The sequence below is a fragment of the Streptomyces sp. NPDC050263 genome (assembly GCF_040655955.1).
Taxonomy (GTDB): Bacteria; Actinomycetota; Actinomycetes; order Streptomycetales; family Streptomycetaceae; genus Streptomyces.
Window position 1 is genome coordinate 37,932 of the sequence record NZ_JBFAKW010000013.1, and the last position, 55,072, is coordinate 93,003.

Below are 55,072 nucleotides of genomic sequence, written 5' to 3' on the forward strand. Positions count from 1 at the left end.
TGCTGCGTGTTCCGGGGCAACCCCCGGACCCCCGGCCGGAGGCGAGTCTTCTCAGCGTTCGCCGCCAGGGACCCACAGGACGTCTCCTGCATCCCGGTTGGCCGTGCGGGCCAGGATGCTGCGTGTTCCGGGGCAACCCCCGGACCCCCGGCCGGAGGCGAGTCTTCTCAGCGTTCGCCGCCAGGGACCGACAGGACGTCTCCTGCATCCCGGTTGGCTGTGCGGGCCAGGATGCTGCGTGTTCCGGGGCAACCCCCGGACCCCCGGCCGGAGGCGAGTCTTCTCAGCGTTCGCCGCCAGGGACCCACAGGACGTCTCCTGCATCCCCGTTGGCCGTGCGAGCCAGGATGAAGAGCAGGTCCGAGAGGCGGTTGAGGTAGGTCGCGGTGAGCGGGTTCATCCGCTCGCCGTGCGCCTCCAGAGCGGCCCAGGTGGAGCGCTCGGCCCGGCGGACGACCGTGCAGGCCTGGTGGAGCAGAGCCGCCCCCGGGGTGCCGCCGGGCAGGATGAAGGAACGGAGCTTCTCCAACTGCTCGTTGAAGCGGTCACAGTCCGCCTCCAGTCGGTCGACATAGAACTGTTCCACCCTCAAGGGCGGGAACTCCGGGTTCTCCACGACCGGCGTCGACAGGTCCGCGCCCACGTCGAACAGGTCGTTCTGCACACGGGTGAGTACCTTGACGAGCTCCTCGTCGAGCCCGCCCAGCGCGAGCGCCGTGCCGATGGCCGCGTTCGCCTCGTTGGCGTCGGCGTAGGCGGCGATCCTGAGGTCGGTCTTGGCGACCCGGCTCCTGTCGCCGAGAGCGGTGCTGCCCTGGTCGCCGGTCCTGGTGTAGATACGCGTCAGATTGACCATGCGGCCAATCTAGACCGTCCGAGCGGCCCCACCAATCGGTGGGAACAGGCCTGAATCGGACAGGAATTGAAGACGTGACCGGCGTCTCACCCCCTGAGACGTGAAACGCGTTACTAACCGGTCACACAGCGCCTCCCGACCGCTAATCTCCCGCCGAGAGGCACAGGGACAGACAGACGGACAGGCAGACGGTCGGGCGACCGGGGCGGCTGCGCCGGATGGTTGACGCCGGTGACATCGGACGCGTGAGCGGGCAGGGCTTCTGCAGGCATCGAAACCGCACAGGCCACAGGCATCACTCCTGCGGGTGAATTCGGTATCGGTTCGCTCACAGACGGCAACCTACGACCGCTTCGTGCAGTCAGAGGATGCAACACCGGACACCACACCAGCGGAGCACGAGACGCACGCTTAGGGGAGCGCTATGTACATCAGGGGCGACCACGTCGAGCTGGTCGTCGGGGGCCGTCTCGACGTCCGCAGCGCGGCGGACGCCCGTACGGCCCTCCATGCGGCCGTCGACGACGGAGTCGGAGACCTGGTGCTCGACCTGTCCGAGCTGGACTCCTGGGACGCCACCGGACTCGGCGTCATCATGGGCGTCCACCGGCGGGCCGGCCGCTGCGGACGACGGCTGGTGCTGCGCGGCGTGCCTCCGCAGATGCAACGCCTGCTGGTGGCCACCCGGCTGCACCGGATCCTCGCGATCGAGGGCGGAATCGGAGTGGAGTCCCTGCCCCGGGTGTGACCGGCGGACAGGGTGTGGCCTGCGGCGGAAAACGTGCGACGGGCGCAATCCTCACGAGACTGTGACGCTTCGGGCGGCGCGGCACCCCGGGCTGTCGTAGATACTGTGCGAAGGTTTACGGTTCGTCTGCCCGCCGCCCTCAGCCCTCGAGCGGGCACCGGACCATACGCGACAGCGCAGTGTGCAGCAAGGCCGGGAGGGGCACCGCCACACGACGCTTTTGGGGGGCTTGAGCCATGGACCCGAACACCCAGGGGCCCGAGGAGTACGGCCGCGACGACGACGGCGGCGGTACGCCGCGTCCGCGCCCGTCCAGGGACCCCCTGACGCCCGACTTCGGCCAGCACACGCCGGCCCAGGCCCGCACGGTGCGGCTCGTCGCCGGCGAACACCTGCTCACGGTCAACCCGGTCGACGGCAGCGAGATAGAACTCTGCCCGCCCACCCAACGGGCCGAACGGCCCGCCAAGCGCACCCCCGAGCAGCGTGCCGAGGCCGAGCGCGCCGCCCGGCCGCCCGCCCCCGCCGGACCCGCCCGGCCCGCACAGCCGCTCCAGGGCCGCCAGGACGAACGCGAACAGCTGGTCCGGCTGCTCGCCCGCGGCCGCTCCGTCCGGCTCACCGGAGCCCCCGGCTCCGGCCGCACCAGCCTCCTCGACCTCGTCGCCGAGGACTGCGAAGACCTCGCCCCCGAGGGCGTCGTCCGCCTCACCGGCCTCGGCCGCACCACCGACGACCTGCTGCACGACCTCTTCCACGCCGTCTTCGACGCCCCCCTCCACCGCCCGGACGACGACGACCTGCGCGCCCTGGTCCGCGAGATCGGCGCGGTCGTCGTCATCGACGACCTCGACCTCGGCGGCGCCGCCCTCGACGAACTGCTCGACGCGACGCCCGAGTGCGCCTTCCTGCTCGGCGCGACCCCGGACACCCCGCTGCCCACCGCGGACTCCGCCGTCGAGGAGGTCGTCCTCACCGGCCTCGACCGGGCGGGCGGCGTCGAGGTGATCGAGCACGCCGTCGGCCGCGTCCTCACCGAGGAGGAGGCCAACTGGGCCGGCGACCTCTGGTTCGAGTCCGAGGGCCTGCCGCTCCGGTTCGTCCAGGCCGGGGCCCTGCTCTCGCAGCGCGACCGACTGCGGGCCGGCGCGGACGCCGTCGACTTGTTCGGCGTCTTCGAGGACGCCCGGCCCTTCGTCGCGCCCGCCGACGCCGACGTCGCCTCCGGGGCCGGCGAGGCCGAGGAGATATCCCTGCCCTCGCTCGGCGAGGCCGCCGCGCCCGCCCCGCTGCTCGCCGCCCGGCTCAGCGCCTGCGCCCGCGCCACCCTGCGCCTCGCCGTCGCCCTCGGCGGCGAGGTCCCGCACCAGGCACACCTGCCCGCACTCGTCGGCGACACCCACGCCGACGCGGCCCTCGGCGAACTCGCCGCCTGCGGACTCGTCTCCCCGGTCGGCACCCGGTACCGGCTCGCCGCAGGCGTCCAGACCCAGCTGGAGGCCGCCGGATACGCCGACGACCGCGCGGCCCATGCCCACACCGCCGCCCAGCACTACGCCTGGTGGGCCGGGCACCCCTCGGTCACCCCCGACAGAGTGTGCGCGGAGGCCGACGCCGTGCTCGCCGCCCTCGCCGCGGTCGTCCCCGCCACCACCCGGCCCGCCGAGGGCGAGGAGTCCACGTCCGTCCAGCTCGCCCGCACCGCAGCGCCCGCGTTCGCCGCCGGCCTGCACTGGAGCGCCTGGGAGAGCAGCCTGCACGAGGGCGCCGAAGCCGCCCGGCTCGCCGGGGAGTCCGCCGACCGGGCCTACTTCCACCACGAGCTCGGCGTCCTCGCCCTCTGCGTCGGGGAACTCGACCGCGCCCGCTCGGAGCTGGAGGCCTCCCTCGCCCTGCGCTCCGCCATCGCCGACAAGCGCGGCACCGTCGCCGGCCGCCGCGCCCTCGCCCTGGTCTCCGACCGCTCCGGGGACGTACCCGGCCTGGCCGCGGCGACCGCCGGCGAGGAGGTGCCCGACGCCCGCCACGAGGAGTCGGCGTCCCCGCCGCGCGGCATCCAGGCGGTCCTCCCGACCTACCCGCCGGACGCCGAGACCGTCGTCCACCGTGCCGCGGCCCCCTCGACGCCCGCCAAGCACAGCCGGGGCGGCCTGAAGAACCTGGCCAAGCGCAACCTCGTCGCGGCCGGCGCGGGCGCCCTGCTCGTCGCCGTCCTCGGCACGGTGGTGGGGCTGGGCGCGACCTCCAACAACGACGCCAACAACCCCTCCGACCAGGTCAGCGTCAGCCCCTCCGCCAGCACCGGCCCGGACGACGGCGGCCTGGACTCCGACACCCCGGGCGACCCCGGCTCCACCGGCGACACCGGCACGGCCACCAGCAGGCCGACGGACCCGGGCCCGGACGGCACGATGGGGACGTCGGACGATCCGACGCCGACGGGGGAGGCGGAGCCGTCGTCCGGGGCGAGCGGCTCGCATGGTTCGGGCGGCGATGACCCGTCCGACTCGCCCAAGCCGTCGTCCTCGGGCTCGGGCTCGAATTCCGGGTCGCCGTCCCCGTCCACGTCTCCGTCCAGCAGCGGAACGGGCACGACGTCGCCTTCGCCGTCCGCATCTGTGACGACCAGCCCGACCCCGTCGGGGGGCACCAGCCCGCCCATCTCGAACTCGGCCGGCAGCTCGACGTCCTCCAGTCCCGCCGGCTCGATCAGCTCCGCCGAGAGCAGCGCCTCGCCGGATCAGGTGATCTAGTGCCGCGGCAGGCAACGTTCGCCCCTGCCGCGGCACTAGCGCTTGGCGGGCAGCGCCGAGGGCCGGGTTCCCGTCAGGGGAGCCCGGCCCTCGGTGGGCGTGGGGGTCAGAACAGCCGGAGTTTGTCGTCCTCGATGCCGCGCATCGCGTTGTAGTCGAGGACCGTGCAGCCGATGCCGCGGTCCGTGGCGAGGACGCGCGCCTGCGGTTTGATCTCCTGGGCCGCGAACACACCGCGCACCGGGGCGAGATGCGGGTCGCGGTTCAACAGCTCGAGATAGCGGGTGAGTTGCTCGACCCCGTCGATCTCGCCGCGCCGCTTGATCTCCACCGCGACGGTCTGACCCTCCCCGTCCCGGCACAGGATGTCCACGGGGCCGATGGCGGTCATGTACTCGCGGCGGATGAGGGTGTAGCCCTCGCCGAGGGTCTCGATGCGGTCGGCGAGCAGCTCTTGGAGGTGCGCTTCCACGCCGTCCTTGATCAGGCCCGGATCGACGCCCAGTTCGTGCGACGAGTCGTGGAGGATCTCCTCCATCGTGATGATGAGCTTCTCGCCGCCTTTGTTGACGACGGTCCAGACGCCTTCTTCGTCCCCCGAGCCCTCCTTCAGCGTGCAGGGCGGCGACATCCAGTTCAGGGGCTTGTAGGCCCGGTCGTCCGCATGGATCGAGACGCTGCCGTCCGCCTTCACCAGGATGAGGCGGGGGGCGGAGGGGAGGTGGGCGGTGAGCCGGCCGGCGTAGTCGACGGAGCACCGGGCGATGACGAGACGCATGGGGCGCAACGCTATCCGACGCCCACGCTCGTACGCGATTCGCCCGCCCGTCTCCCGCCACCACCCTCGACCGAGGCCCCTTCGGGCCCACCCCTTTTGATCCGGAAAAAGATCGTTCGACAGTGGCCGATTGTGTGCCCAATAGGGGTTCCCTATGTGCCCATTCTCCTGGTGCGGTCACGGTCCGTTGCCTACCGTAGTGAACGGGAGGTCGCGATGCGTGTACTCAGCGTGTGCGGTGTTTCGGCATGCGGACTCCCTTTCCCTGTCAGGCAACCCCTGTTGTTCCGGGGGTGCGAGAGGAGTACCCATGTCGCTCGACGTCTCACCGGCGCTACTCGAACAGGCCGAGCGAGGCGAGGTCGACGAAGCAGAATTCGTCGACTGCGTCCGGACCTCCCTGCCCTATGCATGGGAGATGGTCAGCTCCCTGGTGGCCCAGCTGAAGGTGGACGGCGGAGACTTCGCCGACAACCAGACGCCCCCGCCGGACGAGCAGGCGCGCGGCCAGTTGCTGCGTGCGCTCGCGAGTGACGCGATACGCGGCGCGCTGCAGCGGCACTTCGGTGTGCGGCTGGCCTTCCAGAACTGCCACCGGGTGGCGGTGTTCCCGTTGGACTCGGCTGTCGACGAGAAGCTGACCCGCTTCACCTCGCTCCGCAGCCAGGTGCTGAACCAGTCCCCGGAATTCCGGGACTGCTGAGGTACCCGTGTGAACCTGTGGCTTGCCGCTCCTGACGCGGGAGGTGCCATCAGTACGGGAGCGGCAAGCTTCGCGGCCGGCTGGGCCGCTCACCCGAGGTGGGGGAGCACCTCAGCGCCCAGCCGCCGTACGTTCTCCTCGGTGGCCGCCAGGTCGCCGGAGCCCTCGACGAGCAGGGCGAAACGCGAGATGCCGGTCCGCTCGCTGGTCGCCGCGAGGCGGTCGACGCACAGCCGCGGAGTGCCCACCGGGTGCAGCCCGCAGAGCAGTTCGGTGTACGCCACCGGGTCCCGCATGCCGCGGGCCCGGCCGTCGACCGTCACATGCGCGTCGAGCCCCTGCCGCAGCCAGCCGGGCATCGCCTTCACCAGCGTCTCCACCGCGTCCGTGCGCCGGTCCGCGATCTGGCAGACGCCAGCCGAGACATGCGCCGCACCCCGGATCTCGTCGCCGGATCGCCCGGCCGCGCGCGCGTACTGCCGCCACAGGGCGACCATCTCGGCCTTCTCCTCGTCCCCCACATGCATGCCGAGGAGCATCGGCAGACCGCGTTCGGCGGCCAGCCGCACGCTCACCGGCGAGGTGCACGCGACGACGACCTCCGGCCCGGAGACGTCCGTCAGCGCCTCCGACGGCCTTGGTACGACAGCGACTTCACGGAACCGGAAACGCTCGCCGTCGGCCCCGACCGAGGGCTCGCGCAGCCAGCGCACCAGCAGATCGAGTGATTCCGGGAACCCCTGCTCGTACGCCTCCAGACCAGAGCCGAACACCTCCAGGTCGACCCACGGTCCGCCGCGCCCCACGCCCAGCGAGAAGCGGCCGCCACTCGTCAGGTGCAGCAGCGCGGCCTGTTCGCCGAGGGCGACGGGATGGACGGTGGGCAGCACGCTGACCGCCGTGCCGACCCGGATACGGCGGGTGCGGCCCAGCAGCAGAGCGGCGAGCGTGACCGCCGACGGGCATGTGCCATACGGCACGAAGTGGTGCTCGGCCAGCCAGACCGAGTCGAGACCCGCCTCCTCGGCCACCTCGGCCGAGCGGACCGCACGGTGCAGTGCCTCGCCCTGACCCTGGCCGGGAAACTGGGCTCCCAACACGAAACTTCCAACGCGCATGGACTTTCCTGCTTCCTTGGCTCCGACACGGAGCTCCCCCACCCGGCATAACCGTCTGACACGTGCCGAGGACACGGTCTGGCGAAGAGATTTGCGGATTGTCTGCAGAATGCGACGTCCGAGAGGCGGACTTGTGAGGATCGCTGCCCTACGGGTACCCGCGTTCGCGCCGCGTAGGCTGGATGCCAACCCTGCTTCCTGTATAGCCCCGTGAGGTGTCCTGTGTCCCCGCGTCGCAACCGACCCAAGGGTGAGGGCTCGTCCGGCCAGAGTGCCGAGGACGACCGCACGAGCCGTTACGGCGGCTGGCAGTCGGCGGAGAGCTGGCACGGCGAGCAGTGGAGCGTACGGCATGTGGCCGGGGCGAGCGCGCAGGGCAAGGCGTACCGGTGCCCCGGCTGCGACCAACTGATCCCCGACGGCGTCCCGCACGTCGTGGTCTGGCCCGAGCACGCGGGCGTCGACGACCGCCGGCACTGGCACAAGGCGTGCTGGAACGCACGGGACCGCCGCACCCCGGGGGTGCGGCGGTCCCGAAACGCGCCGAAGTTCTAGACGCTCTGGATGTTCCAGAGACTCTGGAGGTTCTGGACGCTCTGGATGTTCTGGATGTTCTAGACGTCCCGCTTCTCCAGCAGGGCGAAGGCGGCGCCGAGGACGGCGGCCGTCAGAACCAGCGCGATCCACAGCGGGTCCCAGCCGCTCGGGCCGCTCTCGGCCAGCGAGGACGAGCTCGCGTAGAAGATGCTCAGCTGGTTCGGGATCGAGTACTCGAACAGAGCCTGCTGAAGGTCCGCCAGCGAGGACGAGAACATGAAGATCGCGATGACCAGCGGGGCCAGCAGGACGCCGATCATGACGGTGATGGCGCCCGCCGAGTGCCGGATGATCGAGCCGACGGCCAGCGAGAGCAGCCCGAGCAGCGCGATGTAGAAGGAGACGCCGAAGGTGGCCTTGAGCCATTCCTCGCCGGTCGGCTGCCGGGCGTCGCCCAGCATGCCCACCTGCACCATCGCGACGAAGCCCGAGGACACGAGCGTCACGACGAAAGCGACGGCGAAGAACACGATCGACTTCGCCACGAGGACCCGGCTGCGGGACGGGCAGGCCACCATGGTCGTCCGGATCATGCCGGTGCCGTACTCGGAGGCCGTGGTCAGCACGCCGAGCGTGATGACGCACATGCTGCCCAGCAGCACGCCGAAGAAGCCGAACGACAGTGCCGTCTCGCCGGCGAGGTCGGCCTCGGAGGCGTTGGAGGAGACGATCGCCCCCGCCAGCAGGCCGATGCCGACGACGAGCAGCACGAACACGCCCAGCGTCCACATCGTGGAGCGCACCGACCGGATCTTCGTCCACTCCGAGGCGACGGCGTGCCCGAGGTGGGTGCGCACGATCGGGATCGGCGAGGTGTAGCCCGGCCCGGGCAGGGGAGCGGCGTACGAGGGACCGGGCGCCCCCTGCCAGGCGGGCGCGGCCTGCGGCGACGGATGCTGCGGGGTACTCATCGGGCGTCCTCGGACTCGTTCGTGGCGTCGGGAGCGGGGCTGGGCGCGGGCGCGGAGACAGCCGACGCCTTGTCCAACGAGGGCGCAGCCGCAGGGGCCGACGCGGGCTGCGCCGGGGCGGGCGCGGCACCGGCCGGGGCGGCGGCAGTGGCGGCCGGGGCCGACGCCGGGCTCGTGGGCGAGGCAGGCGAGGCAGGCGCGACCGGCTGCGCCGGGGCTTGGGCGGCGCCGTGTGCGTACGGGTTGGCGTTGTTCGGGCCCGGGGCGGCCGCCGGGGCGCCCGGCGCGCCGTAGGCCCCGTAGGAGGCTGCCGGGGGTGTCTGTGGGGGCTGCGGCGGCGCGTAGCCCTGCTGCTGCGGGTGCGGCGGGGCGTACCAGCCGGGCTGGCCCTGGCCCGGCACCGGCATCGGGGGCTGCGCGCCCGGCGGCAGCTGCTGCTGGAGCCCGGCCTTCTGGTCGATGGTGGACCGGTAGTCCACGGCGCCCTGCGTCATCCGCATGTACGCCTCCTCCAGCGAGGCCTGGTGCGGCGACAGCTCCCACAGGCGGACGTCGGCGTCGTGGGCGATGTCGCTGATGCGGGGGAGGGCGAGCCCCGTCACGCGCAGGGCGCCGTCCTGCTCGGGCAGGACGTTGCCGCCCGCCTCGGTGAGCGCGGAGGCCAGCTTCTCGCGCAGCTGCGGCTCGGTGTGCGGGATGCGTACGCGCGCGAAGTCGGCGGAGTTGGCCGAGATGAAGTCCTTCACGCTCATGTCGGAGAGCAGCTGTCCGCGCCCGATGACGATCAGATGGTCGGCGGTCAGCGCCATCTCGCTCATGAGGTGCGAGGAGACGAAGACGGTGCGGCCCTCCGCCGCGAGCGACTTCATCAGGTTGCGCACCCAGAGGATGCCCTCGGGGTCGAGGCCGTTGACCGGCTCGTCGAACAGCAGCACCTGGGGGTCGCCGAGCAGCGCGGCCGCGATGCCGAGCCGCTGGCCCATGCCGAGGGAGAAGCCCTTGGAGCGCTTTCGGGCCACGTCCTGGAGGCCGACCACGCCGAGCACCTCGTCGACCCGCCGGTCCGGGATGCCGGACAGCTGGGCCAGACACAGCAGGTGGTTACGGGCGTGCCGCCCGCCGTGCACGGCCTTCGCGTCGAGCAGGGCGCCCACCTGACGGGCCGCGTTCGGCAGCCGTCGATAGGGGTAGCCGCCGATCGTCACCGACCCCGCGGTGGGGTTGTCCAGGCCCAGGATCATCCGCATGGTCGTCGACTTGCCCGAGCCGTTCGGCCCGAGGAAGCCGGTGACGGCTCCGGGCCGCACCTGGAAGGAAAGGTTGTACACAGCGGTCTTGTCGCCGTACCGCTTGGTCAGGCCGACAGCCTCGATCATGCTCCGCACCCATCGAAAGGTTCAGGACAGCGGGGCACACGCCCCCGTAAGGGTTAGGAGGATATCCGGGCGCTGACGGTTCCGCTCAAAAGAAAGCAAAGGCGAAAGCGTTACGCGTCGCGTTTCTTCAGCAGGAGGTATCCGCCGGCGAGCGCGGCGACCACCCACAGCGCCATGATCGCGAGCCCGCCCCACGGCCCGTACGGGGTGTCGTCGTCGATCGGCGTGACCACCTGCATGATCTTGCTGCCGGCCTGGTCGGGCAGATACCGGCCGATCCTCTTCGTCGCGGGGACGTTCCCGAGGATGTTGGAGATCAGGAAGAAGAACGGCATCAGGATGCCCAGCGACAGCATCGGCGAGCGCAGCATCGTGGCCACGCCCATCGAGAACACGGCGATCAGGGTCATGTACAGGCCACCGCCGATGACCGCCCGCAGCACTCCGCTGTCGTCGATCGACGCCTTGTGGGAGCCGAGCATCGACTGTCCGAGGAAGAACGTGACGAAGCTGGTGACGAGTCCGACGGCGAGACAGAGCCCTGCGGCCACCGTGATCTTGCTGAACAGGAACGTGCCGCGCTGCGGCACGGCGGCCAGCGAGGTGCGGATCATGCCGGTGCTGTACTCGTTGGACACCACCAGCACGCCGAACACGATCATCGCGAGCTGCCCGAGGCTCATCCCGGCGAAGCTGATGAACGTGGGGTCGAAGGACAGCCGGTCGTCGCGGCTCATGGTGTCGAACTCGTTCTTCGACAGCGCGGAGATCAGCATGCCGAGGGCGATCGTGACGACCACGGCGAGCGAGAGCGTCCACACCGTGGACGCCACCGACCGGATCTTGGTCCACTCGGACCGGATGACCTGGGTCGCCGCCATCATCGGCTCCTCGTCCAGTCGTCGCCCCACGGCTCTTCGAGGGGCGTGTCGGTGTGCGCGTGGTACTCCACCGACCCCGCGGTCAGCTGCATGAACGCCTCCTCCAGGGAGGCCTGCTGGGGGCTCAGCTCGTGCAGCACGATCTGGTGCTGCGCGGCCAGCTCGCCGATGCGCTCCGACTTGCCGCCGTCCACCTCCGGCACCCCGCTGCCGGTCTCCACGACCGTGACCCCGGCGCCGTGCAGGACGTCGAGCAGGCGCTCCCGCTGCGGGGTGCGGATACGGACGTAACTGCGCGAGTTCCGCTCGATGAAGTCGGCCATCGAGGTGTCGGCGAGCAGCCGGCCCTGGCCGATGACGACCAGGTGGTCGGCGGTCAGCGCCATCTCGCTCATGAGGTGCGAGGAGACGAACACCGTCCGCCCTTGCGCGGCCAGCGATTTCATCAGGTTGCGGATCCAGTGGATGCCCTCGGGGTCGAGGCCGTTCACCGGCTCGTCGAACATCAGGATCCGGGGGTCGCCGAGCAGCGCGCCCGCGATGCCGAGCCGCTGCCCCATGCCGAGCGAGAACCCCTTGGCCTTCTTCTTCGCCACCGCGGTGAGCCCGACCGTGTCGAGCACCTCGTGCACCCGGCTCTTCGGGATGCCGTTGCTCTGCGCCAGACACAGCAGATGGTTGAAGGCGCTGCGCCCGCCGTGCATGGCCTTGGCGTCGAGCAGGGCGCCTATGTACGTGAAGGGGTCCTTGAGCCGGTCGTAGTGCTGCCCGTCGATGCGGACGTCCCCCGCGGTGGGCCGGTCGAGGCCGAGCATCATCCGCATGGTGGTGGACTTGCCGGCGCCGTTGGGACCGAGGAAGCCCGTGACGATGCCCGGTCTCACGGTGAAGGTGAGGTTGTTCACCGCCAGCTTCTCGCCGTACCGCTTCGTCAGGCCTTCCAGCTCGATCATGCCGACACGCTAGTGCGCGACGAAGCCCTCTGCCACCGCAGTGACGGAGGGCTTCGTCGATGTTCAGTCGCTGTACCGCCGGACGTTACCGGGACTGCTGGGCCGGAACCCCACGGGAGATCGGCTCGTCGTCCGTGGACGGCGTGCCGGCCGCGGCGACCGCGGCGCCGGTCAGCGTGGCGAGCATCTCGCGGACGTTCGTCAGCTGGGCGTTGATGCTGTCGCGACGGTTGGTGAGGGCCGCCAGCTCGCGCTCGGATTCCGAACGGATCCGGTCCGCCTTCGCATTGGCGTCGGCGACGATGTCCTCGGCCTGACGCTGAGCGGTCTCCACCGTCTGACGGGCGCGACGCTCCGCGTCGGTGCGCAGCTTCTCGGCCTCCAGCCGCAGCTGCTCCGCGCGGTGCTCGATCTCCGCGAGACGCTTCTCCGCCTTCTGCTGACGGGACGCCAGGTCGCGCTCCGACTGCTCCCGGCGCTTGGCCAGGTTGGTCTCGAAGTCCGCGGCGGCCTGGGCGGCCTTGGCGCGGGTCTCCTCGAAGAGGGCGTCGGCCTCCTCACGCTTCGACTGCGCGTCCTTCTGCGCCTCGGAACGCAGCTGCGACGCGTCGCTCTTGGCCTTCTCGACGATCCGGACGCCCTCGTCCTCAGCCTTGGCCTTGCGCTCCGCAGCGAACGATTCTGCGTCGTTGCGAACCTGCTGGGCCGCCGACTCGGCGAGCTCGCGGTGCTGCTCGGCCGCCCGCCGGGCCTCCTCGCGCAGATCCTTGGCCTCTTCCTCGGCGAGGCGGAGGATCTTCTCGACACGCGCGCCGAGACCGGCGTACGACGGCTCGGCGTCGCTTACCTGGGCCTGGGCGTTCTGCGTTTCGAGGTGGAGCTCCTCGATGCGCTTTTCCAGAGCAGTGATACGGGCCAGAGCGCTGTCACGGTCGGAGACGAGCTTCGAGATGCGTTCGTCCACCTGAGCGCGGTCGTACCCACGCCGCACAAGCTCGAAGCCGTAGGGGGAAGTGTCGCTCATGGGGTTCCTGTCGAATGAGACCGGTGAGGTGATAGGTGGAATCCTAGGGGCCTGAGCGGTGTGTCATAGAGCGTATGCGTGTTTGATCTGGAGAATGACACCCCTTTTGGGTGGCTGACCGGCAGCACCCTTGCCAAAGATTCGGTCAAAGACGCCAGACTTTAACGCAATTCACACATTCCGCTAGCCGTCCGAGGGCTTCCCACTCGATCGAGGGGACCCGATGGTCACCCCTGCCTTGACGCCTCCGTCCTTGCCGCCGGCCGGGGCCTCGAAGGACTCCAGCGCCTCCAGGACGTCCTGAACCCGGGAGATCTCCGCGTTGATGTCCTCGCGCCGACGCACCAGGACCTCCAGCTCGCGCTTGCCCTCCTCGACCGTGCGCCGCGCCTCGCGGATCGCCTCGGCCTTGAGCTCCTCGGCCTCCCGCACCAGCGCCGACTTCTTCTGCTCGGCCTCCTTGAGCAGCCCCTCGGCCTTCTTCACGGCGGCGATACGGACCTTGCCCGCCTCGGAGTTGGCGTCCGACACCAGCTCCTTCGCCTTCGCCTGAGCCCTGGTGAGCTGTTCCTCGGACGCCTTGATGAGCGCGTCGCAGCGGTCGCCGGTCGACTTCATGGTCTCGGAGGCCTCACGGCGGGCCCGCTCGTGCAGCGCCTCGATCTCGTTCGTGATGCGGTCGCGCAGCTCCTCGGCCCGCTCCCTTATGGCCGTCGCGTCCCGGCGGGCGCCGACGAGCAGCTCGTCCGCGTCCGTACGGGCCTTCTCCACCCGGGAGTTGCCCTCGACGGTCGCCTCGGACACCAGCCGGTCCGCCTCGCTGCGGGCCGCGCCGACCATCGAGTCGGCCTGCGCCTCCGCGTCCGCGGTCGCCTGCTGAGCCTGGGTCTGCGCCTCGGTGAGCAGTTTGTCCGCCTCGGCCGCGGTCTCCGTGATGAGGGTGTCGACCTGCTCGGCCGCCTCGGAGCGCCGCTTGTTGGACTCCTTGCGGGCTTCGTCCAGCGTCGAGTCGGCCTCCTCGCGGGCCACGCTCATCAGCCGGTCCGCCTCCGCGGCCGCCTCCCGCTTGAAGCGCTCGGCCTCGGTACGGACCCGCTCGGCGTGCGCCTGCGCGGAACCCACCGTCTCGGCGGCCTCGGCGCGCAGCCGCTCCGCGTCCCCGGAGGCGTCCGAGATCAGCTTCTCCGCCTTGGCGACCGACTCGGCGCGCAGCCGCTCGGCCTCCGTGATCGTCTCCGACTGGAGCAGTTCCGCCTCGTTGCGCGCCTCGGTGATGAGGGTGTCGGCCTGCGTCGCCGCGTCCGAGCGGATGCGGTTGGCGTCGTCCCGGGCCTCCGCCCGGGTGCGCGACGCGTCCTGGTCGGCCTGCGCGATCGCGTCCGAGACCTCGGTGCGCACCCGCTGGGCGTGCGCGGACGCCTCCGAGCGCAGCCGCTCCGCCTCCGCGATCGCCTCGCCGACGGTCCGCTCGGCCAGCTCCTGCGCGGCCTGAGAGGCCTCGCCCGCCTCACGCCGGACCCGGCCCGCGTCCTCCGCGGCCCGCTCCCGTTCGGCGTAGGCGTCGGCGCGGACCCGGTCCGACTCCTCCTGCGCCTCGCGCCGGGTACGGTCCGCCGCGTGCTCGGCGGCCGAACGCAGCCCGATGATCTCGTCCTGGGCCTGCTCGTGCAGCCCGGCCACGGAGTCCCGCACCTGCTGTGCGTGCTGCTCGGCCGCCGACACCATCTCGACGGCCCGCCGGTCGGCCTCCTCGACCAGCCGGACGGCCTCGGTCTGCGCCTCCTCGACGCGCTTGCGCGCCGAGGCCAGCAGTTCCTCGCTCTGGTCGCGAGCCCGCTCGCGCTCCTGGTCGGCCTCCTGGCGGGCGGAACCGAGGAGCTCCTCGGCCTCGCGCCGGCGCCTCAGGGCCTCCTCCTGCGCGGCGGCCAGCGTCTCGGTCGCCTCGTCGGCCAGCCGCTCGGCCGCGGTCGCCGCCTCCGCGCGCAGCCGGTCGGCGGTGTCCTGTGCCTCGGACTTCAGCCGCTCCGCCTCGGCGGCGGCCTCGGACCGCAGCCGTACAGCGATGGCCTCGCCCTCGGCGCGCGAGGCGGACGCGTCGGCGGCGGCCTCGTTGCGCAGCCGGTCGGCCTCCGCGTCGGCCTGCTGCTGGAGGCCGCGGATCCGCTCCGCGGCCTCGCCGCGCAGCCGGTCGGTCTCCTCGGCGGCCTCGCGGCGGATCCGCGCGGCCTCCTCGCGGGCGTCGGTCAGCGCCTGCTCGGCGGAGGCGAACCGGGCCTCCGCGTCCGTGTGCAGCCGGGTCAGCTCCTCGGCGGCCTCCGCCTGCCGGGCGTCTATCCCGCGCTCGGTCTCCTCGCGCAGCTCGCGCGCCGCCTGCTCGGCGTTGGAGGTGATGGTCTCGGCGAGCTCCACCGCCTCCTCGCGGGAGCGCTCGGCCTCCGCGCGGGTGCGCTCCAGGGTCTCCTCGGCCTGCCGGCGCAGCGTGGTGGCGCGCTCGATGGCCTCGGTGCGCACCTTCTCGCTGTCCGAGGTGGCCTTCTGGCGCAGCTCGTCCGCGTCGGCCCGCGCCTTGGACAGCAGCTCCTCGGCGGTCCGGGCCGCCTCCTCGATCTGCTGGACGGCCTCCCTGCGGGCCTCCGCGCGGATCTTCTCGCCCTCGGCGACCGCGTCGGCGCGCAGCTGCTCGGCCTCGCCGCGCAGCCGGCGCGCCTCCTCCTGCAGCTCGACCGTCTTGGCGCGGTACTCCTTGGTGTCGTCCTTCGCGGAGCCCTTCAGCTGCTCGGCGATGTCGTGCGCCTCGGCCCGCAGCCGGTCCGCCTCGGTCTCCGCCTCGCGACGGATCCGCTCGGCCTCCTCGGCGGCGGCCTTGGTGGTGTTCTGCGCGTCCTCCTGCGCCCGGTTGAGGACGTCCTCGGCGGTCTTGGCCGCCTTCGACAGCTGGGTCGCCGACTCCTCGGCGGTCAGCGTGCGGGCCCGCTCCGAGGCCTCGCCGACGATCTTCTCGGCCTCCGCGCGGGCGTCCGCGACGACCTGCTCGGCCGACTCCTTGGTCGCCTCGGCCTCCTTGGTGGCCTCGGTGACCAGGCGGGCGACCTGCTCCTTCGCGGTGCGGGTGCGCTGCTCGTTGGCCGACTCGGCGCTGGCGAGCGCCTTCTCGGCGGCGGCCTTCGCCTCGCTGAGCACCTTGTCCGCCTCGGCCTGCGCCTTGCGCAGCGCGTCCTCGGCCTCGGACATGCGCAGCTCGGCGGCGCGGCTCAGCTCACCGGCCTGGCGGCGGGCCGTGTCGGACTCCGTGACGGTGGAGTTGCGCAGCTGCTCCGCGTGGTCGTTGGCCTCCTGGGCCTGGCTGGAAGCGGCGGTCAGCAGCCGGTCGGCGTCCGTGCGGGCCCGCAGCAGGAGCTGCTCGGCCTCCGCGCGGGTCGTCTCGGCGTCGGCCTGGAGCCGCTGGCGGGCCTCCGTGGCGACCCGTTCGGCCTCGGCGCGAGCGGCCGCCAGGGACTGCTCGGCCTCGGCCCGCGACTCGTCCAGCAGTCGGCGCGCCTGCGCCTCGGTGCGGGCCCGCAGCTGCTCCGCCCACGCCACGTTCTCGTTGACGTGCGACTCGACGTTCTGCCGGCGCTCCGCCAGCTCCTGGTCGAGCTGCTGCCGACGGGCGACCGCCTCCTGGTGCAGCTCCGCCTGGAGCCGGGCCGCCTGCTCGGCGTGTTCCTGGAGGATCCGCTGCGTCTGCGCGCGGGCCTGGCTGAGCTCGCGCTCGGCGTCCTGCCGCAGCTGGTCGGCCTGCATCTGCGCGTTGCGCAGCATCTGCTCGGCCTGGTACCCGATGTCGCCGCCGTCGAAGGCGGGCCGGGACATGATGGTGCGACGCGCCTCGTGCAACTTGGCGCGCAGCACCTCGACCTGGTAGCCGAGGTCCTCGGCATGCTGAATCGCCTTTTCCCGCTCGGTCTTCAGCCGCTTCATCTCGGCTTCGAACCGAGTCAGGTGGTCGACGTCAGCCGCCGGCTCCCGCTCCTGGCTCTCGTAGCCCCGCACTGCGCGGTCCCATCCGTCCCTGGTCGCAAGCTTCCCGAACGAGCTCCGTCCATCCGCCGAACGGGGCCCCCGGGGAATGGTGTCAGATCAACGACGGAGCATGGGCTGCTGCCCCGACGCTCGTCCCCCGAAACCCGGACCCCGGCTGCGTCCCGCCGCCGAACGGCAGGACCGGGTCGCCCCGGTGTGAGCGGCGACCGAGCCCAACCCTACCGGCCCATATGTACGAGGGTCAGTGCTCAGGTGACTCAACAGGGGCCGAAGTGACCAGTTCTGTCAGTACTCCGTGGCAATCCTTTGGATGAAGGAAGGTGATTCGTGACCCCATGGAGCCGATCCGGGGCTCTTCGTACAGAACGCGTACGCCCTTGGCGCGGATGTCCTCGGAGTCGCCGTCCACATCCGCCGTGCCGAAAGCGATGTGGTGGACGCCCTCGCCGTTCTTGGCGAGCCACTTGCCCACGGCCGAGTCCTCCCGCGTCGGCTCGAGAAGCTGCAGGTACGAGGCGCCTCCGTCCGACGTATCGTTGATCTTGAGCATGGCCTCGCGCACGCCCTGCTCCTCGTTGACCTCGGAGTGGTACACCTCGAAGCCGTAGGTGGAGCGGTAGAACTCGACGGTCGCGTCGAGGTCGTGGCAGGCGATCCCGATGTGGTCGATTCGCGTCAGCATGTTGTCAGTGCAGCGCGCCTCAGGTGGTTACGCAACGTGCGCGCGATCACACTGAAGGCCCGGTGACGGCACGGAGTGCCACTCAGTACATTCGAGTAAACCCTCGTTCACTCCTCGGCCAGTGCAGGCCGGTAAGGGGAATCGCAGCTCATGACTGGATCGACTGGTACCAACGGCACGACCTCGGTGATCGTCTCGGGCGCGCGTACGCCCATGGGACGGCTGCTGGGCTCCCTGAAATCCTTCTCCGGAGCCGACCTCGGCGGCTTCGCGATCAAGGCCGCCCTCGACCGCGCGGGGATCGGCGGCGACCAGGTGCAGTACGTGATCATGGGCCAGGTGCTCCAGGCCGGGGCGGGGCAGATCCCGGCGCGCCAGGCCGCGGTCAAGGCCGGCATCCCGATGAACGTGCCGGCGCTCACGATCAACAAGGTGTGTCTGTCGGGCCTCGACGCGATCGCGCTCGCCGACCAGCTGATCCGCGCGGGCGAGTTCGACATCGTGGTGGCCGGCGGCCAGGAGTCCATGACCAACGCCCCCCACCTGCTGCCGAAGTCCCGCGAGGGCTTCAAGTACGGCGCGATCGAGATGCTCGACGCGATGGCGTACGACGGCCTGACCGACGCCTTCGAGAACATCGCCATGGGCGAGTCCACGGAGAAGCACAACACCCGCCTGGGCATCGCCCGCCCGGAGCAGGACGAGATCGCCGCCCTGTCCCATCAGCGCGCGGCCGCCGCCCAGAAGAACGGCGTCTTCGAGGCCGAGATCACCCCGGTCGAGATCCCGCAGCGCAAGGGCGAGCCGGTCGTCTTCAGCAAGGACGAGGGCATCCGCGCCGACACCACGGCGGAGTCCCTGGGCAAGCTTCGCCCGGCCTTCACCCGCGACGGCACGATCACCGCGGGCACGTCCTCGCAGATCTCCGACGGCGCGGCCGCCGTCGTCGTGATGAGCAAGGCCAAGGCCGAGGAACTGGGCCTCGCCTGGATCGCCGAGATCGGCGCCCACGGCAATGTGGCCGGACCGGACAACTCGCTCCAGTCCCAGCCCTCCAACGCCATCCTGCACGCCCTGAAGAAGGAGGGCCTGGAGGTCTCCGACCTGGACCTGGTCGAGATCAACGAGGCGTTCGCCGCTGTCGCCGTGCAGTCAATGAAGGACCTGGGCGTGTCCACGGAAAAGGTGAACGTGAACGGCGGGGCCATCGCCCTGGGCCACCCGATCGGCATGTCCGGCGCCCGACTCGTGCTGCACCTGGCGCTGGAGCTCAAGCGCCGGGGCGGCGGGGTCGGCGCGGCCGCGCTGTGCGGCGGCGGCGGTCAGGGTGACGCGCTGATCGTGCGGGTACCCAAGGCCTGAGGTCCCCATAGGCCCCTTGGTTCCTTGGCCCCTTGGTTCCTCGGCCCTTGGTTCCTCGGCCCTTGGTTCCTTTCCGAACGGAGCTGTGATGCAGGACGTCTCCTCGCTGGTCGCCCAGGCCAGGGAAGGCCGGCCCAGGGCCGTGGCCCGGCTGATCTCCCTGGTGGAGGGGGCGTCCCCGCAGCTCAGGGAGATCATGGCGGCCCTGGCCCCGCTCACGGGGAACGCGTACGTCGTCGGCCTGACGGGCTCGCCGGGCGTCGGCAAGTCGACGTCCACCTCCGCGCTCGTCACGGCCTACCGCAAGCAGGGCAGACGGGTCGGCGTCCTGGCCGTCGACCCGTCGTCGCCGTTCTCCGGGGGAGCCCTGCTCGGCGACCGCGTCCGGATGGCGGAGCACGCCTCCGACCCCGGCGTCTACATCCGCTCCATGGCCACCCGGGGCCACCTGGGCGGCCTCGCCTGGTCGGCCCCGCAGGCGATCCGCGTGCTGGACGCGGCGGGCTGCGACGTGATCCTGGTCGAGACGGTCGGCGTGGGCCAGTCGGAGGTCGAGATCGCCGCCCAGGCGGACACCAGCGTCGTCCTGCTGGCCCCCGGCATGGGCGACGGCATCCAGGCCGCCAAGGCGGGCATCCTGGAGATCGGCGACGTCTACGTCGTCAACAAGGCCGACCGGGACGGCGCCGACGCCACCGTCCGTGAGCTGAACCACATGCTCGGCCTCGGCGAGGCCCGCCGCCCCGGCGACTGGCGTCCGCCCATCGTGAAGACGGTCGCCTCCCGCGCCGAGGGCGTCGACGAGGTCGTCGAGGCGCTGGAGAAACACCGCGCGTGGATGGAGGAGCACGGCGTCCTCGACCGGCGGCGCGCCTCCCGCGCCGCCCGCGAGGTCGAGACCATCGCCGTCACCGCCCTGCGCGAACGCATCGGCGACCTGCACGGCGACCGCCGCCTCGACACCCTCGCCGAACGCATCGTCGCCGGCGAACTCGACCCCTACCGCGCGGCGGACGAACTGGTGGCCGGGCTCACGGCAGGCTGACCCGGCGGGGCCGGAAAAGGCGTGGTGGGTCTTCCGGCCGCGCTGATACGTTCGGCCGCGTGTTCCTCCTCTTGGCATAGGGCCCGCCTCGGCCCGTGACCGGTGAGCGGCAGTCGGCCGCCCGGTCGCGGCGATCAGGCGTCCCCCTTTCCGCCCTGCCTCGAGTCGAGGAACCACCATGGCCACGCCCATGCCCACCCCCATGTCCGCTTCGTATGCCGCCGTGCTGCGTGTCCCGTATGCCCGTCGTACCTTCGCCGCCGCTCTGACCGGCCGGTTGTCGTACGGGATCGTCCCGCTCTCCGTGATGCTCGCCGTGACCCGGGCCTCGGGCTCGTACGCGGTGGCGGGCAGCGTGATGGCGTTGTTCGGGGCCACCGTCGTCTTCCTGTCGCCCGCGCGGGCGGCGCTCGTCGACCGGCACGGGCCGCGCCGGGCGCTCATCCCGATGACGGCCGTGTACACCACGTTGCTGGGACTGCTGGCCGCCGCTCTCGTGCGCCCCGGCCCGGCCTCCGCGCCGGTGCTGGGCGCCCTCGCCGCGGCCGCCGGCGCCTCGGTGCCGCCGCTCGGACCGACCATGCGGGCCGTGTGGGGCAGGCTCGCCCCGGACCGGGCGCTGCTCCAGCGCGCCTACAGCCTCGACGGGGTCGCCGAGGAACTGCTCTTCGTCACCGGGCCGTTGCTGGTCGGCGTCCTCGTCGGCTTCGCGCCGCCGGCCGCCGGGATCGTCGTCGGGACGGCCCTGATGGTCGCGGGGACGGCCGGGTTCGTGTCGTCGCCCGCGGTGCGGGCGGTGCCGCCGGGGAAGGCTGCCGCCGCGCGGCGGGGCGGCGGGCTGCGCGGGCTCGGCCGGCCGGTGGTCGCCATCGCGGGCGTCGGACTCGCGCTGGGCGTGGTCGACCTGCTGGTCGTGGCGTTCGCCGAACGGCACGGGCATGGGACCGGCGGGCCGGCCGTGGCCTGGGTGCTGGCCGCGCTGTCGGCCGGCAGCGCCGTCGGCGGGCTGCTCCACGGGGCCGTCGACTGGCGGGCCTCGGCCGGGACGCGGCTGCCGCTGCTCACGGCGGGGCTCGGGCTGACGCTGTGCGGCGCGGGACTGGCGCCGGGGCTCGGCGCGCTCGCGGTGGCCGCCGCGGCCGCCGGGTTCTTCGTGTCGCCGGCCCTCACCACGGCCTACCTGATGGCCGACGAGAGCGCCGCGCCGGAGGCCCGGGTGCGGGCCGGGGCCTGGGTCAACACGGCCGTCAACGCGGGCAGCACAGCCGGCACGGCGGCCGCGGGAGCGCTGGCCGCGCGGCTGCCGGTCGGCGTGTGCTTCGCGGTGACGGGGGCGGCGGTGCTGGCGACGGCGGCGGCCGTCGCCGTCGCCGGAACGCTCCGCAGGCCCGGCCGGATCGGCGGGCTCAGTCGTCCTGGTCCTGCGTGACCTTGCCCGTGCGCGCGTCCACCAGCCACTCGCCGCCCTCGGCGGTGTCCACGCTCCAGGCCGCGGTGCGGCCGTCGTCGTCCAGGTCGACGTCGGTCACCGTGCCCTTGCCGGCGACGGCCAGGGCGGCCTCACGGGCGTCGACGCCCGCGCCCTTCAGGGCGGCGAGGTCGGCGCGGTTCTCGGCCGCGTCGTCGGCGTCGTCGTCCGTGTCGCGGTAGGAGCCGACCGCCTTGCCGGTGTCGGGGGAGACGACGACCGTGTACTCGGCGCCGCCGGCCTCGACGAGGTCCACGTGCCAGGAGCCCGCGTCGGCGCCGTCGTCCTCGAGGTCGGCGCCGACCGCTGTCCCCGGCGTGTGCCGCAGCGCGGCCGCGATCACCTCGGCGGCGCCGAGCTTCGAGGAGCTCACCTCGACCCGGTCGGCGGCGGCCGCCGGCTCGACGACCCGCACGTCCGGCACGCCGGTCCGCGGCCCGTCGTCCGCGAAGGCGGCCGCCGCACCTGCGCCGATCACTACGGACGCGGCGACGGCGGCGGTGATGACGAGCTTGCGCTTCATGGGGTTTCCTCCCGGTTCGGGACTGCTTCGGTTTCGACGGGAACCAAGCTGCCCGAGCGGAGCTGAAGGCACGCTGAAGCCACCTGAAGATCGCTTCAGGTTCGGTTTGCGACCCTGGTCCGCATGCGACTGCTCATCGTGGAGGACGAGAAGCGGCTGGCCCTGTCGCTCGCCAAGGGGCTGACCGCCGAGGGCTACGCCGTGGACGTCGTCCACGACGGCCTGGAGGGGCTGCACCGGGCGAGCGAGTCGCCGTACGACCTGCTCCTCCTCGACATCATGCTGCCCGGCATGAACGGCTACCGGGTCTGCGCACGCCTGCGCGCCGCCGGCAACGACGTCCCGATCCTCATGCTCACGGCGAAGGACGGCGAGTACGACGAGGCCGAGGGCCTGGACACAGGCGCGGACGACTACCTCACCAAGCCGTTCTCCTACGTCGTCCTCGTCGCCCGCGTGAAGGCGTTGCTGCGCCGGCGCGGACAGGGGGCCGGGGCGTCGCCCGTGCACGTCCTGGGCGAGTTGAGGGTCGACACCGCCGCACGGCGCGTCCTTCTCGCCGAGGACGAGGTGGCGCTCACCGCCAAGGAGTTCGCCGTCCTGGAGCAACTCGTGGTGCGGGCGGGGGAGGTGGTGTCCAAGACCGAGATCCTCGACCACGTCTGGGACTTCGCCTACGACGGCGACCCCAACATCGTCGAGGTGTACGTCAGCGCGCTGCGCCGCAAGCTGGGCGCCGGGCTCATCCGGACCGTGCGCGGGGCCGGGTACCGGCTGGAGCGGCCGGGGACGGCCCGATGAGCCGCCGTCGGTTCCGTTCGGTGCGGGCGCGGGCGACGCTCGGCGCCTGCCTCGTCGTCGCCGTGGCCCTCCTCGCGGCCGGCGCGGCCGTACTGCTGTCGCTGCGCTCCAACCTGATCGACCAGGCCGACACCCAGGCGGAACGCGTCGCACGGACCGTCGCCGGCCAGCTGTCCGTCGGGACGGCGTACGACCGGCTCACCTCCCTGGACGACGACGACCGGCCGGTCCGGATCGTCGACGCCGCCGGCCGACAGGTCGCCGCGAGCGAGGACCTGGAGCAGATCAGCGGGGTGGCGACGCGGGAGTCCGGGGACGACGACCTCGAACCCGGCGAGATCGAGGAGGAGGCCCGCTTCAACGACGGCACCGCGACCGTCGACGGCGAGACGGCCGACCACCGGTTCGCCGCCGTCGAGGTACGGGACCCGGAGAAGGGTCTGCTCACCGTGTACGCGGGCGCGCCGCTCGCCGCCGAGCAGAGCGCCGTGCGCACCGCCCTCAGCGTCATGCTGATCGGCTTCCCGCTGCTGCTCGCCGTAGTCGCGGGCGTGACCTGGCGGGTCACCCGGCGGGCGCTGCGCCCGGTCGAGGGCATCCGGCGCGAGATGGCCGCGATCACCGCCTCCGCCGATCTGGCCCGCCGCGTGCCCGAACCGGACACTCACGACGAGGTCGCCCGGCTCGCCCGCACGACCAACGAGACGCTGGCCGCGCTGGAGGCCTCCGAGGAGCGCCAGCGCCGGTTCGTCGCCGACGCCTCCCACGAGCTGCGCAGCCCGATCGCCTCGCTGCGCACCCAGCTCGAAGTGGGCGTCGCGCACCCCGGGCTGCTGGATGTGGCGGGCGCGGTCGAGGACACCGTACGGCTGCAGCGGCTGGCCGCCGATCTGCTGCTGCTGGCGCGGCTGGACGCGGGGGAGAGGCCGGCGGACGGGCGGGTCGACCTGGCGGCGCTGGCGCGGGCGGAGACCGCCGGGCGACCGGAGGTGACGGTGGACGCCGAGTCCGTGGAGGTGGCCGGATCGCGGGGGCAGTTGGGGCGGGTGCTGGCCAATCTGCTCGACAACGCGCGGCGGCACGCCCGGTCGGCGGTCGGGGTGCGGGTGCGGCGGGTGGGGGACCGGGCAGTCGTCGAGGTGGCCGACGACGGGGACGGGGTGCCCGAGGCGGATCGGGAGCGGATCTTCGAGCGGTTCGTCCGGCTCGACGACGCGCGCAGCCGGGACGACGGCGGGGCGGGCCTCGGTCTGGCGATCGCCCGGGACGTGGCCGTCCGGCACGGCGGCACGCTCACGGTCCGTGAGACGCCGGCAGGCGGAGCCCTGTTCGAGCTCCGCCTGCCGATCGCCTGATCCCCCGGATCGCCCCGAGGGTGTCTGTCACGGCCGTCCGCGGTGGCCGCGGAGGTGTTCCGCGACGGGTTTCAGGGCCTTGGAGAGTTCCGCCAGGGCCTCGGGGGAGAGGAGGTCGATGAAGTGCCGCCGCACCGAGTCCACATGGTGGGGCGCGACCTTCTGCATCGTCTCCATGCCGTGCTCGGTCAGGACCGCGTAGAGGCCGCGGCGGTCCGACTCGCAGTTCTCACGGCGCACCAGGTCGGCGTTCTCCATCCGGGTGATCTGGTGCGAGAGCCGGCTCTTGGACTGGAGCGTGGCGGACGCGAGGTCGCTCATCCGCATCCGGACGCCCTCCGACTCGGAGAGGTTCACGAGGATCTCGTAGTCGTTCATGGTCAGGCCGAACGGTTGGAGATCCCTTTCGAGCTGGTACGTCAACAGCCTGTTGACCTCCAGGTGGGTGCGCCAGGCGCACTGCTCCGCATCGATCAGCCAGCGCGTGGCCGTTTCGGTCTCCATAAATGAAGTCTACCTAAAATGTTGAAAGGCGAACTAGTGAGGGTGATGTGACGGTGCGCACGCGTTCGATGTCACACTCCGCAGACTACCGCTCACAGCCCGAAGCGACGCTGGAGGTCTCCCAGCTGTCCGGGAAGACGCGGTGCGCCGGATTGCCCGCCGTGGCCGCCGTGCGCCCCCGGGCCCGCACCGCCGCCCGGAACCCCCGGCTCGTGCGGAACCGCCCCTGTGGCCTGCTCGGCCATGAGGGTCTCGGTCGACTGCAGCAGCACCGTGCCGGCGCCCACGAACTCGAACTGATGCTCCTCCCCGGAGGCCCCTCCGAGGCCCGTCAGCGCACGTAGACCGCCCATCAGGCCCGTCATGTACCCGTGGTCGTAGTGATGGCACGGGGACGGGCAGTCGGCCCAGCCGACGAGTGCCTGGGGGTCCACCCGGATGGGAGGCTCCATGAACACCACCGGCCCGTTAGATGCGGCCACGAACTTCCCGGTTCCGATCAGCGTGAGAAATCCCGGGACGATCGACTGCTTGAGCGACAGAGTTGGCTGAAACGCGAGCAGATTGCCCGAGCGAATGGTCAGATTGCCGTCGTCCAGGTCGTACGAATTCACGTCGAAGGCCCGGTCGGCGAGGAGCATCTTGCCCGAGCCCTCCGCCACGACCCAGTCGCTCGCGTGCAGAGGCGAATGGAACGAGGTGCGCACGAGACGGTCCAGCCGGCCGTGCCCGACGCCGTTGAAGTCGATCGACCCGTAGTAGGCGATCATCTTCCCCTTCTGCAGGAACCACTGGCTCCCCTTGAGCTCCACGCAGAAGGTGTAGTTGTTCACGTTGTCGTCGACCGGGAGGGTCGTGGGGTCGTGCACCGTCGGGCCGCCGCCCGGAGCCCCGTACATGCTCACAGCTTCTCCTCCGACGCCTGGACGAGCACCGCACCGCTGCCGCTCAGCTCCAGCTGGAACCCCTCGCCGGAGCCGCGGCCCACCATGTCCCGCCAGCCCAGCGCGGTCGACAGCTTGTTGCGGACGTCGCCGTGGTGGGCGACATAGGCCTGGGGGTCGACGTGCACCGGGCGCTGCGGGGTGATCGGGACCTCGAAGACCCCGCCGTGCGCCATCACGGCCACCGCCCCGTGGCCCTTCAGCGTGGTGGTGAACAGGCCCTGCCCGCTGACCTGGCCGCGGACCATGCCCATGACGCCGCCCTGCGAGCCCAGGAACATCGTGCCCTGCTGGAGCGTGCCCTCGAAGGCGAGCAGCCGGTCCGCCTCGACGTACAGCGTGTCGCCGGTGAGCCGGATGACCTGGACGTGATGGCCGCCGTGTCCGAACAGGACCGTGCCGTTGCCCTCGACGGTCATCAGGGGCGTGTCCTCGTTGGCGAGCCGCCGCCCGATCATGGACATCACGCCGCCCTGTCCACCCTGGACGTTGGGCGTGAAGGACACCTCGCCGCGGTACGCCAGCATGGCGCCGCGCTGGCTGAAGAGCCGCTGCCCGGGGGCGACCGTCGCCTCGACCATCTTGGAGTTGATCTCGCGGAGGGTCATGTCACACATCCCCCGCGATCGTGTTGCGCTCGCTCGGCTGGACGTACACCAGGCCGTCCCCCTCGAACCGGATCTGGAAGGCCTCGCCGCCGCCTTCGCCCATGAACGTGCGGAACGTCACACCCGACTGGAAGGACTGCCGCACGTCGCCCTGGTGCGCGACATAGGCGCCGGGGTCGACGGTCAGCGGGTACTGCGGGCTGACGCGCAGCACCACGGCCGGTCCGTCCGAGGTGATCGCGGCCAGTCCGTGCCCTTCGACGGTCGTCGTGAAGAGCCCGTTGCCCTGGGTCGCGCCGCGCAGCCCGGTGAAACTCGTCCCGGTCCTGAGGCCGGCGTCGGTCGCGAGCAGGTTGCTCGACTCGACGTACAGCTTGTCGCCCTGGAGCTGGACGAGGTTGATCTCGGAGGCGCGGTCGGCGAACCAGCACGTGCCCTGTCCCTTCACCTCCATCACGGTCATCTGCTCGCCGGTGAGCCGCCGGGTCACCATGCCCCGGATGCCCTCGCCGCCGCCGCTCAGCTTCTTGAAGGCCATCTGTCCGTCGTACGCGACCATCGAGCCGTTCTTCGCCTTGACGGCGTCCCCGGTCATGTCGACGGCAAGCACCTTGCTGCCCTGAAGTCGAAACATCGCCACGCTGCGAAAGGTAGCCGCCCCACGGGTGCGCCGAACAGCACCCGTAGGTGGAGAGAGACCCTGAACGCACCCCTAGGGGGACCGTTTGCCACAATGGGTGAACGCTTGTGCGTGCATTCACAAACCGCAGCCCCGAAACCTCCCCCGAAACCTCCCCCGAAGGTGACCCGTGGACCTGAAGACAGCCTCCGCCCTCCGACGCCTGCGCCTCGTCTCCGGCCCCGAGGCCGTGTCCTTCCTCCTGCTGCTGGTCTGCTCGGTGCTGAAGCGGACCACGGACTTCAACGCGGTGCCCGTCATGGGCATGGTCCACGGCGTGCTGTTCGTCCTGTACGTGCTCTTCTGGGCGGACGCCTGGAACCGCACCAAGTGGTCCTTCAAGACCGCCGCCCTCTACTTCGTCCTCTCCGTCCTGCCGACCGGCGGCTTCTTCGCCGAGCGCAAGCTGCGCCGTGAGGCCGAGGACGCCGTCATCGCGTCCCGCGCCCGCAAGGAAGGCGCCGTGAGCGCATGATCGTCGCCTTCTCGGTCACCCCGCTGGGCGTCGGCGAGGACGTCGGCGAATACGTCGCCGACGCCGTCCGCGTCGTCCGTGAATCCGGCCTGCCGAACCGCACCGACGCCATGTTCACCTCCATCGAGGGCGAGTGGGACGAGGTCATGGACGTCGTCAAGCGCGCCGTGGCCGCCGTCGAGGAGCGCGCCCCCCGCGTCTCCCTCGTCCTGAAGGCGGACATCCGCCCCGGCGTGACGGACGGCCTGACCTCGAAGGTCGAGACGGTGGAGCGGCGCCTGGCGCAGTAGCGGCCCGGCCGCAGCCCGTCAACCGGACTCGTCTGACCTGCGCACCTGTCGGATCAGTCGCCCAAATGGGTGACGAGGGACGGGGTTTTGGCACGTGCCGCCTGGCTAATGTCTCCCCCGGGGTCGATCAAGTTCCGCGCCGCGGCGCGGCATTGAAGGGGAGTGTGCGGTGGCAGGGCGGCGCGGGCCGGGGTCCCTCGGCAGGGCGATCACGGCGTTGGTACTGGGGGCGGCGCTGTCGGCGGTCTGCGTGGGGGAGGTGCAGCGCACGCCCGCGTGTGCACTCGCCCGCGGCGAGCTGACCGTCGACGACCTGCCCGCCGGCTCGTCCGTGCTCGACTGCCTCGCCGTCGGCCGCGTCGTCACGCACGCCGGCGCCGGCGTGGCCGTGCCCGAACCGGGCACCACGGTCAGCGTCGACGCCCTCACGGCGGACGGCGAGGAACACGGCTTCACCGTGGCGGTCGCCGCCGACGGCAAGATCGCGTACACCTACGAGGCGGCCCACGCGGCCGCCCGCCCGGACAGCCGCGCCGACGCCCCGAGCCCCTGCGCCGACGGCGCGTACTCCACCGCGGGGCGCAAGGAGTACGGCACCTACGAGTGGTTCGTCGGCGACGGCCCCCTGCCCGGCAACCTCTCCCACGCCGAGGCCCGGCGGGCCTTCGAGGACTCCGTCGCCACCATCACCGGCAGCCGCAACGACTGCGGCTACGACGACGCGGTCGGCGCGAAGGCCCGCTACCTGTCGACCACCGCCAACGAGGCTGGCATCGACCGCGCCGCCCGCTGCGTGCGCCGGGACGGCCTGAGCGTGTGGGACGCGGGCGACATCGGCAGCGACGCCGTCGCCACGACCTGCTCCTGGAGCCGGCCGGTGCCCGGCGGCCCGGACGAACTCCTCGAGGCCGACGTCCGCTTCAACACCCACGACTACACGTTCACCGACACCCCGTCCGGCGCCTGCATGCACGCGTACGACATCCGCAGCGTCGCCACCCACGAGGCCGGGCACGTCTTCGGCCTCGGCCACTCCGGCGCCGGACACCAGAACCTGACCATGTACTCGAGCTCGTTCGCCTGCTCCACCAGCGCCCGCACCCTCGGCAAGGGCGACGTCCTGGGCCTGCGCACCCTCTACTGAGCGGCGTCCGACGCGCGGGCGCCGCCGGACATCAGCGCGATCCCCAGCGGCGTCCGCTCGTACAGCACCTGGTGGCCGTAGCGCCGGGACACCAGCAGACCGGCGTCGCGCAGCACGGTCTGCTGCCGATGTCGGCCCCGGGCGCGCCCCTCGCCGTCCTGCTCGCCCTGCGCTGCTGCCTCGCCGTCGTCTCGCCGATCTTCGCCGGCACTCGGATGGCCACCCTCGCGGACATCCTCGGCGACGGCGATCTGTTCGTCCTCGGCCGCTCCCTGCTGCGCATCACCGCGCAGAGCGCGCTGCTCGTCGGCTTCGGACTCGGCGGGGTGCTGCTCACCGTCGCCTCCCCGCGCCAGGCCCTCCTGATCGCCGTCGGCACCTTCCTCGCCTCGGCCGCCCTGCTGCGCTTCGGCACCCGACGTCGCTCCGCCCGGACCCGCACCGGCGGGGCGCTGGTCGCGGACTCCCTCAAGGGGGCTCGGCAGGTGCTCGCCGACCGGCGTATCCGTGCCCTGCTGCTCCTCTTCTGGGTACCGCCGATGTTCACCGTCGCCCCGGAGGCGCTGTCGGCGCCGTACGCCGACGACCTCGGCGTCGGCCCGGCCGGCCTCGGCCTGCTGATGTGCGCGCTGCCGGTCGGCACGGTCGCCGGCGAGCTCTACGCCGGGTCCCGGCTGCGCCCCGTCACCCGTGAGCGCATCGCCCTTCCGCTCGTCTGTGTGACGCTGCTGCCCTACCTCGGCTATGCCTTCCACCCCGGCCTCGCGGTGTCGCTGCTCCTGTTGGTGGTCTCGGGCGCGGGGTCGGCGTACACCCTCGGCCTCGACCAGTGGATCGTCCGGGACGTGCCCGAGGAACTGCGCGGCCGGGCGATGACGCTGCTCACCGCCGGGCTCATGACGCTCCAGGGCGTCGGCATGGCCCTGGCGGGGGCGGCCGCGGAACTCGTGGGCGTGGCCGGAGCGGTCACGGGGGCGGGCGTGCTGGGGACGGCGGCCTGTGTGCTGGCGGCCCGTGAGGTGCGGCGGACCGAGTGCCGAGACGGGGCTGACCGCGATATGACCGGCCGGTAAGGTCTGGAAGCGTGCCGAAACCGCCCAGTCTCCCCTTCGATCCCATCGCCCGTGCCGACGAGCTCTGGAAGCAGCGCTGGGGGAACGTCCCGTCCATGGCCGCGATCACCTCGATCATGCGCGCACACCAGATCCTGCTCGCCGAGGTGGACGCCGTGGTCAAGCCGTACGGTCTGACGTTCGCACGCTACGAGGCACTGGTGCTGCTCACCTTCTCCAAGGAGGGCGAGCTGACCATGTCGAAGATCGGCGAGCGGCTCCAGGTGCACCCCACCTCGGTGACCAACACCGTCGACCGCCTGGTGAAGTCGGGCCTGGTCGCCCGCCGCCCCAACCCCAACGACGGCCGCGGCACTCTCGCCGTCATCACCGACAAGGGCCGCGAGGCCGTCGAGGCGGCCACTCGCGACCTGATGGCGATGGACTTCGGGCTCGGGGTGTACGACGCGGAGGAGTGCGGGGAGATCTTCGCGATGCTGCGGCCGCTGCGGGTCGCCGCGAGCGACTTCGACGAGGAGTGACCCGGATCCGGCAGGAGTGACCCCGGGCAAGATCTCCCGGAACGGGTCGTTACGCTCGACGGCATGAAGAAAAGCGTGCTGACCCGCTACCGCGTCCTGGCCTACGTCACCGGTGTGCTGCTGGTCCTGCTGTGCCTGAGCATGATCGCCAAGTACGGCCTGGACGTCGACGGCGCCGCCGACTTCACGCGCGTCGTCGCCATCGCGCACGGCTGGCTGTACGTCCTCTACCTGGTCTTCGCCTTCGACCTGGGCTCCAAGGCGAAGTGGCCGGTGGCCCGGCAGCTGTGGGTGCTGCTGGCCGGGACGATCCCGACGGCCGCCTTTTTCGTGGAGCGCAAGATCAGCCGCGAGCTGGAGGCCAAGATCGTGGACGCGGCCCCCGTGCCCGCCAAGGCGTAACCCCCACCGCCGGGACCACCGCACGCACCACCCGCCGTACGTACACACGTACGGCGGTCAGCTGTCGACGTTTACTAGGACGTCCAAGTAAATTGGACGCATGGACGCTGACGCCATCGAAGAGGGCCGTCGCCGCTGGCAGGCCCGGTACGACGCCTCACGCAAGCGCGAGGCCGACTTCAGCACGCTCTCCGGAGACTCCGTGGAGCCGGTGTACGGGCCGCGGGCGGGGGACGTCTACGACGGCTTCGAGCGGATCGGGTGGCCGGGGGAGTACCCCTTCACGCGCGGGCTGTACCCGACCGGCTACCGAGGGCGCAGCTGGACCATCCGGCAGTTCGCCGGGTTCGGCAACGCCGAGCAGACCAACGGGCGGTACAGGACGATCCTCGCCAACGGGGGCGGCGGGCTGTCCGTGGCGTTCGACATGCCCACCCTGATGGGGCGGGACTCCGACGATCCCCGGTCGCTGGGCGAGGTCGGTCACTGCGGGGTCGCCGTCGACTCGGCCGCCGACATGGAGGTCCTGTTCAAGGACATCCCGCTCGGCGACGTCACGACGTCCATGACGATCAGCGGGCCGGCCGTGCCCGTCTTCTGCATGTACCTCGTCGCCGCCGAACGGCAGGGCGTCGACCCGGGGGTGCTCAACGGGACCCTCCAGACCGACATCTTCAAGGAGTACATCGCGCAGAAGGAGTGGCTCTTCCAACCGGAGCCCCATCTGCGGCTGATCGGCGACCTGATGGAGTACTGCGCGGCCGGGATCCCCGCGTACAAGCCGCTGTCCGTCTCCGGCTATCACGTCCGGGAGGCCGGGGCCACAGCCGCGCAGGAGCTGGCCTACACGCTGGCGGACGGCTTCGGGTACGTGGAGCTGGGGCTGAGCCGCGGGCTGGACGTGGACGTGTTCGCCCCCGGGCTCTCCTTCTTCTTCGACGCGCACGTCGATTTCTTCGAGGAGATCGCCAAGTTCCGCGCGGCGCGCCGCATCTGGGCGCGCTGGATGCGGGACGTGTACGGCGCGCGGTCCGAAAAGGCGCAGTGGCTGCGGTTCCACACCCAGACCGCCGGTGTCTCGCTGACGGCCCAGCAGCCGTACAACAACGTGGTGCGGACGGCGGTGGAGGCGCTCGCGGCGGTCCTCGGCGGGACCAACTCACTGCACACCAACGCCCTCGACGAGACCCTTGCCCTGCCGAGCGAGCAGGCCGCCGAGATCGCGCTGCGCACGCAGCAGGTGCTGATGGAGGAGACCGGCGTCGCCAACGTGGCCGATCCGCTGGGCGGTTCCTGGTACGTCGAGCAGCTGACGGACCGGATCGAGGCCGACGCCGAGAAGATCTTCGAGCGGATCAGGGAACGGGGGCTGCGGGCCCACCCCGACGGACGGCACCCGATCGGGCCGATCACCTCCGGGATCCTGCGCGGCATCGAGGACGGCTGGTTCACCGGGGAGATCGCGGAGTCGGCGTTCCGGTATCAGCAGTCGCTGGAGAAGGGGGAGAAGCGGGTCGTCGGCGTCAACGCGCACACCGGGTCGGTGACCGGGGATCTGGAGATCCTGCGGGTCGGCCACGAGGTGGAGCGCGAGCAGGTACGGGGGTTGGGAGCGCGGCGGGCCGCTCGCGACGAGGTCGCCGTGCGGGGGGCTCTGGAGGCGATGGTGGGCGCCGCTCGGGACGGTTCCAACATGATCGGGCCGATGCTCGCCGCCGCGCGGGCGGAGGCGACGCTGGGTGAGATCTGTGGCGTGCTGCGGGACGAGTGGGGGGTGTACACCGAGCCGCCGGGGTTCTAGGGCCTGTATGGAGTCGTGATCTGGGCTCGCGGGGCGTGGCACGCACGCTCGCCGCGTTGCCGAAATGCCCTAGTAGCTCCGCTACGAGGGCATCCCGGCGCCTTGCGATCGCACGCACCACGCCCCGCTCCCTGATCCAGATCACAACTCCATACAGGCACTAGGACCGGTCGCCCTCCGTCACCAGCATCCGTTGCAGCAGGCCCCGCAGCACCTTCCGCTCCTCGGCCTCCAGCCCCGCCAGCGGCTCCCGGGCGAAGCGCAGCGACTCGCGCAGGCTCTTGGCGATCAGCCGCCCCTCGTCGGTCGCCGCCGCCAGCTTGACCCGGCGGTCGGCGGGGTCGGGGCGCCGTTCGACCAGACCGCGGGACTCCAGACGGTCGACGATGCCGGTGACGTTGGACGGCTCGCACTTCAGCTTCTTCGCCAGCTTCCGCATGGGGAGCGGTTCGAGGGAGAGCAGGCTCAGCAGCCGGGCCTGGGCGCCGGTCAGCGAGTGTTCGGCCGCGGCGTCCTCGTAGTCCTCGTAGAAACGGGCCACGACGTCACCGATGAGCTCGACGACTTCCATGGTCAGGGCGTCGGGACGGTTGCTCGTGCGAGGAGTGCTCATGGGATCCAGCGTACTCCGTTACTTGACAACGTGAAATATTCAGGAGCATGGTTGTTTCAGGTACTGAAGTAAATGGAAAGGCGCTGTCATGATCAACCGCGAGTGGCACCTGCTCAGCCGTCCCGTCGGCTGGCCGAAGCCCGAGGACTTCGCCCTCGTCGAGGCGGAGGCCCGGCAGCCCGAAGCCGGTGAGGTCCTGGTGCGCAACGAGTATCTCTCCGTCGACCCGTACATGCGCGGCCGCATGAGCGCGGCGAAGTCGTACGTCGCCCCCTTCGAGCTGGGCAAGGTCATGCAGGGCGGGGCGGTCGGCGAGGTCGTCGCCTCCGCCGCCGAGGGCATCGCCGTCGGCGACCACGTGCTGCACTTCGGCGGCTGGCGCGAGTACGCCACGTTCGACGCCAAGCAGGCCGTCAAGGTCGACCCCGAGGCCGCGCCCCTCTCCACCTACCTCGGCGTCCTCGGCATGACCGGCCTCACCGCCTACGCCGGCCTGCTGCGCACCGCCTCCTTCAAGGAGGGCGACTCCGTCTTCGTGTCGGGCGCGGCCGGCGCCGTCGGCAGCCAGGTCGGCCAGATCGCCAAGCTCAAGGGCGCCTCCCGGGTCATCGGCTCCGCCGGCTCGGACGGCAAGGTCAAGCTCCTCGTCGAGGAGTACGGCTTCGACGCGGCCTTCAACTACAAGAACGGCCCCGTGGCCGAGCAGCTGCGCGCCGCCGCCCCCGACGGCGTCGACGTCTACTTCGACAACGTCGGCGGCGACCACCTGGAGGCCGCGATCGGCTCCCTCAACCTGCACGGCCGGATCGCGATCTGCGGCATGATCTCCGTCTACAACAACACCGAGGCCGCCCCCGGCCCGAAGAACCTCGCCCGCCTCATCCAGACCCGCGGCCGCATCGAGGGCCTCCTGGTCGGCGACCACTACGACCTCCAGCCGCAGTTCGTCGCGGAGGTCGGCGCCTGGGTCCGCTCCGGCGAGCTGAAGTACCGCGAGACGGTCGCCGAGGGCATCGAGAACAACCTGGAGGCGTTCCTCGGGGTGCTGCGCGGCGACAACACCGGAAAGATGATCGTCAAGCTCTGATCCGCCCGGCCTTCTGTCAGGTCGCGCACGACGAAGGCCGCACCCCTGGAAGACGCCTTTCCAGGGGTGCGGCCTTTGCCTTGCTCCGCTCTCAGCCGACGGTCAGCGCGGCCCGGTGCACGGCCGCCACCAGCCGCTCGTTCTCCGGGGCCGCTCCGCCCGGGAAGGCGTACCGGCGTCGCGTGTAGCCGTAGGCGAGCCCGCTGCGCGGGTCCGCGAACGCCTGGCAGCCGCCCGCCCCGCTGTGCCCGAACGCCCCGGCGCCCAGGAACGGATACCAGTTGTCCGCGGTCGCCTGGAAGCCCAGCCCGTACGACTTGTGCGTGCGCAGCACCACGTCGTACCCCACGGAGTGCAGCTGTCCGAACTCCGCCGCCGTGTCCCCCTTCAACAGCGGCGCCTTCCCGTCGACCTCGCTGATCGCCGCCGCGTACAGCCCGGCCAGCCCGCGCGCCGAGGCGACCCCGCCCACCGAGGCGGGCCCCTTGGCCCGGATCAGGGGGTCGTTCGGCAGGAGTTCGAGATCGGTCGGCTCGGCGGTGTGCCGGTTGAAGGCGACGGCGGCGAGGGTGTGCGGCCCGCTCGGCTGGGCATCCAGCAGTGCCCGCTGCTCGGCGGTCGGGGCCATCGGCTGCGCGGTGCGGAAGCGCGGCTCGTGCACCGCCGGCAGCCCCAGGAAGAAGTCCAGCCCGTACGGGGCGCGCACCCGCTCCTCGTACACCTCCTGGAGCGTACGGCCCGTGGCCCGGCGCACGACCTCGCCGGTGAGCGCGCCGATGACCAGCGCGTGGTAGCCGAAGGCGGTGCCCGGACGCCAGAACGGCCGCTGGTCGGCGAGGCGTTCGGCGATCTGCCGGTCGTCGGCCAGTTCCTGCGGCGAGAACCCGCCGTCCGTGCCGATCACGCCGGCCCGGTGGCCGAGCAGCTCGCGCAGGGTCAGCGCGCCTTTGCCCTCGGCGGCGAACTCCGGCCAGTAGTAGGTGACTTTGCGGTCCAGTTCCAGGGTGCCCTCCTGGACGAGGAGCGCGACGACCAGATGGGCGGCGCCCTTGGTCGACGAGTAGACGCCGTAGAGGGAGTCGGGGGAGCCAGGGGAGCCAGGGGAGTCGGTGGAACCGGTCGAACCGGTCGAACCGAATGGGTCGGTCGGGCCGGTTGGGTCGTCGGGGGTGTGGGCGTCGTTGCCGGGCGCCCACAGGTCGACGACCCGCCGGCCGTGCACATACGCGCACAACTGGCCTTCGTAGTGGGGCCGCTGCGCCGACTCCTGCGCCACGAACGTGGCGAACTCCTCCCGCACCGCGTCGAATCCGTCGGCGACGCTGCCGTGGATCTCCTGGGTCGTCCGAGTCAATCGAGTCATCCGTTCTCCTCAACCAGCCCGCTGCTTGCGTGTGCCATGGTGATCAACGCCTGTGCGACCTGCGGGAACTCGCCCTTGGGATGATCCCGGAAGAGGGGTTCCGTGCCGAACAGGACGGCATGCGGCCCGCTCACGACCGCCGGCTGCCCGGCCGCGGCGGCGGGTCCGCCCGAGCCGTCGGCCAGGGCCCGCCAGTGACCGGAGACGAGCGGGTTCCCGGTGGCGTACGACTGCTCGACGCGCACCCCGGAGCCGAGACCGGTGAACCAGACCGGTGCGTAGACGAAGCTGTGACCGGGCGCGTCGGCCGTCAGCGACCCGCCCGAACTCACCACCCGCACCACGCCGTTGGCGTCCCCGTTGCCCTCGACGGCCGTGACGTCCAGCAGTTCGGCGCCGGTGCCGACCGACGCGCCGGCGACGCCCCGGCCGACCAGACCGTGACCGGCCAGGAAGGCGTCCAGGGCGCTTCGGGCGGACGCGCCGAGAGCGGCCCGGTCGAGCCCGGCGGACACGAACAGCACGTCCACCGAAGACCAGTCGAAGCCCGCGTTGAGCACGGCCGTCGAGACGGGCGTGACGTCGAAGCCCATCTCCCGCAGCGCGAACAGCTCACCCGGGGTGACGGCCGCGGCGACGCGCACCGGATGCAGCGCGGTCGTCGTGCCGGTGAGTCCAGCGGCCGTGAAGGAGACGTCGTAGGCCCGTGCCGCGACGCCTGCCTGCCGGCGCGCCGACCCGGGCACGACGACGCTGCCGTCCGCGGCCCGGCGTACCTGAACCCCCTGCCGCAGCAGGGAGTTGAGCGCGGCCACGGCGCTCGGGTCGTCGAGCCGCAGCCGCAGGTCGCCGCGCGGGGCGACGGCGGCGACCGGGGCCGCGGCGGAGACGGGCCGCAGACCGAGCCCCGCCAGGCCGCCGCCGGTCACCGGTACCACCTCGGCGCCCCAGAGCCGCCCCAGACTCCAGCCCGAGATGTCGTACATCACCGACACCTTGTCGCTGATGTCCCGCCCGTCGGCGAGCAGCACGTTCGCCATTCCCCGCTTGGGCTGGTGCAGGTCGACGACGTACGAGCCCTTCGGATACGTCCGCCCTCCGAGCCGGAACGCACGCGTGGCGCGGGTGACCCGGACGTCGTCGGCCAGGAGATGGTCGACGAGACGGGCGGTGGCCGTGGCCGCCTTGCCCGCCGGGAGGACGTAGGCGCGCGGGAAGGCCGTCGTGTAGACGTCCTCCGGGCCGATGCCCGGCACCCCCGGAACGGTCTGCGCCGACACCGGCACCTGCGCCGCGCCGACGGATCCGCGCCGGAACACCTCGATCTGGTCGGCGATCAGCGCGGCGCGACGGGTCCGCACGAAGTCGAGGGTGGCCCGCAGGGCCGCCCCCGCCACGTCCACGTTGATCGCGGAGCGCCGGCGCAGCTCCGCCACCGGCAGCGTGTTGTAGGCGGAGTTGTTGACGGCCATCGGGATCTCCACGGTGTGCGCGGCGACCGTGCCGTGGAAGGCCGCGTACTGCGGGGTGAAGATCGGCGGCCAGTCGTCCCAGCCCTCCTCCTGGTCCCGGAACGGGATCTGGGCGGGCTGCACGCCGTCCTTCGCCGGCGTGTAGCCGAGGCCGTTGACGGCGGCCTCCATGCCGAGGGCGTTGGCGTAGGTGTTCTTCAGGAAGAGGTCGTACTCGTAGTTCTCGCCGTGCGGCGGGGTGGTCGGCTCGATGAGCGTGCCGTTGACGTACCCGTGCACGTCCAGCATGACGGCGGGCTGCTTGTCGATCTCGATCTGCCGCATCGCGCGCGCCTCGGGCTGCGAGGCGGTGACGAAGTCCCGGTTGAGGTCGAAGCCGCCTGCGTTCGCCCGGGTTCCGGCGATCCGGCCGTCCGGGTTGGCCGTGATGTTGAAGTAGAGGCGGCTGTGCGCGAGTAAGTCCCTCGTCCGCGCGTCGTTCGCGGTGGCGAGGCGCTCGATGAGGGCGAGGGACGCGTCGGTGCCCTCCCACTCGTTGCCGTGGATGTTGTTGTTGAAGAAGGCCGGGGCCTTGTAGCCGGCCTTGATCTCCCTGCTCCGGGCCGCCGTTGCGGGCGCGTTCTCGATGAGCTCGCGCATCCGTTCCTGGGCCTGTGCCTGACGGGCCGTCTCCGGGGCGGTGACGGTGACCAGATAGAGCCGGTGCCCGCCCGCCGACCGCCCCGCGACCTCCACGCTCACCCGGTCGCCGAGGGCCTGGAGGGCGTTCAGCTTCGGGGCGATGGCGTGGTACGGGGTGAGGCCGAGCTTGAGGGACTTGTCGGCGGGGTTCTCGGGATCGGCGGCGAGGATCTGTCTGCGCGGGTAGCCGCGGACGCCGGTCCGCTCCGCCGTCCGCTCCGCCGCCGGGGCGGTCAGGGCGCGTCGAGCCGCGCTCTGGGGGGACTGGGCGGCCGTGCGGTCGAGGGCGGAACCCTCGCGGGTGACGGGCTTCGGGTCGGCGCCGGCGGGGTGGGGGGTGAGCAGGAGAGAGCCCGTCGCGACGAGCGCGAGGGCGCTGATCAGAACAGGTCGGGCAGGGCAGGTGCTCGTGGTGCGCACGTGTACCTCCTGGAGGACTTGCCGAGATCGTTGCTTCCGAAGAGCGGTACGGCGAGGTGTACCTGTTCGACTCAACTGCAACAAGAGGGTGTTGGTGTCACCGATACCCCGGATGGCCTAGGAGGGCTGTTCGAGCACGACCGATAGAGTGCGGCCATGCACGATCTTGGGCTGGGGTTCACATACCTCCTGAAGGGCCAGCGGTGGGTTGCCCGGCACGGCAAGCAGTACGGGTTCGGGCTCGTTCCCGGCCTGATCACGCTTGTCCTCTACGTGGCGGCGCTGGTGGCGCTCGCGGTGTGGGGCGAGGACTTCGTCGGCTGGGCGACGCCGTTCGCCGACGACTGGTCGAGCCCCTGGCTCGGCCTGTTCCGCGGCTTCCTCACCGCCGTGCTGTTCGCCCTCGGCCTCCTCCTGGCGGTCCTCACCTTCACCGCGGTCACCCTTCTCATCGGGCAGCCGTTCTACGAGAGCCTCTCCGAGGCGGTCGACCGGGACGTCTCGCCCGACGGCACCGCCCCCGAGTCCGGACTGCCGCTCTGGCGCGAACTGTTGATCTCCGCCCGCGACAGCCTCCGGATCCTGGCCCGCGCCCTGGTGTGGGCGGTGCTGCTGTTCGCCCTCGGCTTCATCCCGGTCGTCGGCCAGACCGTCGTCCCGGTGGTCGGGTTCTTCGTCACCGGCTTCTTCCTCACCGAGGAACTCGCCGCCGTCGCCCTCCAGCGCCGGGACGTCGACCTGCGCGCCCGACTCGCCCTGTTCCGCTCCCGCAAGACCCTGATCTGGGGCTTCGGCACCCCCCTGGGCCTGGCCTTCCTGGTCCCCTTCGTCGCGGTGTTCCTGATGCCGGGCGCGGTCGCGGGCGCCACCCTGCTGGCCCGCGAACTGCTCGGCGAGGAGATCCGCGAGGAGGAGGTCGTGCCCGAGGAGGAGAACGTCACGTCATGACCGAGCTGCTCGCCGTCGCCCTCATCACCGTGCTGGCCGTCATCGCCCCCGGCGCCGACTTCGCGATGATCGTCCGCAACAGCTACCTCTACGGCCGCCGTACGGGACTGTTCGCGGCCACCGGAGTCGCCGCGGGCGTCCTGGTCCACGTCACGTACACGATGCTCGGCGTGGGCCTGCTGATCGCGTCCTCGACGTTCCTCTTCACGATCATCAAACTGGTCGGCGCGGCCTACCTCGTCCATATCGGCGTCCGCACCTTCCGCACCCGCGGCGAGGTCGAGATCGATCTGACCGGGAAGACCGAGCTGACCCCGCTCGCCGCGCTGCGCACCGGCTTCCTCACCAACGTCCTCAACCCCAAGACGACCCTGTTCGTCGTCTCGACGTTCTCCCAGGTCGTCAGCCCCGGCACCCCGGCCCACCAGCAGGTCGGCTACGGCCTGTTCATGTCGCTGGCCCACCTGCTGTGGTTCGGTGTGGTCGCCGTGTTCTTCTCCCAGGACCGGATGCGCACGCTGATGCTGCGCGGCCAGAAGGTCCTCAACAAGGTCATCGGCTCGGTCCTGGCGGGGCTGGGCGTCAGCCTCGCGTTCGCTCCGTCGCACTGACCGCCACGGCCAGGATCGCCCGCACCTGGGCGACGATGTCCAGCCGGTTGCGCACGAACTCCGGATCGGTCACCTCGGTCGTGTTGCCGGCGCCGAACTGCAGGACCGGCGTGTGCACATGCCCGCCCGGCAGGCTGCCGTGCAGGCCCAGCCGGTCGCGCAGCAGGGTGGCCCGGTAGGCGATCTCGTTGGAGAGGTAGTTCCCGCCGCCCCCGGCCCGCGCGGTCGACCCCGCCGTCGGCCCGTCCGGCCGCACCACCGGATCCGTGCCCCCGGCCGGGATCTCCGTGACGCCGGTGTTGTCGTAGACCGGGAACCGGCCGGTGTCCGCCGCCGTGATCGCCGTGTACGGCAGGGTCGTGGTCGTCCACTGCGGCTGCGAGGCGGGGTCGGCGACCGGGACCGTCTCGGTCCGCCCGATGTTGTCGTTGTCGGGGAAGCCGCCGCGCCAGGCCCCGTTGGTGCGCTCCACGTCGAACCGGCCGACGCGGCCCTGGCTGACGGTCGTGAACAGATCGACGTGCGGCAGATACGGCCGCAGGGTGCGCTCCACGGTCCCTTCCGCGAAGTCCTGCCAGCGCACCGGGAAGACGGCGGTCTCCACCCGGGCCGGGCCGTCCGCGGTCCGGATCACCGTGCCGTCGAGGGCGAGCGCGGTCGCCCCGGACGGGTTGGAGATCCGGATGTCCCGGTCCAGGGTGAACGGGTCGAAGCCGGTGACCAGGACGCGCTTGAGCCCCTTGGCGTGCGCCGGGTAGCGGATGTCGCTCTGGCCGCGCGAGGTGCGCTCCAAGGCGTCCAGCAGCGCGGCCCGTTGGCGGTCGGTGACCGCGAACTTGGCCTCCCAGGTGCGCACTTCGCTCGTCATGCCGAGCCGCGCCCAGTACAGCGGCCGGTCGTCGTCCCGGCTGAGGTCGCCGCCGGCCGGCCCGCGCCCCTGCACCCGGTCCACCGCCCGCCGCCACAGGGCCGCGCCCTCCCGGTCGACGATCCGCCGGGCCTGCGCGTAGGAGTGCGAGGCCTGCAACAGCCGGGCGAACCGCGGAGCCACCGTGTCGAACCCGGACCGGGCGAGGATCTCCCGAGGAACGGTGCCCGCCAGCCGCTGTTCCTCGACGGTGGGCGCGGGCGCCGCCTCGGCCGCGGTCGCTGCGGTGGGGGAGGAGAGCCCGGCCAACAGGGCCAGGCCGAGGAATCCGACGCGAACTCGTATGGAATGCACGGGTGTTGAGGTCCTTCCGTCGCTGTGGGGGAGAGCGTGGGTGCGGGACGACGGAAGTATCCCGTGACAGCAGTGGTCTACGCCATGCCGCGAGGAATCGCGGCCGCCGCCTCCCGCAGCGCGCCGACGAACGCCTCCGCCGCCGGAGCGGGCGCGCGTCCCCGCGGCGTCGCCGCGTACACCGCCCGCGCCGGCGCGCCCTCGTCGCGCACCGGCAGCAGCACGACGTCCGGCCGTACGGACGCGGCGGCGAGCGCCGGCACCAGAGCGACGCCGAGACCCGCGGCCACATAGCCCTGCTTGGCCGTCCACTCGGCGACGACATGCGCCACCCGCGGCCGGAAGCCCTCCCGCAGGGCGGCGTCGAGGAGGGTTCCCTCGGGCCGGGCGGAGCCGGACACCCAGTCGGCGTCGGCGAGTTCGCCCAGCCGCACCGGCCGACGGAGATCCGACAGGGGATGCCCGGCCGGCACGGCGACGTACAAGGACTCGTCCAGGAGGTGCTGCAGGGCGTACGACTCCAGCGCCGCGCGGCCCGTCGTGGACACCACCGCCAGATCGAGGTGCCCGGCGTCCAGTCGCTCCAGCAGCGTCGGCGTGAGCCCCTCCTCCCGGGTGACGCGCACCCCCGGACAGCGGGCGCCGAACGAGGCCAGCGCCCGCGGCACCAGCGCCGCGTCCGCCGTCGCGAACGCCCCGAACCGCAGCCGCCCGCCCGCGCCCTCCCGCAGCGCGGCCAGCTCCCGCCGCGCCCCCAGCACGGCCTCGGCGACGGACTCCGCGTACGGCGCCAACGCCCGCCCGGCCTCCGTCAGTCGCACCCCCCGGGGCAGCCGGTCGAACAGCGGCCCCCCGCCCAACGCCCCCTCCAGCGAGGAGATCTGCCGGGACACCGCGGACTGCGTCCACCCCAGGGTCCGGGCGGCCCCCGTGAACGACCCGCTCCGCGCGACCTCCAGGAACGCCCGGAGCCACAGCGTGGACAGGTCGGTCTCCGGAGGCTGCGGCCCGTGCGCCCCATACTTCCCATGCGAGTTCGGCATGGCTGCCATGCTAGACATTCGCTTGTCGCATCCCCGGGGCGGACCTAGCGTCGACGGCATGCAGAAGACCGGAACGCACTTCACCCTCGACAACCCCGCCACCGCGCCCCAACCCCTCAGCCCCTACTACTCCCAGGTCGCCCGCGTCCGGCAGGCCGACGGCGGCGCCCTGCTGTTCCTCTCCGGCCAGATCGCCGAGGGCGCGACGCTCGCCGAGCAGAGCCGGGGCGTCTTCGAGACCATCGACGCCCTGCTGAAGGCTCACGGGGCCACCCTGGCCGACGTCATCAACATCCGCACGTACCTCACCGACATCTCCCGCCTCGACGAATACGGCGCCGTACGACGGGAGTTCCTCACCGGGACCCCGCCCACCAGCATGACCTTCGAGGTGCCGCGGCTGTTCCGGCCGGAGGCGCAGATCGAGATCGAGGTGGTGGCAGCCGTAGCCCCCTAAGGCCCGTCCGGCTTCTCGCCCAGCAGATGCAGGAAGTCCCGGAAGGCCTCCGGCATGTCCACCGACTCCGGGTCGAGGAGCCACTGGTACTGGAGGCCGTCCAGCACGGCCACGAGGAGGGGGGCCGCGCGTTCGGGGGTGAGGCCGTTCGGCAGGCGGTCGCCGTACTTCGCGCGCAGGACCGAGGCCATGCTCTCGCGCACCTTGCGGTACCGGTCGGTGAAGTAGTCGCGCGCCGGATGCCCCTCGGTGACGCTCTCGCCGAGCAGCGCCGAGAAGGTCTGGATGACGGCGGGCCGCATGGCGTTGTACTCGACGAGCGAGACCAGCAGGTCGATCCGCCACCGGGGGTCCGGCCGCGCGTCCCACTGGTCCCGCTCCTGGAGCACCGCGACCAGCAGTGCCTCCTTCGTCGGGAAGTGGTGCAGCAGCCCCTGTTGGGTCAGACCCACCCGTTCCGCCACCGCGGCCAGGCTCGCGCCCCGGTAGCCGCGCTCGGCGATCACCTCGAGGGTGGCCCGGACGATCTCGGCCCGCCGCTCCTGGCTCCTGGTTCGCGCGCTCATGTCGTCACCGTAGCGGCATCCGGAGCGTTGAATATAACGGTTAGATGACGAAACCTACCGCACTACAGGTATCGGTGCAGGATGGAGGCGCACGGCGCAGGCACGTCATTCAACGAGGAGGCACCGCATGCCGGGAACCGAGGAGGGTCGGGAAGCGGCCGTCGAGTCGGCTCTCGGCAAGCTCGACCTGGACGCCAAGGCCCGGCTGCTGGCCGGCCAGGACATGTGGTCGCTGCCCGAGCTGCCGGAGATCGGCCTGAAGTCCCTTGTCATGTCTGACGGCCCGATCGGTGTCCGGGGCGTGCGCTGGACCGCCGGCGATCCGTCCATCGCGCTGCCCTCCCCGACCGCCCTCGCCGCCGCCTGGGACCCGGAGCTCGCCCACCGCGCGGGCGTCCTGCTCGCCCAGGAGGCCCGCCGCAAGGGCGTCCACGTGCTGCTCGCCCCCACGGTCAACCTGCACCGCTCCCCGCTCGGCGGACGCCACTTCGAGGCCTACAGCGAGGACCCGTACCTCACCGGCGTGATCGGCGCGGGCTATGTGAACGGCGTCCAGTCCGGCGGCGTCGGCACCACCGTCAAGCACTTCGTGGCCAACGACGCCGAGACCGACCGCTTCACCGTGAACAACCTGGTCGGCGAACGCGCCCTGCGCGAGCTGTATCTCGCCCCCTTCGAGGCGATCGTCGAGAACGCCCACCCCTGGGGCATCATGACCGCCTACAACACGGTCAACGGCACGTCGATGACCGAGCACCGCCACCTCGTCAACGAGGTCCTGCGCGGCGAATGGGGCTTCGACGGCTACAACGTCTCCGACTGGATGGCCGCCCGCGACACCGTCGCCGCCGTCGAGGGCGGCCTCGACGTCGCCATGCCCGGCCCCCGCACCGTCTACGGCGAGGCCCTCGCACAGGCCGTACGCGGCGGCGAGGTCGAGGAGTCCACGGTCGACGACGCCGTCCGCAACGTGCTGCGTCTCGCCGCCCGCGTCGGCATCCTGGAGGGCGCGGAACCGGCCGTCACCGACCTCCCCGAGACCGTCGACGGCACGGGACTCGCCCGTGAGATCGCCCGCCGCGCCTTCGTCCTCGTCCGCAACGAAGGCCAGGCCCTGCCCCTGCGCCCCGCCACCACGGTCGCGCTGATCGGCGCCGCCGCCCGCGACGCCCGCTTCCTCGGCGGCGGCTCCGCCGTCGTCTTCCCGGCCCGGGTCGTCTCCCCCCTCGGCGGCCTCACCGCCGCCCTCCCCGACGGCAGCCTCAGCTACGCCGTCGGCGCCGACCCGAACACCGAACTCGCCATCGCCGACAAGGGGTTCGAGCTGCGCGCCGTCTGCCGTGACGAGGCGGGCGCCCTCATCGGAACCGGCGCCGCCCCCACCGGCGAGATCAACTGGATGGGCTCGGACCTCCCCGACGACGTCACTCACGACACGCTCCACACCGTGGAGCTGACCGGTACCTTCACCCCGCGCGAGAGCGGCCCGCACGTCTTCGGCATCAAGGGCGCCGGCGCCTTCACCCTCATCGTGGACGGCACGACGTACTTCGACGACGTCCAGCGCCCCGCCGCCGACGGCGACCCTTTCGAGGCCTTCTTCGGGGCCCCGCAGCCCCGGGCCGAGGTCGAACTCACCGCGGACCGGCCGGTCGAGGTCTCCCTCACCTACGTCGTCACCCTCCCCGAGGGCATCCCCTTCAAGGCCGTCGTCTTCGCCCTCGTCCACCAGGGTCCGCAGCGCGACCCGGACGAGCTGATCGCCGAGGCGGCCCGGGCGGCCCGGGCCGCGGACACGGCCGTCGTCGTGGTCGCCACCACCGACCGCGTCGAGTCCGAGGGCTTCGACCGCAGGGACCTCCGCCTCCCCGGCCGGCAGGACGACCTCGTGCGCGCCGTCGCCGCCGCCAACCCCAACACCGTCGTGGTCGTCAACGCCGGTTCCCCGGTGGAGCTGCCGTGGCGCGAGGACGTCGCGGCCGTCCTGCTCACCTGGTTCCCCGGCCAGGAGGGCGGCGCAGCCCTGGCGGACGTCCTGACCGGCGCCCATGAACCCGGCGGCCGCCTCCCCACCACCTGGGGCTCCCTCGCCGACGCCCCCGTCACCGAGGTCACCCCCACCGGCGGCGAACTCCCCTACACCGAGGGCGTCTTCATCGGCTACCGCGCCTGGGAGAAGGAACACCGCACCCCGGTCTACCCCTTCGGCCACGGCCTCGGCTACACCGACTGGACGTACGAGTCGGTCGCCATCCAGGGCTCCACGGTCGAGGTCCGGCTCCGCAACAGCGGCGGGCGCACGGGCCGTGAGGTCGTGCAGGTCTACCTCGCGCCCACCGGACCGGCCCCGACGCCCGACGACCGCCCGGCCCCCGACCGCCCCGCCCGCTGGCTGGCCGGCTTCGCCGCCGTCGAGGCGGGCCCGGGCGAGAGCGTCGAGGTCACCGTGGACATCCCGCACCGCGCCTTCGAGGTGTGGGACGAGGCGGATCACCGCTGGTTCTTTGTGAAGGGTTCGTACGAAATCCAGGTGGGCCGCTCGATCGCCGACCGTAGGATCACCGCGACGATTAACGTGTGACCCGGCGCCTGTCGCCCCACGAACAGCCCCGGTCCGGGACCTGACCCCTGGACCGGGGCAACATCTTTTTCCCGGCGTCTTTTCTCGTCGTCTGTTTCTGTCTTTCCCGGCGGCTATCGCGCCGAGAAGCCGTACACGGTCTCCGACCGGTACTCCGCGCCCGGCCGCAGCACGGTGCTCGGGAACTCCGGCCGGTTCGGGGAGTCCGGGAAGGCCTGCGTCTCCAGCGCCACGCCCTCGCCCGGCACGAACGGCTCGCCCAGGTGGTCGGCGGTGTACAGCTGCAGCCCCGGCTCGGTCGTCGCCACCGTCAGCACCCGCCCGGACGCCGGATCGTGCAGCTCGGCCACCTCGACCGGCGTGTCCGTGACGCCCTTGTCGAGCACGAAGTTGTGGTCGTAGCCGGCGCCGACCTTACGGGCCGTACGGAAGTCGAAACGTCCGTCCGCCACCTGCGCCGGCTCACCCGTCGGGATCAGGTCGGCGTCCACCGGCGTGTACCGGGAGGCGGCCAGCCGCAGCTCGTGGCCGCCCGCGCTGCCGGTCCCGGGCCCGCCCAGGTTGAAGTAGCTGTGGTTGGTCAGGTTCACCACCGTCGGCGCGTCCGTGACCGCCCGGTAGCCGAACCGCAGCGCCCCCGACGCGTCCAGCGTGTACGTCGCCGAGACCTCCAGACGGCCCGGGAAGCCCTCCTCGCCGTGCGCGGAGACCCGGCTCAGCCGCAGCCCGTGCTCGACCGGCGTCACGTCCCACACCCGCTTGTCGAAACCGCGCGACCCGCCGTGCAGGGAGTTCGGCGCGTTGTTGGGCTCCAGCGCGTACGTCACACCGTCCAGCGGGAAACGGGCGTGCGCGATCCGGTTGGCGTACCGGCCGATCAACGCGCCGAGGTAGGGCTCCGGGTGCGTCAGATAGCCGTCCAGGTCCGCGAACCCCAACACCACGTTCGCCGCGTGTCCGTCCCGGTCCGGGACCTCGACGGACTGCACGATCCCGCCGTACGACAGAACCCGTACCCGGGTGCCCGCCCGCTCCAGGGTCCAGCGGTGCACCGGGGTGCCGTCGGAAAGTGTTCCGAAGTGTTCGCTCATGACCAAAACTCTAGGGCAGGCCCTGGTCAGGAGGGCTTGGCGGTCACTCCTCGATACGCCATCTCGGCGAGCCGCGCCTGTCCGTCCTTGCTCGGGTGGAACCAGTCCCAGTGGCTCAACTGATCGGTCCCGAACCGGAAGTCGTACACCGCGCCGCCGTCGAACCGGCACCGCACGTCCTTCGCGCAGACCTCCTTCAGCACCGTGTTGTAGTCCTCCACCCGCTTCTGCACCGTGTCCCGCCGCAGGGTCGCCGCCGAGTCCAGCGCGTCCGCGTCGGCCAGCATCGACGGGCAGATGCCCAGCTTCCACACCTGCTTGCCCAGCGCGTTCGTCCGCCCCTGCGACCACAGCCGCTTCAGGTTCGGCACGCTCGCCACGTACACCTGAGTCTTGGGCAGCGCACGGCGCAACGTGCTCAGCGCGTCCTCGAACTCCGCCCGGAACTCCGCCACCGGCGTCATCGCCGCCGTCGACGCGCGGCAGGCGTCGTTCGCCCCCGCCATCACCGTGACCAACTGCGGTTTCTCGGCCACCGCCTGCGCCATCTGCCCCGGCACGTCCGCCATCCGCGCCCCGGTCGCCGCGTAGTTCCAGCTGTGCGTGGCCGCCTTCGCCGCGCCCAGCAGCCGCACCGCGAGACTGTTCACCTCGGTGCTGCTGCCCGTCGCCCAGGACACCTCGGGACAGTCCGCGAGGACCGTACACGCGTCGAAGCCACGCGTGATGGAGTCGCCCACCGCCGCGACCGAGTCCGGCGTGGAGTCCCACACCGGCGTCGGCGACGGCTTCGCCTGCCGAGCCTGCGTGCCCGCAGCCCCCGAGTCGTCGCCGCCCCCCAGCGCGTCACAGCCGGCCAAACCCAGCACGGCCGCCGTCGTGCCCGCGAGCACGGCCCGCGCGTGCCGTTTCCGTTTCCGCATCCGCCGGTGTTCCCCTCGCTCCTCGATCGACGCCCCCTCTATGACAACGCGCGGGAGTTCCCGGCGAATCACACCCACAAGAGGGAACGCTTCACGCCGCTACAGGCGTCCTGCCGAGTGAATGGCGGTGGTTCACGGCACCGGGACCGACGGTACGTCACACTCCTCGCGCCGCCGCACGGTAGCCTCGCCATCAACGCGGCTGCCTGCCACCGCCGCCATGCCAGCCTGCAAGACTGTCCCGCTCTGTCCGGAGGTCCCGGTGACGACACGTGGAGTTCTGTACGTGCACTCCGCGCCGCGTGCGCTGTGCCCGCATGTCGAGTGGGCCGTCGCCGGGGTGCTCGGCACGCGCGTCAGCCTCGACTGGATCCGGCAGCCCGCCGCGCCCGGCACCTGGCGCTCGGAGTTCTCCTGGAAGGGCCAGACAGGCACCGCCTCCAAGCTCGCCTCCGCGCTGCGCGGCTGGCAGATGCTCCGCTTCGAGGTCACCGCCGAGCCCTGCGCGACCGCCGAGGGCGAGCGCTACAGCTGCACCCCCGACCTCGGCATCTTCCACGCCGTCACCGGCATCCACGGCGACATCCTCATTCCCGAGGACCGCCTGCGCGCGGCCCTGCTCCGCAGCCAGCGCGGCGAGACGGACCTGGAGGCCGAACTCTCCAAACTCCTCGGCAAGCCCTGGGACGACGAGCTGGAGCCGTTCCGGTACGCGGGCGAGGGAGCCCCGGTGCGCTGGCTGCACCAGGTGGTGTAAGGCTTTTCGCCTTCAGGGGCGCGGGGCTGTATCGACATGCGGCTTCGCCGCGGGGCACGACCAGCCCCCACCGGCCGGCGCCCGGCCGACAACGCACACCAGAACGGCGATTGGCCCGCATCCCCCACTCGGGGCGCGGGCCGATCACCGTTCAGCTCGACATCGGCGGCTGCTCAGACCGTACGGAACGCCAAGACCACGTTGTGCCCGCCGAACCCGAACGAGTCGTTGAGGGCGGCGATGCGGCCCTCGACAGGCAGCTTGCGCGCCTCGCCGCGGACGATGTCCGCGTTCGCCTCGGCCTCGGGGTCGAGGTTCTCGACGTTGATGGTCGGCGGAGCGATCCGGTGGTACAGCGCGAGCACCGTCGCGACGGTCTCGACACCGCCCGCGCCGCCCAGCAGGTGGCCGGTCATCGACTTCGTCGCCGAGACGGCCATGTGGTCCGCGTCGTCGCCGAAGACCTTGCGCAGCGCCTTCAGTTCGGCGATGTCACCGGCCGGCGTCGACGTGGCGTGCGCGTTGACGTGCACGATCTCCGCCGGGTTCAGGTCGGTGCTGTCCAGCAGGTGCTGGAGCGCGTGCGAGATGCCGCGGCCCTCGGGCTCCGGCTGCACGATGTCGTGGCTGTCGGCGGAGATGCCCTGGCCGACGGCCTCGGCGTAGACCCGGGCGCCGCGCGCGGCCGCGTGCTCCGCGGACTCCAGGACGATCACGCCGGCGCCCTCGCCCATGACGAAGCCGTCGCGGGAGACGTCGTAGGGACGCGAGGCGGCCTGCGGGTTCTCGTTGTTCTTGGACATCGCCATCATGTTGCCGAACGCGGCGATCGGCAGCGGGTGGATCGCCGCCTCCGTGCCACCGGCGACGACGACGTCGGCACGGCCGGTACGGATCATCTCGATGGCGTAGCCGATGGCCTCCGCGCCCGACGCGCACGCCGAGACCGGAGTGTGCACGCCCGCGCGGGCGCCCACGAGCAGACCCACGTTGGCGGAGGGGCTGTTCGGCATCAGCATCGGCACGGTGTGCGGGGAGACGCGGCGGACGCCCTTCTCCTTCAGCACGTCGTACTGGTCGAGGAGGGTGGTCACGCCGCCGATGCCGGAGGCGATGACCGCGCCGAGCCGGTCGGGGTCGACCTTGCCGTCGCTGCCGTCCTCACCGGCCTTGCCGGTGAAACCGGCGTCCTTCCAGGCTTCCTGGGCCGCGATCAGCGCGAACTGCGCCGAGCGGTCCAGCTTGCGGGCCTGCGGCCGGGGGATGACCTCGAGAGGCTCCACGGCGACCGGGGCCGCGATACGGACGGCCTGCTCGGCCGCCCAGTCCTGCTCCAGGGCCCGGACGCCGGACTTGCCGGCGACGAGGCCCTCCCAGGTAGAGGCTGCGTCGCCACCCAGCGGTGTGGTTGCGCCGATACCGGTGACGACCACGGTGCGATTGGTCGGGCTCACGGATTCATTCTCCAACGTTACGAGGATTCAGCGGCGCCACCGCCGGGTGGCGGGGCAGTTCAGCCCAGGGCCGGTGGATCAGCCCTGGTTCTTGAGGATGTAGGCCGTCGCGTCGCCGACGGTCTTGAGGTTCTTGACGTCCTCGTCCGGGATCTTGACGTCGAAGCGCTCTTCGGCGGCGACGACGACCTCGACCATGGACAGCGAGTCGACGTCCAGGTCGTCGGTGAAGGACTTGTCCAGCTGGACGTCCTCAACCGGGATGCCGGCGATCTCGTTCACGATGTCGGCGAGACCGGCGACGATCTCTTCCTGAGTGGCGGCCATGTCGGCGCTCCTTCTTTGATATTCCAGAGGGTGTGGCAGGTGGTGTCTCCCGTGCCGGACCGGGTGATCCGGCACGGAGTGCCTAGGGGAGGGTAACGACAGTGGCGGCGTAGACGAGACCCGCCCCGAATCCGATGACGAGCGCGGTGTCGCCGCTCTTCGCCTCACCGGTCGCCAGGAGCCGCTCCATCGCGAGCGGGATCGAGGCGGCCGAGGTGTTGCCGGTGGTGCGCACGTCACGGGCGACCGTGACGGACTCCGGCAGCTTGAGAGTCTTCACCATCGAGTCGATGATCCGCTCGTTGGCCTGGTGCGGGATGAAGACGTCGAGTTCGTCGGCGGTGATGCCGGCGGCGTCCAGCGCCTCCTTGGCGACCTTCGCCATCTCGAACACGGCCCAGCGGAAGACCGCCTGGCCTTCCTGCGTGATCGCGGGGAACTTGGCGACCACGCCGTCGCGGTAGTCCGTCCACGGCACGGTCTGCTTGATGGTGTCCGACTTGTCGCCCTCGGAGCCCCACACGGTCGGGCCGATGCCCGGCTCGGCGGCGGGGCCGACCACGACCGCGCCCGCGCCGTCGCCGAACAGGAAGGCCGTGGCGCGGTCCTCCAGGTCGGTCAGGTCGGACAGCCGCTCGACGCCGATGACGAGGACGTACTCGGCCGAGCCCTCGACGACCATGCCCTTGGCGAGCGTCAGGCCGTAGCCGAAGCCCGCACAGCCCGCCGAGATGTCGAACGCGGCGGCCTTGTCCGTGCCGAGCTTGTCGGCGATCTCGGTGGCCACGGCCGGCGTCTGCTTGAAGTGCGAGACGGTCGAGACGACCACCGCGCCGATCTGCTCGGCGGTGATCCCGGCGTCGGCGATCGCCTTGCCGGACGCCTCGACCGACATGGCGGCGACGGTCTCCTCGTCGTTCGCCCAGTGCCGGGTCTCGATGCCGGAGCGCGAGCGGATCCATTCGTCGGACGAGTCGATCGTCTCGAGGATCACCTCGTTGGGGACGACCCGGGTGGGCCGGTAGCCGCCGACGCCGAGGATGCGCGCGTACGGGGAGCCCTTGCTGGGCTTGATCTTCGCCATCAGAGCTCCTCAGACGACGCCGTGCTCGGCGATGAGTTCGCGAGCCGCGTCGAGGTCGTCGGGTGTCTTGAGCGCGAGCGTCCGCACACCGGGCAGGGCGCGCTTGGCGAGGCCGACCAGCGTGCCGCCGGGGGAGACCTCGATGATCGCGGTCGCGCCGAACTCCTTGAAGGTCTCCATGCACAGGTCCCAGCGGACCGGGTTGGCGACCTGGCCGACCAGCCGGTCCAGGATCTCGACGCCGGTGGCGACGGCTCGGCCGTCCTTGTTGGAGACGTAACGGACCGTCGGATCGGCCGGCGCGAGCTCCGCGGCGGCCTTGGCGAGCGTCTCGACCGCGGGGGCCATGTGCTCGGTGTGGAAGGCGCCGGCGACCTTCAGCGGGACGACCTTGCGGACGCCCTCCGGCTTGTCCTCGTTCAGCGCGGCGAGCTGCTCCAGCGTGCCGGCGGCGACGATCTGGCCCGCGCCGTTGATGTTCGCCGGGGTCAGCCCCAGCTTCGCCAGATGCGCGAGGGACACCTCGGGGTCGCCGCCGAGCAGGGCGGACATACCGGTCTCGGTGATCGCGGCGGCGTCCGCCATGGCCAGCCCGCGCTTGCGGACGAGGCCCAGCGCGACGGTGTCGTCGAGGACGCCGGCGAAGGCGGCGGCGGTGAACTCGCCGACGCTGTGGCCCGCGACCGCGCCCGGGGACACGTCGCCGAGCGCCGTCGCGGACAGGATTCCGGCGGCGACCAGCAGCGGCTGGGCCACCGCGGTGTCACGGATCTGGTCCGCGTCGGCCTGCGTGCCGTAGTGGGCGAGGTCCAGGCCGATGGCGTCCGACCACGCGGCGACACGGGCGGCGGCGCCGGGCAGTTCGAGCCAAGGAGTCAGGAAGCCGGGCGTCTGGGCGCCCTGGCCGGGAGCGACGAGTACGAGCACTCTCACACTCTCTCTTGGGGACGGCCGAAGCCGCCCGTGGGGACAGGGACGAAGAACGGCAGGGGGTTTTGTGGAGCCCCGACAAAAAGCTAGGTCTGGGGATCGCCGTCGACCAGACGCCCCAGGATCAGTGCGATCCGGAGCGTGAACGCGGAGCGTACATCCGAAGGCGACCAGCCGGTGACGTCAGTCACACGTCGAAGCCGGTAGCGCACGGTGTTCGGGTGAACGAAGAGCATCCGCGCGGCCCCCTCGAGACTGGACGCCTGCTCGAGATAGACGGAGAGGGTCTCCAGGAGCGCCGATCCGGCCTCCTCGAGCGGTCTGTAGATCTCCTCCACCAACTGATCGCGCGCACCGGGATCACCGGCGATCGCGCGCTCCGGAAGCAGATCGTCCGCCAGTACCGGCCGGGGTGCGTCCTGCCACGCCGAACAGGCTTTGAGCCCGGCCGCGGCGGCCTGCGCGGACCGGGTCGCGGCGAGCAGGTCGGGCACGACGGGCCCGGCCACCACGGGCCCGGCGGCGAACGGCCCGATCAGCGACTTCGCGACCGCGAGGGGGTTGTCGCTGCCGCCGGCGATCACCACCAGCCGGGTGCCGAGGACTCCGGTGAGCACCTGGAGCTTGGAGTGCCGCGAGGCCCGCCGGATGGCCTCGACGGTCAGCTCGGAGTCCCCCTCGGGGGCGGTCCCGAGGACGACGCACACATGTTCCGGCGAGTTCCAGCCCAGTGCGGCGGCCCGGCTCACGGCCCCCTCGTCGGCCTCGCCGCTCAGCACGGCGTTCACGACGAGCGACTCCAGCCGGGCGTCCCAGGCGCCACGGGCCTCGGCGGCCTGGGCGTAGACCTGCGCGGTGGCGAAGGCGATCTCCCGGGCGTAGACGAGCAGCGCCTCACGCAGCACGTTCTCGTCGCCGGGCGCCGCGACCTCGTCGATCGCGGACTCCATGACCTCGATGGTGGTCCGCACCATCTCGACGGTCTGCCGCAGCGTGATGGCCCGCGTCAGCTCACGCGGCGCGGTGCCGAACACATCGGTGGAGATGGCCTGAGGGGCGTCCGGATGCCGGAACCACTCGGTGAAGGCGGCGATGCCCGCCTGGGCGACCAGCCCGATCCAGGAACGGTTCTCCGGTGGCATCGCCCGGTACCACGGCAGTGTCTCGTCCATCCGCGCGATGGCCTGGGCGGCGAGACTTCCGGAGGACTTCTCCAGCCGCTTCAGCGTGGCGGGGTGGGAGTGGACGGCGTGCGCCGCGGGATCGGGATGACTGGTTTCGGGTTCGGGCACAGGGACAAGACTGCCTTATCGGGACGGGGGAGTGTGCCGCCGGGTCTACGGTGGTCCCGTGATGGACGTGAGGCGCGCCGACGAGCGCTACCCAGGTGGGGACCCGGCCGCAGGCGTCGAGTCGTGGCACGCCTTCTCCTTCGGCCCGCACTTCGACCCCGACAACCTCCGCTTCGGGCCGCTGATCGCCTGCAACGAGGAGCGGCTCGCCCCCGGCGCCGGCTTCGACGAGCATCGGCACAGCCACACCGAGATCGTGACCTGGGTGGTCGAGGGCGAGCTGACCCACCGCGACTCGGCGGGTCACGAGACCCTGGTCCGTCCCGGGGACGTGCAACGGCTCAGCTCGGCGGGCGGCGTGCGGCATGTGGAACGCAACGACGCCGACACGCCCCTGACCTTCGTGCAGATGTGGCTGGCCCCGCTGGACCCCGGCGGCGACCCCGCCTACGAGATGGTCCACGGCATCGCCGACTCCACCCCGTACGCCGTCCCGGAGGCGGGTGCGATGCTCCACGTACGCCGCCTGGCCGCCGGGGAACGCACCGCGGTCCCGGACGCGCCGCACGTCTACGTCCACGTGGTGAGCGGCGAGGTCCTCCTGGACGGCGAACGGCTGGGCCCGGGCGACGCGGCCCGCGTCACGGACGCCAAGGACCTGGAGGCGGAAGGGGCGACGGACGCCGAACTGCTGGCGTGGGTCTTCAGCCCGTCCGGCGACTGAGCGCTCCGCCGGAAGTGCCGCAATGTGCCGTTGTTCCGCCGCGGCGCCATCGTGGCTGGTCGCGCAGTTCCCCGCGCCCCTTCAGGGCGCTGCCGAACCGTAGCCCACCTCCCCCGACCCGCTCAGCCTCTCCGGCGACTGAGGGCGAGGCGGTTCAGCCCCGCAGCTCCGCGAGCACCGCGTCCGTGAACGGCGGCCAGGCCTCGACCGCCCACGCCCCGAACGCCCGGTCCGCCAGCGCGACGGCGGCGACGCCCGCCTCCGGGTCGATCCACAGGAACGTACCCGACTGGCCGAAGTGCCCGAAGGTCCGCGGGGACGACGAACTCCCCGTCCAGTGCGGCGACTTGGAGTCGCGGATCTCGAAGCCGAGGCCCCAGTCGTTGGGGTTCTGGTGGCCGTACCCCGGCAGGACGCCCTTCGTGCCCGGGTACTGCACGGTCATCGCCGCCGCCACCGTCCGCGGATCCAGCAGCCGGGGCGCCTGCACCTCCGCCGCGAACCGCAGCAGGTCCTCGACCGTCGAGACGCCGTCCTTCGCCGGGGAGCCCTCCAGCGAGGTCGCCGTCATCCCCAGCGGCTCCAGCACCGCCTGCCGCAGGTACTCCGCGAACGGGATGTCCGTCGCCTTCGCGATGTGGTCGCCGAGCTGCTCGAACCCGGCGTTGGAGTACAGCCGGCGCTCACCGGGCGGGGCGGTCACCCGGTGCTCGTCGAAGGCGAGCCCGGAGGTGTGCGCGAGCAGATGGCGGACGGTCGCCCCGGGCGGACCGGCCGGCTCGTCCAACTCGACCGCGCCCTCCTCGTACGCCACGAGGGCCGCGTACGCGGCGAGCGGCTTGGTGACCGAGGCCAGCGGGAAACGCCGTCCGAGGGGGCCGTGGGTCCCCAGGACCGTGCCGTCGGCGCGTACGACCCCCGCCGCGGCGGAGGGAACCGGCCAGTTCTCGATCAGGGCGAGGCTCTTCAGCGACATGCGGTCGAGCCTATGCGCCTCACAGCGACAGCTCCATCAAGGGGTCCGGCTT

General features: G+C 71.8%; 52 protein-coding genes and 2 pseudogenes (1 of these 54 running past the window's edge). 23 read left to right on the plus strand and 31 right to left on the minus strand.

Going from position 1 to position 55,072, the window contains the following annotated elements:
• Positions 1–283: 283 nt before the first annotated feature.
• Positions 284–856, minus strand: coding sequence for a cob(I)yrinic acid a,c-diamide adenosyltransferase (locus tag AB0J04_RS08595; protein WP_363167605.1), 573 nt, complete (start codon positions 854–856; stop codon positions 284–286).
• Between the two features lie 424 nt (positions 857–1,280).
• Between AB0J04_RS08595 and AB0J04_RS08600 the strand changes: the two genes are divergently transcribed.
• Positions 1,281–1,604 (plus strand): STAS domain-containing protein, encoded by a 324-nt coding sequence (locus AB0J04_RS08600; RefSeq protein ID WP_363167606.1) that lies wholly within the window; start codon positions 1,281–1,283, stop codon positions 1,602–1,604.
• Between the two features lie 236 nt (positions 1,605–1,840).
• Complete coding sequence (locus AB0J04_RS08605; RefSeq protein WP_363167607.1) at positions 1,841–4,357, plus strand: ATP-binding protein; 2,517 nt, start codon at positions 1,841–1,843, stop codon at positions 4,355–4,357.
• A 106-nt stretch (positions 4,358–4,463) separates the two neighbouring features.
• Here AB0J04_RS08605 and nucS read toward each other — a convergent pair whose 3' ends face one another.
• Positions 4,464–5,135, minus strand: a complete 672-nt coding sequence (nucS, locus tag AB0J04_RS08610) for an endonuclease NucS (protein WP_363167608.1) — start codon at positions 5,133–5,135, stop codon at positions 4,464–4,466.
• A gap of 310 nt (positions 5,136–5,445) precedes the next feature.
• Between nucS and AB0J04_RS08615 the strand changes: the two genes are divergently transcribed.
• Entirely contained in the window at positions 5,446–5,838 is a 393-nt protein-coding gene (locus AB0J04_RS08615) for an SCO5389 family protein (RefSeq protein ID WP_358801301.1), read from the plus strand.
• An 89-nt stretch (positions 5,839–5,927) separates the two neighbouring features.
• Here the strand turns inward: AB0J04_RS08615 and AB0J04_RS08620 are convergent, their stop codons facing one another.
• Positions 5,928–6,956, minus strand: a complete 1,029-nt coding sequence (locus tag AB0J04_RS08620; protein ID WP_363167609.1) for an LLM class flavin-dependent oxidoreductase — start codon at positions 6,954–6,956, stop codon at positions 5,928–5,930.
• 222 nt (positions 6,957–7,178) lie between these two features.
• On the opposite strand from AB0J04_RS08620, the gene AB0J04_RS08625 reads away from it, so the two are divergent.
• Positions 7,179–7,511, plus strand: coding sequence for an ATP/GTP-binding protein (locus AB0J04_RS08625; protein WP_363167610.1), 333 nt, complete (start codon positions 7,179–7,181; stop codon positions 7,509–7,511).
• 59 nt (positions 7,512–7,570) lie between these two features.
• Here AB0J04_RS08625 and AB0J04_RS08630 read toward each other — a convergent pair whose 3' ends face one another.
• From AB0J04_RS08630 to mce, 7 genes are all read right to left on the minus strand, one after another.
• Complete coding sequence (locus tag AB0J04_RS08630) at positions 7,571–8,464, minus strand: ABC transporter permease subunit (protein ID WP_363167611.1); 894 nt, start codon at positions 8,462–8,464, stop codon at positions 7,571–7,573.
• Entirely contained in the window at positions 8,461–9,840 is a 1,380-nt protein-coding gene (locus tag AB0J04_RS08635) for an ABC transporter ATP-binding protein (protein ID WP_363167612.1), read from the minus strand. The genes AB0J04_RS08630 and AB0J04_RS08635 overlap by 4 nt, the downstream gene beginning before the upstream one ends.
• A gap of 110 nt (positions 9,841–9,950) precedes the next feature.
• On the minus strand, positions 9,951–10,721 hold the full coding sequence (locus tag AB0J04_RS08640) for an ABC transporter permease (RefSeq protein ID WP_363167613.1): 771 nt from the start codon (positions 10,719–10,721) through the stop codon (positions 9,951–9,953).
• Complete coding sequence (locus AB0J04_RS08645; protein ID WP_363167614.1) at positions 10,721–11,674, minus strand: ABC transporter ATP-binding protein; 954 nt, start codon at positions 11,672–11,674, stop codon at positions 10,721–10,723. The genes AB0J04_RS08640 and AB0J04_RS08645 overlap by 1 nt, the downstream gene beginning before the upstream one ends.
• An 85-nt stretch (positions 11,675–11,759) precedes the next feature.
• Positions 11,760–12,698: a cellulose-binding protein gene (locus tag AB0J04_RS08650; protein WP_079659495.1), complete on the minus strand. Its 939-nt coding sequence runs from the start codon at positions 12,696–12,698 to the stop codon at positions 11,760–11,762.
• A gap of 183 nt (positions 12,699–12,881) precedes the next feature.
• The gene (gene scy, locus AB0J04_RS08655; protein ID WP_363167615.1) at positions 12,882–16,730 is read right to left on the minus strand and encodes a polarized growth protein Scy; all 3,849 of its coding nucleotides are present in this window, start codon (positions 16,728–16,730) and stop codon (positions 12,882–12,884) included.
• A 232-nt stretch (positions 16,731–16,962) separates the two neighbouring features.
• On the minus strand, positions 16,963–17,403 hold the full coding sequence (gene mce / locus AB0J04_RS08660; protein ID WP_363167616.1) for a methylmalonyl-CoA epimerase: 441 nt from the start codon (positions 17,401–17,403) through the stop codon (positions 16,963–16,965).
• 150 nt (positions 17,404–17,553) lie between these two features.
• Between mce and AB0J04_RS08665 the strand changes: the two genes are divergently transcribed.
• The 3 genes from AB0J04_RS08665 to AB0J04_RS08675 all read left to right on the plus strand — a co-directional run bounded on the left by AB0J04_RS08665 (position 17,554) and on the right by AB0J04_RS08675 (position 21,239).
• Entirely contained in the window at positions 17,554–18,765 is a 1,212-nt protein-coding gene (locus AB0J04_RS08665) for an acetyl-CoA C-acetyltransferase (protein WP_363167617.1), read from the plus strand.
• A gap of 88 nt (positions 18,766–18,853) precedes the next feature.
• Positions 18,854–19,810, plus strand: a complete 957-nt coding sequence (gene meaB / locus AB0J04_RS08670; RefSeq protein WP_363167618.1) for a methylmalonyl Co-A mutase-associated GTPase MeaB — start codon at positions 18,854–18,856, stop codon at positions 19,808–19,810.
• Positions 19,811–19,988: 178 nt separating this feature from the next.
• Complete coding sequence (locus tag AB0J04_RS08675) at positions 19,989–21,239, plus strand: MFS transporter (RefSeq protein WP_363167619.1); 1,251 nt, start codon at positions 19,989–19,991, stop codon at positions 21,237–21,239.
• On the opposite strand, the gene AB0J04_RS08680 is transcribed toward AB0J04_RS08675, so the two are convergent.
• Positions 21,217–21,801 (minus strand): PepSY domain-containing protein, encoded by a 585-nt coding sequence (locus AB0J04_RS08680; RefSeq protein WP_363167620.1) that lies wholly within the window; start codon positions 21,799–21,801, stop codon positions 21,217–21,219. The two genes, AB0J04_RS08675 and AB0J04_RS08680, sit on opposite strands and share 23 nt — an antisense overlap.
• A gap of 123 nt (positions 21,802–21,924) precedes the next feature.
• On the opposite strand from AB0J04_RS08680, the gene AB0J04_RS08685 reads away from it, so the two are divergent.
• Together AB0J04_RS08685 and AB0J04_RS08690 are read left to right on the plus strand one after the other, a co-directional pair.
• The gene (locus AB0J04_RS08685) at positions 21,925–22,602 is read left to right on the plus strand and encodes a response regulator transcription factor (RefSeq protein WP_363167621.1); all 678 of its coding nucleotides are present in this window, start codon (positions 21,925–21,927) and stop codon (positions 22,600–22,602) included.
• On the plus strand, positions 22,599–23,957 hold the full coding sequence (locus AB0J04_RS08690; RefSeq protein WP_363167622.1) for a HAMP domain-containing sensor histidine kinase: 1,359 nt from the start codon (positions 22,599–22,601) through the stop codon (positions 23,955–23,957). Before AB0J04_RS08685 ends, AB0J04_RS08690 begins: the two co-directional genes overlap by 4 nt.
• A 27-nt stretch (positions 23,958–23,984) precedes the next feature.
• On the opposite strand, the gene AB0J04_RS08695 is transcribed toward AB0J04_RS08690, so the two are convergent.
• From AB0J04_RS08695 to AB0J04_RS08710, 4 genes are all read right to left on the minus strand, one after another.
• On the minus strand, positions 23,985–24,461 hold the full coding sequence (locus AB0J04_RS08695; protein WP_363167623.1) for a MarR family transcriptional regulator: 477 nt from the start codon (positions 24,459–24,461) through the stop codon (positions 23,985–23,987).
• A gap of 92 nt (positions 24,462–24,553) precedes the next feature.
• Positions 24,554–25,360, minus strand: a complete 807-nt coding sequence (locus tag AB0J04_RS08700; protein ID WP_363167678.1) for an AIM24 family protein — start codon at positions 25,358–25,360, stop codon at positions 24,554–24,556.
• A 2-nt stretch (positions 25,361–25,362) separates the two neighbouring features.
• Positions 25,363–26,013 (minus strand): AIM24 family protein, encoded by a 651-nt coding sequence (locus AB0J04_RS08705; protein WP_363167624.1) that lies wholly within the window; start codon positions 26,011–26,013, stop codon positions 25,363–25,365.
• 1 nt (position 26,014) lies between these two features.
• Positions 26,015–26,647 (minus strand): AIM24 family protein, encoded by a 633-nt coding sequence (locus tag AB0J04_RS08710; RefSeq protein ID WP_363167679.1) that lies wholly within the window; start codon positions 26,645–26,647, stop codon positions 26,015–26,017.
• Between the two features lie 175 nt (positions 26,648–26,822).
• Here AB0J04_RS08710 and AB0J04_RS08715 point away from each other — a divergent pair, with 175 nt between their 5' ends.
• The 3 genes from AB0J04_RS08715 (at position 26,823) to AB0J04_RS08725 (ending at position 28,601) form a co-directional block, all read left to right on the plus strand.
• Positions 26,823–27,167, plus strand: coding sequence for a DUF3817 domain-containing protein (locus AB0J04_RS08715; protein WP_363167625.1), 345 nt, complete (start codon positions 26,823–26,825; stop codon positions 27,165–27,167).
• The gene (locus AB0J04_RS08720; RefSeq protein ID WP_363167626.1) at positions 27,164–27,457 is read left to right on the plus strand and encodes an MTH1187 family thiamine-binding protein; all 294 of its coding nucleotides are present in this window, start codon (positions 27,164–27,166) and stop codon (positions 27,455–27,457) included. Before AB0J04_RS08715 ends, AB0J04_RS08720 begins: the two co-directional genes overlap by 4 nt.
• A gap of 169 nt (positions 27,458–27,626) precedes the next feature.
• Positions 27,627–28,601: a matrixin family metalloprotease gene (locus AB0J04_RS08725; RefSeq protein ID WP_363167627.1), complete on the plus strand. Its 975-nt coding sequence runs from the start codon at positions 27,627–27,629 to the stop codon at positions 28,599–28,601.
• Here the strand turns inward: AB0J04_RS08725 and AB0J04_RS08730 are convergent.
• Positions 28,595–28,730, minus strand: a pseudogene (locus tag AB0J04_RS08730) (transcriptional regulator); the annotation flags it as partial. The gene AB0J04_RS08725 and the pseudogene AB0J04_RS08730 overlap by 7 nt on opposite strands.
• A gap of 5 nt (positions 28,731–28,735) precedes the next feature.
• Here AB0J04_RS08730 and AB0J04_RS08735 point away from each other — a divergent pair.
• From AB0J04_RS08735 to AB0J04_RS08750, 4 genes and pseudogenes are all read left to right on the plus strand, one after another.
• Positions 28,736–29,674: pseudogene (locus tag AB0J04_RS08735) on the plus strand (MFS transporter); the annotation flags it as partial.
• Between the two features lie 11 nt (positions 29,675–29,685).
• Positions 29,686–30,195, plus strand: a complete 510-nt coding sequence (locus AB0J04_RS08740; RefSeq protein ID WP_363167628.1) for a MarR family transcriptional regulator — start codon at positions 29,686–29,688, stop codon at positions 30,193–30,195.
• 63 nt (positions 30,196–30,258) lie between these two features.
• On the plus strand, positions 30,259–30,597 hold the full coding sequence (locus AB0J04_RS08745; RefSeq protein ID WP_363167629.1) for a DUF3817 domain-containing protein: 339 nt from the start codon (positions 30,259–30,261) through the stop codon (positions 30,595–30,597).
• Between the two features lie 100 nt (positions 30,598–30,697).
• Entirely contained in the window at positions 30,698–32,398 is a 1,701-nt protein-coding gene (locus AB0J04_RS08750) for a methylmalonyl-CoA mutase family protein (RefSeq protein WP_363167630.1), read from the plus strand.
• A gap of 160 nt (positions 32,399–32,558) precedes the next feature.
• On the opposite strand, the gene AB0J04_RS08755 is transcribed toward AB0J04_RS08750, so the two are convergent.
• A complete protein-coding gene (locus tag AB0J04_RS08755) occupies positions 32,559–33,011 on the minus strand; it encodes a MarR family transcriptional regulator (protein ID WP_363167631.1) in 453 nt (150 codons plus the stop codon).
• A gap of 88 nt (positions 33,012–33,099) precedes the next feature.
• Between AB0J04_RS08755 and AB0J04_RS08760 the strand changes: the two genes are divergently transcribed.
• Complete coding sequence (locus AB0J04_RS08760; protein ID WP_363167632.1) at positions 33,100–34,098, plus strand: NADP-dependent oxidoreductase; 999 nt, start codon at positions 33,100–33,102, stop codon at positions 34,096–34,098.
• A 91-nt stretch (positions 34,099–34,189) separates the two neighbouring features.
• Here the strand turns inward: AB0J04_RS08760 and AB0J04_RS08765 are convergent, their stop codons facing one another.
• On the minus strand, positions 34,190–35,461 hold the full coding sequence (locus tag AB0J04_RS08765; protein ID WP_363167633.1) for a serine hydrolase domain-containing protein: 1,272 nt from the start codon (positions 35,459–35,461) through the stop codon (positions 34,190–34,192).
• Entirely contained in the window at positions 35,458–38,034 is a 2,577-nt protein-coding gene (locus tag AB0J04_RS08770; protein ID WP_363167634.1) for a M14 family zinc carboxypeptidase, read from the minus strand. The genes AB0J04_RS08765 and AB0J04_RS08770 overlap by 4 nt, the downstream gene beginning before the upstream one ends.
• Positions 38,035–38,190: 156 nt before the next feature.
• Here AB0J04_RS08770 and AB0J04_RS08775 point away from each other — a divergent pair, with 156 nt between their 5' ends.
• A complete protein-coding gene (locus AB0J04_RS08775) occupies positions 38,191–38,982 on the plus strand; it encodes an EI24 domain-containing protein (protein WP_363167635.1) in 792 nt (263 codons plus the stop codon).
• Entirely contained in the window at positions 38,979–39,593 is a 615-nt protein-coding gene (locus AB0J04_RS08780) for a LysE family transporter (protein WP_363167636.1), read from the plus strand. The genes AB0J04_RS08775 and AB0J04_RS08780 overlap by 4 nt, the downstream gene beginning before the upstream one ends.
• On the opposite strand, the gene AB0J04_RS08785 is transcribed toward AB0J04_RS08780, so the two are convergent.
• A complete protein-coding gene (locus AB0J04_RS08785) occupies positions 39,565–40,815 on the minus strand; it encodes a pyroglutamyl peptidase (protein WP_363167637.1) in 1,251 nt (416 codons plus the stop codon). The genes AB0J04_RS08780 and AB0J04_RS08785 overlap by 29 nt on opposite strands.
• 77 nt (positions 40,816–40,892) lie before the next feature.
• The gene (locus AB0J04_RS08790) at positions 40,893–41,858 is read right to left on the minus strand and encodes a LysR family transcriptional regulator (RefSeq protein WP_363167638.1); all 966 of its coding nucleotides are present in this window, start codon (positions 41,856–41,858) and stop codon (positions 40,893–40,895) included.
• A 58-nt stretch (positions 41,859–41,916) separates the two neighbouring features.
• Here AB0J04_RS08790 and AB0J04_RS08795 point away from each other — a divergent pair, with 58 nt between their 5' ends.
• Positions 41,917–42,315 (plus strand): RidA family protein, encoded by a 399-nt coding sequence (locus tag AB0J04_RS08795; protein ID WP_363167639.1) that lies wholly within the window; start codon positions 41,917–41,919, stop codon positions 42,313–42,315.
• On the opposite strand, the gene AB0J04_RS08800 is transcribed toward AB0J04_RS08795, so the two are convergent.
• A complete protein-coding gene (locus tag AB0J04_RS08800) occupies positions 42,312–42,881 on the minus strand; it encodes a TetR/AcrR family transcriptional regulator (RefSeq protein WP_363167640.1) in 570 nt (189 codons plus the stop codon). The two genes, AB0J04_RS08795 and AB0J04_RS08800, sit on opposite strands and share 4 nt — an antisense overlap.
• A 127-nt stretch (positions 42,882–43,008) precedes the next feature.
• Here AB0J04_RS08800 and AB0J04_RS08805 point away from each other — a divergent pair, with 127 nt between their 5' ends.
• Positions 43,009–45,462 (plus strand): glycoside hydrolase family 3 C-terminal domain-containing protein, encoded by a 2,454-nt coding sequence (locus AB0J04_RS08805; RefSeq protein WP_363167641.1) that lies wholly within the window; start codon positions 43,009–43,011, stop codon positions 45,460–45,462.
• Between the two features lie 113 nt (positions 45,463–45,575).
• Here the strand turns inward: AB0J04_RS08805 and AB0J04_RS08810 are convergent, their stop codons facing one another.
• Both AB0J04_RS08810 and AB0J04_RS08815 read right to left on the minus strand, forming a co-directional pair.
• Complete coding sequence (locus AB0J04_RS08810; RefSeq protein ID WP_363167642.1) at positions 45,576–46,553, minus strand: aldose epimerase family protein; 978 nt, start codon at positions 46,551–46,553, stop codon at positions 45,576–45,578.
• 26 nt (positions 46,554–46,579) lie between these two features.
• A complete protein-coding gene (locus AB0J04_RS08815) occupies positions 46,580–47,476 on the minus strand; it encodes an SGNH/GDSL hydrolase family protein (RefSeq protein WP_363167643.1) in 897 nt (298 codons plus the stop codon).
• Positions 47,477–47,738: 262 nt separating this feature from the next.
• Between AB0J04_RS08815 and AB0J04_RS08820 the strand changes: the two genes are divergently transcribed.
• On the plus strand, positions 47,739–48,233 hold the full coding sequence (locus AB0J04_RS08820) for a DUF3145 domain-containing protein (protein WP_363167644.1): 495 nt from the start codon (positions 47,739–47,741) through the stop codon (positions 48,231–48,233).
• A 173-nt stretch (positions 48,234–48,406) separates the two neighbouring features.
• On the opposite strand, the gene AB0J04_RS08825 is transcribed toward AB0J04_RS08820, so the two are convergent.
• The 5 genes from AB0J04_RS08825 to AB0J04_RS08845 form a co-directional block, all read right to left on the minus strand.
• Positions 48,407–49,687 carry a beta-ketoacyl-[acyl-carrier-protein] synthase family protein gene (locus AB0J04_RS08825; protein WP_363167645.1) on the minus strand — a complete coding sequence of 427 codons (1,281 nt, stop codon included), beginning with the start codon at positions 49,685–49,687 and terminating at the stop codon, positions 48,407–48,409.
• Positions 49,688–49,765: 78 nt separating this feature from the next.
• The gene (locus tag AB0J04_RS08830; protein WP_109001422.1) at positions 49,766–50,014 is read right to left on the minus strand and encodes an acyl carrier protein; all 249 of its coding nucleotides are present in this window, start codon (positions 50,012–50,014) and stop codon (positions 49,766–49,768) included.
• Between the two features lie 82 nt (positions 50,015–50,096).
• Complete coding sequence (locus tag AB0J04_RS08835) at positions 50,097–51,098, minus strand: ketoacyl-ACP synthase III (RefSeq protein ID WP_363167646.1); 1,002 nt, start codon at positions 51,096–51,098, stop codon at positions 50,097–50,099.
• A gap of 9 nt (positions 51,099–51,107) precedes the next feature.
• Positions 51,108–52,025, minus strand: a complete 918-nt coding sequence (locus tag AB0J04_RS08840) for an ACP S-malonyltransferase (RefSeq protein WP_363167647.1) — start codon at positions 52,023–52,025, stop codon at positions 51,108–51,110.
• Between the two features lie 89 nt (positions 52,026–52,114).
• Positions 52,115–53,320 carry a helix-turn-helix domain-containing protein gene (locus AB0J04_RS08845; RefSeq protein ID WP_363167648.1) on the minus strand — a complete coding sequence of 402 codons (1,206 nt, stop codon included), beginning with the start codon at positions 53,318–53,320 and terminating at the stop codon, positions 52,115–52,117.
• Between the two features lie 61 nt (positions 53,321–53,381).
• Here AB0J04_RS08845 and AB0J04_RS08850 point away from each other — a divergent pair, with 61 nt between their 5' ends.
• Positions 53,382–54,044, plus strand: a complete 663-nt coding sequence (locus AB0J04_RS08850) for a pirin family protein (protein WP_363167680.1) — start codon at positions 53,382–53,384, stop codon at positions 54,042–54,044.
• A gap of 154 nt (positions 54,045–54,198) precedes the next feature.
• Here AB0J04_RS08850 and AB0J04_RS08855 read toward each other — a convergent pair whose 3' ends face one another.
• Together AB0J04_RS08855 and AB0J04_RS08860 are read right to left on the minus strand one after the other, a co-directional pair.
• Positions 54,199–55,020 carry a serine hydrolase domain-containing protein gene (locus tag AB0J04_RS08855; RefSeq protein WP_363167649.1) on the minus strand — a complete coding sequence of 274 codons (822 nt, stop codon included), beginning with the start codon at positions 55,018–55,020 and terminating at the stop codon, positions 54,199–54,201.
• A 19-nt stretch (positions 55,021–55,039) separates the two neighbouring features.
• A protein-coding gene (locus AB0J04_RS08860) for a GNAT family N-acetyltransferase (RefSeq protein WP_363167681.1) crosses the window boundary here: on the minus strand, positions 55,040–55,072 show its final stretch. 438 nt of this gene lie beyond the right edge of the window; the window shows 33 of its 471 coding nt (coding positions 439–471); its start codon lies off the right edge, out of view; its stop codon occupies positions 55,040–55,042.

Excerpts from the sequence above, each read along its gene's own strand:
- AB0J04_RS08805 (WP_363167641.1), top strand. The coding sequence starts at position 43,009 with ATGCCGGGAACCGAGGAGGGTCGGGAAGCGGCCGTCGAGTCGGCTCTC.
- AB0J04_RS08780 (WP_363167636.1), top strand. The coding sequence starts at position 38,979 with ATGACCGAGCTGCTCGCCGTCGCCCTCATCACCGTGCTGGCCGTCATC.
- AB0J04_RS08810 (WP_363167642.1), bottom strand. The coding sequence starts at position 46,553 with ATGAGCGAACACTTCGGAACACTTTCCGACGGCACCCCGGTGCACCGC.
- AB0J04_RS08700 (WP_363167678.1), bottom strand. The coding sequence starts at position 25,360 with ATGTACGGGGCTCCGGGCGGCGGCCCGACGGTGCACGACCCCACGACC.
- AB0J04_RS08775 (WP_363167635.1), top strand. The coding sequence starts at position 38,191 with ATGCACGATCTTGGGCTGGGGTTCACATACCTCCTGAAGGGCCAGCGG.
- AB0J04_RS08755 (WP_363167631.1), bottom strand. The coding sequence starts at position 33,011 with ATGAGCACTCCTCGCACGAGCAACCGTCCCGACGCCCTGACCATGGAA.
- nucS (WP_363167608.1), bottom strand. The coding sequence starts at position 5,135 with ATGCGTCTCGTCATCGCCCGGTGCTCCGTCGACTACGCCGGCCGGCTC.
- AB0J04_RS08830 (WP_109001422.1), bottom strand. The coding sequence starts at position 50,014 with ATGGCCGCCACTCAGGAAGAGATCGTCGCCGGTCTCGCCGACATCGTG.
- AB0J04_RS08855 (WP_363167649.1), bottom strand. The coding sequence starts at position 55,020 with ATGTCGCTGAAGAGCCTCGCCCTGATCGAGAACTGGCCGGTTCCCTCC.
- AB0J04_RS08815 (WP_363167643.1), bottom strand. The coding sequence starts at position 47,476 with ATGCGGAAACGGAAACGGCACGCGCGGGCCGTGCTCGCGGGCACGACG.
- AB0J04_RS08765 (WP_363167633.1), bottom strand. The coding sequence starts at position 35,461 with ATGACTCGATTGACTCGGACGACCCAGGAGATCCACGGCAGCGTCGCC.
- AB0J04_RS08640 (WP_363167613.1), bottom strand. The coding sequence starts at position 10,721 with ATGGCGGCGACCCAGGTCATCCGGTCCGAGTGGACCAAGATCCGGTCG.
- AB0J04_RS08710 (WP_363167679.1), bottom strand. The coding sequence starts at position 26,647 with ATGTTTCGACTTCAGGGCAGCAAGGTGCTTGCCGTCGACATGACCGGG.
- AB0J04_RS08615 (WP_358801301.1), top strand. The coding sequence starts at position 5,446 with ATGTCGCTCGACGTCTCACCGGCGCTACTCGAACAGGCCGAGCGAGGC.
- AB0J04_RS08680 (WP_363167620.1), bottom strand. The coding sequence starts at position 21,801 with ATGAAGCGCAAGCTCGTCATCACCGCCGCCGTCGCCGCGTCCGTAGTG.
- AB0J04_RS08635 (WP_363167612.1), bottom strand. The coding sequence starts at position 9,840 with ATGATCGAGGCTGTCGGCCTGACCAAGCGGTACGGCGACAAGACCGCT.
- AB0J04_RS08850 (WP_363167680.1), top strand. The coding sequence starts at position 53,382 with ATGGACGTGAGGCGCGCCGACGAGCGCTACCCAGGTGGGGACCCGGCC.
- AB0J04_RS08790 (WP_363167638.1), bottom strand. The coding sequence starts at position 41,858 with ATGCCGAACTCGCATGGGAAGTATGGGGCGCACGGGCCGCAGCCTCCG.
- AB0J04_RS08745 (WP_363167629.1), top strand. The coding sequence starts at position 30,259 with ATGAAGAAAAGCGTGCTGACCCGCTACCGCGTCCTGGCCTACGTCACC.
- AB0J04_RS08620 (WP_363167609.1), bottom strand. The coding sequence starts at position 6,956 with ATGCGCGTTGGAAGTTTCGTGTTGGGAGCCCAGTTTCCCGGCCAGGGT.
- AB0J04_RS08695 (WP_363167623.1), bottom strand. The coding sequence starts at position 24,461 with ATGGAGACCGAAACGGCCACGCGCTGGCTGATCGATGCGGAGCAGTGC.
- meaB (WP_363167618.1), top strand. The coding sequence starts at position 18,854 with ATGCAGGACGTCTCCTCGCTGGTCGCCCAGGCCAGGGAAGGCCGGCCC.
- AB0J04_RS08685 (WP_363167621.1), top strand. The coding sequence starts at position 21,925 with ATGCGACTGCTCATCGTGGAGGACGAGAAGCGGCTGGCCCTGTCGCTC.
- AB0J04_RS08600 (WP_363167606.1), top strand. The coding sequence starts at position 1,281 with ATGTACATCAGGGGCGACCACGTCGAGCTGGTCGTCGGGGGCCGTCTC.
- AB0J04_RS08750 (WP_363167630.1), top strand. The coding sequence starts at position 30,698 with ATGGACGCTGACGCCATCGAAGAGGGCCGTCGCCGCTGGCAGGCCCGG.
- AB0J04_RS08665 (WP_363167617.1), top strand. The coding sequence starts at position 17,554 with ATGACTGGATCGACTGGTACCAACGGCACGACCTCGGTGATCGTCTCG.
- AB0J04_RS08800 (WP_363167640.1), bottom strand. The coding sequence starts at position 42,881 with ATGAGCGCGCGAACCAGGAGCCAGGAGCGGCGGGCCGAGATCGTCCGG.
- AB0J04_RS08630 (WP_363167611.1), bottom strand. The coding sequence starts at position 8,464 with ATGAGTACCCCGCAGCATCCGTCGCCGCAGGCCGCGCCCGCCTGGCAG.
- AB0J04_RS08595 (WP_363167605.1), bottom strand. The coding sequence starts at position 856 with ATGGTCAATCTGACGCGTATCTACACCAGGACCGGCGACCAGGGCAGC.
- AB0J04_RS08650 (WP_079659495.1), bottom strand. The coding sequence starts at position 12,698 with ATGAGCGACACTTCCCCCTACGGCTTCGAGCTTGTGCGGCGTGGGTAC.
- AB0J04_RS08645 (WP_363167614.1), bottom strand. The coding sequence starts at position 11,674 with ATGATCGAGCTGGAAGGCCTGACGAAGCGGTACGGCGAGAAGCTGGCG.
- AB0J04_RS08795 (WP_363167639.1), top strand. The coding sequence starts at position 41,917 with ATGCAGAAGACCGGAACGCACTTCACCCTCGACAACCCCGCCACCGCG.
- AB0J04_RS08760 (WP_363167632.1), top strand. The coding sequence starts at position 33,100 with ATGATCAACCGCGAGTGGCACCTGCTCAGCCGTCCCGTCGGCTGGCCG.
- AB0J04_RS08690 (WP_363167622.1), top strand. The coding sequence starts at position 22,599 with ATGAGCCGCCGTCGGTTCCGTTCGGTGCGGGCGCGGGCGACGCTCGGC.
- AB0J04_RS08705 (WP_363167624.1), bottom strand. The coding sequence starts at position 26,013 with ATGACCCTCCGCGAGATCAACTCCAAGATGGTCGAGGCGACGGTCGCC.
- AB0J04_RS08605 (WP_363167607.1), top strand. The coding sequence starts at position 1,841 with ATGGACCCGAACACCCAGGGGCCCGAGGAGTACGGCCGCGACGACGAC.
- AB0J04_RS08720 (WP_363167626.1), top strand. The coding sequence starts at position 27,164 with ATGATCGTCGCCTTCTCGGTCACCCCGCTGGGCGTCGGCGAGGACGTC.
- AB0J04_RS08835 (WP_363167646.1), bottom strand. The coding sequence starts at position 51,098 with ATGGCGAAGATCAAGCCCAGCAAGGGCTCCCCGTACGCGCGCATCCTC.
- AB0J04_RS08675 (WP_363167619.1), top strand. The coding sequence starts at position 19,989 with ATGGCCACGCCCATGCCCACCCCCATGTCCGCTTCGTATGCCGCCGTG.
- mce (WP_363167616.1), bottom strand. The coding sequence starts at position 17,403 with ATGCTGACGCGAATCGACCACATCGGGATCGCCTGCCACGACCTCGAC.